Raw genomic sequence first — 55,761 nt, forward strand, 5'->3', positions numbered from 1 at the left:
AAGTCAGTTGGCTTAATGACCCAACCTATTTGATCATCCGCGTAGTTTTTGGGAACCGATAGTGTCAAAGGCAACCGAACAGAACGACAAGCTTAAGCGAGCGATAATCGTCTCCGCAGTGCTGCACGTGATTCTCTTTGCAGCGCTGATCTGGAGTTCGTTCGACGAGCATATTGATGCATCAGCCGGCGGCGGTGGAGGGTCTTCCATTGACGCCGTGATGGTGGATCCCGGTGCGGTAGTACAGAACTATAATCGCGAACAGCAGCAGAAGGCGAGTGCTAAACGGGCTGAAGAGCAGCGTGAAAAACAGTCGCAACAGCAGGCGGAAGAACTGCGTGAAAAGCAGGCCGCAGAGCAGGAGCGTCTGAAGCAGCTTGAGAAAGAGCGTTTGCAGGCGCAGGAAGCTGCGAAAGAGCAGGCGGAACAGCAGAAGCAAGCCGAAGAGGCCGCGAAGAAAGCACAGGAACAGCAAAAGCAGGCGGAAGAGGCGGCAGCAAAAGCCGCAGCGGACGCGAAAGCGCAGGCTGATGCCCAGGCGAAACTAGCGGCAGAAGCGGCGAAGAAAGCCGCTGCTGATGCTCAGAAGAAAGCTGAAGCGGAAGCCGCGAAGAAAGCCGCTGCCGATGCTCAGAAGAAAGCTGAAGCGGAAGCCGCGAAGAAAGCCGCTGCTGATGCTCAGAAGAAAGCCGAAGCGGAAGCCGCGAAAAAAGCCGCTCAGGAAGCAGAGAAGAAAGCTGCTGCCGAGGCCGCGAAGAAAGCTGCTGCCGAGGCCGCGAAGAAAGCGGCTGCTGCTGAGAAAGCGGCTGCAGAAAAAGCTGCCGCCGCTGAAAAAGCCGCTGCCGATAAAAAAGCTGCAGCTGAGAAGGCCGCTGCCGATAAGAAAGCTGCTGCTGATAAAGCGGCTGCCAAAAAGGCCGCTGCTGCTGAAAAAGCTGCTGCTGCCGCAGGGGTTGACGATCTGCTGGGCGATTTGAGCTCCGGTAAGAATGCACCGAAAACGGGCGGTGGGGCGAAAGGAAACAACGCAGCGCCGACGGGAAGTGGTAACACTAAGAGTAACGGTGCGACAGGGGCTGAAATCAACGGTTATGCCGCGCAGATTAAATCCGCTATTGAAAGCCGATTTTATGATGCGTCTTCCTATACCGGTAAAACGTGTACGTTGCGTATAAAACTGGCTCCGGACGGCATGCTGCTGGATATTAAGTCTGAAGGTGGCGACCCGGCTTTATGTACTGCGGCCCTGGCTGCAGCGCGTCAGGCGAAGATGCCTAAACCGCCGTCTCAGGCAGTTTACGAAGTCTTCAAAAATGCGCCGCTGGACTTCAAACCTTAAGTTACATTTTCCCCGTGCAAACGGGGAAAAATAGACCAGGTTTAGTCACAGGGTTCTGGTAGTTTTGTCTATTTGAGTTTGTTAACATTCTGCTAAATTATCGTGGGTAAAGTTACCCGGATAAGGGAGATATGATGAAGCAGGCATTACGTGTAGCATTTAGTTTTTTAATGCTGTGGGCAGCAGTACTGCACGCAGAAGTACGTATCGAGATCACCCAGGGGGTGGACTCGGCACGCCCAATCGGTGTTGTTCCGTTCCAGTGGGCCGGTCCTGGCGCTGCACCTGAAGATGCCGGTGGCATCGTGGCGGCTGACCTGCGTAACAGCGGTAAATTCAACCCGTTAGATCGTTCTCGTCTGCCGCAGCAGCCGGGCAGCGCGCAGGAAGTACAGCCTGCAGCATGGTCTGCACTGGGTATTGATGCCGTGGTTGTGGGTCAGGTTACGCCTAACCCGGACGGCTCTTACAACGTGGCCTGGCAGCTGGTCGATACCGGCGGTGCACCGGGTACCGTTCTGGCACAGAACTCTTACAAGGTCACTAAGCAGTACCTGCGCTACGCGGCACACGCTGCCAGCGATGCGGTATTTGAAAAACTGACCGGCATTAAAGGGGCGTTCCGTACCCGTATTGCTTATGTGGTGCAGACCAACGGTGGTCAGTTCCCGTATGAGCTGCGCGTATCTGACTACGACGGCTACAACCAGTTCCTGGTGAAACGTTCTTCGCAGCCGCTGATGTCTCCAGCCTGGTCTCCGGACGGTTCTAAACTGGCCTATGTAACCTTCGAAAGCGGCCGTTCAGCGCTGGTAATCCAGACGCTGGCAAACGGTGCTGTTCGTCAGGTGGCCTCTTTCCCACGTCACAACGGTGCACCTTCCTTCTCTCCGGACGGGTCTAAACTGGCGTTTGCGCTGTCAAAAACCGGTAGCCTGAACCTGTACGTGATGGACATTGGCTCTGGCCAGATTCGTCAGGTGACCGACGGTCGCAGCAACAACACCGAACCTTCATGGTTCCCGGACAGTCAAAACCTGGCGTTTACCTCTGACCAGGCTGGCCGTCCACAAATTTACAAAGTCAACATCAACGGCGGTGCTCCGCAGCGTATTACCTGGGAAGGTTCGCAGAACCAGAACGCAGACGTGAGCAGCGACGGTAAATTTATGGTAATGGTGAGCTCCAACGGTGGGCAGCAGCACATTGCCAAACAAGATCTGGTAGCGGGTGGCGTTCAAGTTCTGTCGTCAACGTTCCTGGATGAAACGCCAAGTCTGGCACCTAACGGCACGATGGTAATCTACAGCTCTTCTCAGGGGATGGGATCTGTGCTGAATCTGGTTTCTACAGATGGGCGTTTCAAAGCGCGTATTCCGGCAACTGATGGACAGGTAAAATCACCTGCCTGGTCGCCGTATCTGTAAATAATAATTAATTGATTACTAAAGGAATCATAGAAATGCAACTGAACAAAGTGCTGAAGGGGCTGATGATCGCTCTGCCTGTAATGGCAATCGCAGCGTGTTCTTCTAACAAGAACGCCAGCAATGACCAGAGCGGCGAAGGCATGATGGGTGCCGGCACCGGTATGGACGCGAACGGCAATGGCAACATGTCTTCTGAAGAGCAGGCGCGTCTTCAGATGCAGCAGCTGCAGCAGAACAACATCGTTTACTTCGATCTGGATAAATACGACATCCGTTCTGACTTCGCTGCGATGCTGGATGCGCACGCTAACTTCCTGCGTAGCAACCCATCTTACAAAGTCACCGTAGAAGGTCACGCGGACGAACGTGGTACTCCAGAGTACAACATCTCCCTGGGTGAACGTCGTGCTAACGCTGTTAAAATGTACCTGCAGGGTAAAGGCGTTTCTGCTGACCAGATCTCCATCGTTTCTTACGGTAAAGAAAAACCTGCAGTACTGGGTCACGACGAAGCGGCTTACTCCAAAAACCGTCGTGCCGTACTGGTTTACTAAGAGAATTGCATGAGCAGTAACTTCAGACATCATCTGTTGAGTCTGTCGTTACTGGTTGGAATAGCGGCCCCTTGGGCCGCTTTTGCTCAGGCACCAATCAGTAGTGTCGGCTCAGGCTCGGTAGAAGACCGGGTCACTCAACTCGAGCGTATTTCTAACGCTCACAGCCAGCTTTTAACCCAACTCCAGCAACAACTTTCCGATAATCAAAACGATATTGACTCTCTCCGCGGCCAGATTCAGGAAAGCCAGTATCAGTTGAACCAGGTTGTGGAACGTCAGAAGCAGATTTTGCTGCAGATAGATAGCCTGAGCAGTGGTGGTGCAGCAGCACAAGCACAGCCAGCCGCGGGCGATCAGACCGGTGCGGCGACATCAGCACCGGCTGCAGATGCTTCTGCTTCAACAGGTGCGCCTGTACAGAGCGGTGACGCGAATACGGACTACAACGCGGCCATTGCCCTGGTGCAGGATCAATCTCGTCAGGATGACGCGCTTGCTGCGTTTCAGAACTTTGTGAAGAAATACCCTGATTCCACTTATCAGCCAAATGCGAATTACTGGCTCGGTCAGCTGAATTACAACAAGGGTAAAAAGGACGATGCGGCGTTTTATTTTGCCTCAGTGGTGAAAAATTACCCGAAATCGCCAAAAGCGCCTGATGCGATGTATAAAGTGGGCGTCATCATGCAGGACAAAGGCGACACTGCGAAAGCCAAAGCGGTTTATCAGCAGGTGGTCTCTAAATTCCCGGGTACCGAAGGTGCCAAGCAGGCGCAAAAACGTCTGAATTCGATGGGATGATTATCGCATGACCAGAAATCGCGTTATTTCTGGTCGTGCAGCATGATTCGTAAGCAGTTAAGTGATCTTCATCGAAATTTTTGTTGCGCTGAATTCTTAAATCAGTAATATATGCCGCCGTTGCCACGGGATATCAAACAACGTGAAAACAGCGTAAAAGTGGGTCGTTAGCTCAGTTGGTAGAGCAGTTGACTTTTAATCAATTGGTCGCAGGTTCGAATCCTGCACGACCCACCACTTAACGCATATTGGCAGTACAGAGTGGGTGATTAGCTCAGTTGGTAGAGCATCTCCTTTACACGGAGGGGGTCGGCGGTTCGAGCCCGTCATCACCCACCACTCGGGTCGTTAGCTCAGTTGGTAGAGCAGTTGACTTTTAATCAATTGGTCGCAGGTTCGAATCCTGCACGACCCACCAATTTTATTGGTTCCGAGTGATAATTCAGGCAACACCCAAAAGGGTCGTTAGCTCAGTTGGTAGAGCAGTTGACTTTTAATCAATTGGTCGCAGGTTCGAATCCTGCACGACCCACCAGCCTGAATAAATTTGAAGTACATCCCGCAAAGGGTCGTTAGCTCAGTTGGTAGAGCAGTTGACTTTTAATCAATTGGTCGCAGGTTCGAATCCTGCACGACCCACCAATGTTAAAAAGCGCCCTAAAGGCGCTTTTTTGCTATCTGCGATACAACAAATGCTCCGCACATCTATTCCCGGTGACTTTTCACTCCAGATTCGCTATCTTGTTTAGTATAAAAAACACAATTGCCACGCGTTTTGCTATGTCAGGCAAAAGAAAGGCAATATTGTTAAGCCCGTAAAACGAGAAGCCATAATGAGCGTGATGTTTGATCCTGAAGCCGCAATCTATCCGTTTCCGCCAAAGCCTGTCCCGCTGAGCCAGGACGAAAAGCAGTTCTACCGTGAGAAGATCAAACGTCTTCTCAAAGAACGAGATGCGGTGATGGTGGCCCATTACTACACCGACCCGGAAATTCAGCAGCTGGCGGAAGAGACCGGGGGCTGTATTTCTGACTCACTGGAGATGGCACGCTTCGGTGCAAAACATCCTGCTTCCACGCTGCTGGTTGCTGGCGTGCGTTTTATGGGCGAAACGGCAAAGATCCTGAGCCCTGAAAAAACCATTCTGATGCCCACGCTTAATGCAGAGTGTTCCCTGGATCTCGGCTGCCCGATTGACGAGTTCACGGCCTTCTGCGACGCCCACCCTGACCGGACCGTGGTGGTTTACGCCAACACCTCTGCGGCGGTAAAAGCGCGGGCAGACTGGGTTGTCACCTCCAGCATCGCCGTTGAGCTCATTGAACACCTGGACAGCCTGGGCGAGAAAATCATCTGGGCGCCTGACCGCCATCTTGGAAATTATGTCCAGAAGCAGACGGGGGCTGACGTTCTCTGCTGGCAGGGTGCCTGCATTGTGCACGACGAATTCAAAACCCAGGCGCTGGCGCGCATGAAGGCACTTTATCCTGATGCCGCGATTCTTGTTCACCCTGAATCACCGCAGTCGATTGTCGACATGGCGGACGCCGTGGGCTCAACCAGCCAGCTTATCAACGCGGCCAGAACGCTGCCTAACAGGCAGCTCATCGTGGCGACCGATCGCGGTATCTTCTACAAGATGCAGCAGGCCGTGCCGGAGAAAGAGCTCCTTGAAGCGCCAACGGCGGGTGAGGGCGCAACGTGTCGCAGCTGTGCGCATTGCCCATGGATGGCGATGAACGGCCTGAAGGCCATTGCCGACGGGCTCGAGACGGGCGGTGCAGCACATGAAATCCATGTGGATGCTGCTCTGCGTGAAGGTGCATTAATTCCGCTTAACCGCATGCTGGATTTTGCGGCTACACTACGTACTTAATTCAAAACGCCCCGGGGAAAAGATGGATTTTTTTAGCACGCAGAACATTCTGGTTCATATACCGATTGGTGCAGGTGGCTATGACCTGTCATGGATTGAGGCCGTTGGCACGCTGGCGGGATTACTCTGTATCTGGCTGGCAAGCCTGGAGAAGATCAGCAACTACGCGTTCGGGCTGATTAACGTTACGCTGTTTGCGATTATCTTCTTCCAGATCCAGCTGTACGCCAGCCTGCTTTTACAGCTGTTCTTCTTCGCCGCCAATATTTACGGCTGGTACGCGTGGTCGCGTCAGAACAGCCAGCAGGAGGCAGAGCTGCAGATCCGCTGGCTGCCCTTGCCGAAAGCCATCGCCTGGTTTGTCGCCTGTCTGCTCGCCATTGGCTTAATGACCGTCTATATCAACCCGGTGTTTGCGTTCCTGACCCGCGTTGCCGTTTCGGTCATGTCAGGTTTCGGCCTGAACGTGACGATGCCCGAGCTCCAGCCGGATGCCTTCCCGTTCTGGGATTCCTGCATGATGGTGCTGTCGATTGCGGCGATGATCCTGATGACCCGTAAATACGTTGAGAACTGGCTGCTGTGGGTGATCATCAACGTGATCAGCGTGGCGATCTTCGCCCTGCAGGGCGTCTATGCGATGTCGCTGGAATATCTGCTGCTGACCTTCATCGCGCTGAACGGCAGCCGGATGTGGATTAAGAGCGCGCGTGAGCGAGGTTCTCACGCGCTTTCCAGCTAGTGGTGATGCTGATGTGAATGTCCGGACTGCGCCTCGTTAAGGTGGCAGTCCGGCCCGTTACAGGGCTGATACTCCATCTGGATGGTGGCGTGGCCAATTTCGTAGTGATGTTCAAGAAAATGCTGGATGCGCTCAAGCAGCGCATCGTGGTCGTGAGGCGGGATCACCTGGACGTGCAGCGTCATGACCGGTTTTTCCCCCACCAGCCAGACGTGCACGTGATGAACATTACGGACTTCCGGGACCGAACGGCGCAGGTTGCGCTTCAGCTCGTCAATATCCATCGATGACGGTGCCCCTTCAAGCAGTTCATTCACGCTCTCCTTCAGCAGCCGCCAGGCGCTGCGCAAGACCAGACACGACACCAGCACGGACAGAATAGGATCGACAGGCGTCCAGCCGGTGTAGAGGATCACCAGCGCGGCGACAATCGCCCCGACTGAGCCGAGTAAATCACCCAGAACATGCAGAGCCGCAGCGCGTACGTTGAGGTTCTTTTCCCCGCTGCCGCGGTGCAAAATCCAGAAGGCCAGTATATTCGCCAGCAGCCCCGCCACGGCAATCACCATCATGGTTGCCCCGGCGATCGGCTGCGGGTGTCTGAAGCGCTGTACGGCCTCCCAGACGATGAGAACGGTAATGACCACCAGCGCAATGGCGTTAACAAACGCGGCGAGGGTTGTCAGCCTCAGCCAGCCGAAGGTATGGCGCGCATTGGGAGGACGACGCGCAAACTGTACCGCCAGCAGGGCGAAGAGCAGCGCTGCGGCATCGGTCAGCATATGTCCGGCGTCAGCCAGTAGCGCCAGAGAGCCGGAAATCAGGCCGCCAATGACCTCGATAATCATAAACGTTGCGGTAACGCCAAAGGCCAGCATCAGTCGTTTAGCGTTGTCGTTGCCGGGAGAGGGTGAGTGGGAATGGGAGTGCGCCATGTCTGCTTTCCTGATGTGTTATTGTTTTTAGTGTAGCGTTTTTAATAGGTTACTCCAAAAAGAAAGGAGAGCCAGAGCTCTCCTTTTTCTTACCGAACATCCCCATTACTGGGTGGTGCCATCGGTTTTGGTATTCGCGTCGTTTCCTACTTTGTCATTAGGGTCAGGGCATTTGCCGTCCTTACACATTGAGTTCTTATGAACCTCATCCGAACTCATATTGTCATGATTCATGGTGTCGGAACCGCTGCCGTTGGGATGCAGCATGGTGCCGCCGGTGTTGGTATTACCGGTATTGATCTGGCTGTTGTCGACATTATTCGGGGCGATATTCTGTTTCGCATCAGGGGCGGGCTGGCCTGCTGCCGCAGCGGCATTCGCATCGCCGTTGCTGTCTGATGTGCCCGTTTCCGCGGCCAGGACGCTGCCGCTGGCCAGAGTGAGTGTGGCGGTCAGGAAGAGGGTTGCCAGTTTTGTCATTTTCATCATGGTGCTCCTGTTCTTGTCGTTACGCTGGATAACATTCTCCAACAGTGCATCTTTTTCAGAGGCGAAAGATTCCGCCTTACGGACTTACGCCAGTAGGGAATCGCGTTTAAGCGTGTAAAATTGGTTGTTACAGTTAAAAAGCTTAGGTTAGATCTCGTTTTTCGCTATTTTGTGGCGATTTTTAGGCGAATTCCAGGAATTATCTGCGTGAAGTGTAAAACCGTGTTTACACTTCCTGGTCGACAAGATAGATTGAAAGGATTGCTTTCATTACTAAAGATATGGCAGAGCTGGAACGAAGATGAATTATCAGAACGACGATTTACGCATTAAAGAGATCAATGAGTTATTACCTCCTGTAGCGCTCCTTGAGAAATTCCCCGCCACTGAAAATGCCGCAAACACGGTTTCTCATGCTCGTAAAGCGATCCATAAGATCCTGAAAGGTAATGACGATCGTCTTCTGGTGGTGATTGGTCCGTGCTCCATTCACGATCCTGCAGCTGCGAAAGAGTACGCAGCCCGTCTGCTCACCCTCCGTGAAGAGCTGAAGGATGAGCTGGAAATCGTAATGCGCGTTTATTTTGAAAAACCGCGCACCACCGTGGGCTGGAAAGGGCTGATTAACGATCCGCATATGGATAACAGCTTCCAGATCAACGACGGCCTGCGCATTGCGCGCAAGCTGCTGCTGGAGATCAACGACAGCGGCCTGCCTGCTGCCGGTGAATTTCTGGACATGATTACGCCACAATACCTGGCAGACCTGATGAGCTGGGGCGCAATTGGTGCGCGCACAACCGAATCTCAGGTGCACCGCGAGCTGGCGTCCGGTCTTTCTTGCCCGGTGGGTTTCAAAAACGGCACTGACGGCACCATTAAGGTGGCTATCGACGCCATCAACGCAGCGGGTGCGCCGCACTGCTTCCTGTCCGTAACCAAATGGGGCCATTCCGCCATCGTTAACACCAGCGGGAACGGTGACTGCCATATCATTCTGCGCGGCGGCAAAGAGCCGAACTACAGCGCGAAACACGTGGCAGAAGTGAAGGTCGGGCTGGAAAAAGCCGGGCTGCCACCGCAGGTGATGATCGATTTCAGCCATGCCAACTCCAGCAAGCAGTTTAAAAAGCAGATGGAAGTGGGGGTAGACATCTGCCAGCAGATTGCCGGCGGTGAGAAGGCGGTGATTGGGGTAATGATCGAAAGCCATCTGGTTGAAGGTAACCAGAACCTGGAAGGCAGCGAGCCGCTGGTGTATGGCAAAAGCGTCACCGATGCCTGCATTGGCTGGGACGATACCGATACCATCCTGCGTCAGTTGGCGAATGCGGTAAAAGCGCGCCGCGGCTGAATTCTCAGGCACAAATAAAAAAGCGCGGAAGGCTCCGCGCTTTTTTTATATCTGGCGAAAATTACTTCGCTTTACCCTGGTTCGCTACAGCCGCTGCTTTCGCCGCGATCTCTTCTGCGTTACCCAGATAATAGTGTTTGATTGGCTTGAAGTTTTCGTCGAACTCATACACCAGCGGTACGCCAGTTGGGATGTTCAGTTCGAGGATTTCGTCTTCACCCATGTTGTCCAGGTATTTCACCAGCGCACGCAGGGAGTTACCGTGAGCGGCGACGATCACGCGCTCACCGCTTTTCAGGCGTGGCAGAATGGTTTCGTTCCAGTAAGGCACAACGCGGTCGATGGTCAGCGCCAGGCTTTCGGTGGTTGGCAGCTCAGAGTCGGTCAGCTTCGCGTAACGCGGATCGTGGCCCGGGTAGCGCTCGTCATCTTTGGTCAGCTCTGGTGGGGTGATTGCGAAGCCGCGACGCCACTGTTTAACCTGCTCATCGCCATATTTCTCAGCGGTTTCCGCTTTGTTCAGGCCCTGCAGCGCACCGTAGTGACGTTCGTTCAGTTTCCAGGACTTCTCAACCGGCAGCCAGGCCTGATCCAGTTCGTCCAGCACGTTCCACAGGGTGTGGATGGCACGTTTCAGCACAGAGGTGTAAGCAAAATCAAAGCTAAAGCCTTCTTCCTTCAGCAGTTTACCCGCTGCTTTTGCTTCGCTTACGCCTTTCTCAGACAGATCAACGTCGTACCAACCGGTAAAGCGGTTTTCGTTGTTCCACTGGCTTTCGCCGTGACGCACCAGGACCAGCTTAGTTATAGCCATCTCTTACTCCTCAAGCATTTTTAGAATGATAACAATTCTCATTATATTGCCGTGGCCGTGCCACCAGCAACGCTTAACCCTAACCATAGCGAAAATAGTCTCTGAGTGTAAGATGCTTGTGAATCCAGGGTTATGATTTTGTCTGCGATCGGCGCTATTTTCAGCAAGGCGCGCAGAAAAAAGCCCTCCGGAGGGAGGGCTGGATATTAATGTGGAATAAAATGATATTCCGTCACGCTCACGTACTCTTCACCCGGGCGCAGCACGCAGTCCGGCTGTGGCCATTCAGGATGGTTCGGGCTGTCCGGCAGGAACTCGCTCTCCAGCGCCAGGCCTTGCCAGTCGCTGTACTCATCGTGTTCGCGCGCCGTGGTGCCGCCGAGGTAGTTGCCTGAGTAAAACTGCAGGGCAGGGGCGGTGGTATAAACCGTCATCTGCAGTTTCTCATCCGCAGACCAGACCTGTACGGCAGGTTGTTTCACATCGCCTTTGGCCTGCAGCAGGAAAGCGTGGTCGTAGCCTTTTACCTTACGCTGATCGTCATCGCTCATGAAATCCTGGGCGATGGTCTTCGCGCTGCGGAAGTCAAAGCTGGTGCCGCTCACGTCTTTGAGGCCCTGATGCGGAATGCCCATCTCGTCAACCGGCAGATACGCATCCGCCAGGATCTGCAGCTTGTGGTTACGCACGTCGCACTGGCTACCGTCCAGATTAAAATACGCGTGATTGGTCAGGTTGACCGGACACGGCTTATCGACCGTCGCACGGTATTCGATGGCGATACGGTTGTCGTCGGTCAGCGTAAAGCGCGCGGACGCGACAAGGTTCCCCGGGAAGCCCTGATCGCCATCAGGCGAATCCAGCGAGAACAGCACTTCGCCATCGTTTTGACGAACAATCTTCCAGCGGCGTTTATCGAACCCGTCCGGACCGCCGTGCAGCTGGTTCTCACCCTGGCTTGGAAGCAGGGTGTACTGCACGCCGTCGAGCTCAAAGCGGCTCTTTGCGATGCGGTTAGCATAACGCCCAACGGACGCGCCCAGATAGGCGGACTGATTGACGTACTGCTCAGGCGAGGCGCAGCCGAGCAGAGTCTCGCGCACGCTGCCGTCCGGCATCGGTACGCGGGCAGAAAGAAGGGTTGCCCCCCAGTCCATCACCGTAACGACCATCCCCGCGCTGTTGCGCAGGGTTAACAGGCGATACGGCAGACCATCCGGTGCAAGGGTAGGTGTTTCGTTTAGCACTGTCCGGCTCCTTGTGATGCTTTGCAAACATAGAAGGTTTCTTTGATGCCTGTTTTGGCTTCGTACTGCTTCGCCACGGCATCCTGTACGGCAGGGACCAGCTCTTCTGGCACCAGCGCAACGATGCAGCCGCCAAAACCGCCGCCCGTCATGCGCACGCCGCCTTTGTCGCCAATGGTGGCTTTAACGATGTCCACCAGGGTGTCGATCTGCGGAACGGTGATTTCAAAATCATCGCGCATGGAGGCGTGAGATTCCGCCATCAGCTCACCCATGCGTTTCAGGTCACCTTTCGCCAGCGCGGACGCGGCTTCAACGGTACGGGCATTTTCCGTCAGCACGTGACGAACGCGTTTGGCGACGACCGGATCCAGCTCGTGCGCCACTTTGTTAAATTCATTGAGCGTCACGTCGCGCAGGGCAGGCTGCTGGAAGAAGCGGGCGCCGGTTTCGCATTGCTCGCGGCGGGTATTGTATTCGCTGCCCACCAGCGTGCGCTTAAAGTTGCTGTTAATGATGATGACAGCCGCGCCTTTTGGCAGGGGAACGGCTTTGGTACCCAGCGAGCGGCAATCAATTAACAGGGCATGCTCTTTTTTGCCGAGCGCGGAGATCAGCTGGTCCATAATGCCGCAGTTGCAGCCCACGAACTGGTTTTCTGCTTCCTGACCATTCAGAGCGATTTGCGCGCCGTCCAGCGACAGATGATAAAGCTGCTGGAACACGGTGCCAACGGCGACTTCCAGCGACGCAGAGGAGCTTAAGCCCGCACCCTGCGGCACGTTGCCGCTGATAACTAAATCGGCGCCGCCAAAGTTCTTGTTGCGCTTCTGAAGGTGTTTCACCACCCCGCGCACGTAGTTAGACCATTGCTGGCTGTCGTGCGTCACAATCGGAGCATCGAGGGAAAACTCGTCCGTCTCATTACCGTAATCCGCCGCAATCACGCGAACTTTACGGTCGTCGCGCTTCGCACAGCTGATGACGGTCTGGTAATCGATAGCGCACGGCAGCACGAAACCGTCGTTATAGTCGGTGTGTTCACCGATCAGGTTGACGCGGCCTGGCGCCTGGATAACGTGGGTGGCAGGGTAGCCAAATTTCTCAGCAAACAGGGATTGTGTTTTATCTTTCAGACTCATTTTTTAGACTCCTGATTCGCGATAGTGGACGTCGCTAACGGCACGCAGGCGTTCTGCCGCCTGTTCCGCCGTCAGGTCACGCTGGGTTTCCGCCAGCATTTCATAGCCCACCATAAATTTACGCACCGTCGCAGAGCGCAGCAGCGGCGGATAGAAATGGGCGTGCAGCTGCCAGTGTTGATTCTCTTCGCCGTTAAACGGGGCGCCGTGCCAGCCCATGGAGTACGGGAAGGAGCACTGGAACAGGTTGTCGTAACGGCTGGTGAGCTTTTTCAGCGCCAGAGCAAGGTCGTCGCGCTGCGCGTCGCTGAGATCGGTGATGCGCTGCACGTGCGCTTTCGGCAGCAGCAGCGTTTCAAACGGCCAGGCGGCCCAGTAAGGGACAACGGCCAGCCAGTGTTCGGTTTCCACCACGGTGCGGCTGCCGTCGGCCAGCTCGCGCTGGGTGTAATCCACCAGCATCGGCGAACCGTTTTCCGCGTAATACGCTTTCTGCAGACGGTCTTCACGCTCGGCTTCGTTAGGCAGGAAGCTGTTCGCCCAGATCTGGCCGTGCGGGTGCGGGTTTGAGCAGCCCATGGCCGCGCCTTTGTTTTCGAATACCTGCACCCACGGATAGCTCTGCCCCAGCTCGGCGGTTTGCGCCTGCCAGGTGCTGACGACCTCTTTCAGCGCGTCCACGCTCAGCTCCGGCAGCGTTTTGCTGTGATCGGGCGAGAAGCAGATCACGCGGCTGGTTCCGCGCGCGCTTTCGCAGCGCATCAGCGGATCGTGGCTTTCCGGCGCGTCCGGCGTGTCGGTCATCAGGGCGGCAAAATCGTTGGTGAACACGAAGGTGCCTTTGTAGTCCGGGTTTTTGTCCCCGGTGACGCGCGTGTTGCCCGGACAGAGGAAGCAGTCCGGGTCGTGCTGTGGCAGCGTCTGTTTTGCAGGCGTCTCCTGCGCCCCCTGCCAGGGGCGCTTGGCGCGATGCGGAGAGACCAAAATCCATTGCCCGCTTAACGGGTTAAAACGACGATGCGGATGATCGACGGGATTAAATTGCGTCATGACGGATCCTTAGTCCGGATAGCCTTGCGGGTGGCGTGACTGCCAGTGCCAGGTATCCTGTGCCATTTCATCAAGCGTGCGCGTCACACGCCAGTTGAGCTCTTTATCGGCTTTGGTGGCATCAGCCCAGTAAGCAGGCAGGTCGCCATCACGACGCAGAGCGAAGTGGTAGTTCACCGGCTTGCCGCAGGCTTTGCTGAAGGCATTAACCACGTCCAGCACGCTGCTGCCGACACCGGCGCCGAGGTTGTAAATATGCACGCCCGGTTTGTTGGCCAGCTGCTGCATGGCCGCAACGTGGCCGTCGGCCAGATCCATCACGTGGATGTAGTCGCGCACGCCGGTGCCGTCTTCGGTCGGATAGTCATTGCCAAAAATCGCCAGCGAGTCGCGGCGACCCACGGCAACCTGGGCGATATACGGCATCAGGTTGTTCGGGATGCCCTGCGGATCTTCACCCATGTCGCCAGACGGATGCGCGCCGACCGGGTTGAAGTAGCGCAGTAAGGCGATGCTCCACTCCGGCTGCGCTTTTTGCAGGTCGGTCAGGATCTGCTCCACCATCAGCTTGCTTTTGCCGTACGGGCTTTGCGGCGTACCGGTCGGGAAGCTTTCAACGTAAGGAATTTTGGGCTGATCGCCGTAGACGGTGGCGGAGGAGCTAAAGATGAAGTTTTTGACGTTGGCCGCGCGCATGGCGGAGATGAGACGCAGGGTACCGTTGACGTTGTTGTCGTAATACTCGAGCGGCTTCGCAACGGATTCACCGACCGCTTTCAGACCCGCAAAGTGGATCACCGCTTCGATGGCGTGGTCGTGAAGGATCTCGGTCATCAGCGCTTCGTTGCGGATGTCGCCTTCCACGAAAGTCGGTTGTTTACCGCCAAGACGTTCAATCACCGGCAGCACGCTGCGCTTACTGTTGCACAGGTTGTCGAGGATGATGACGTCGTGACCGTTTTGCAGCAGTTGCACGCAGGTATGACTACCTATGTAACCGCTACCACCTGTTACCAGAACTCGCATGTTTCGCTCCATTGGGCTTATGGTATGTAATAACCATAGCATAACAGAGACGCGAAAAGTGTGACATGGGATAAAATAGTGGAATCGTTTACACTCGTTTTTATACTCACTTTTTCAATGACTGAGAGCATTCTAGATCAAAGAGATAGCGATGTATTGATGCAAGTTATCTGAAAAGAGGAGGGCAAAGCCCTCCACGGTTAATCGACGTTGCTGAGAAGGTAGCGATAGCCCTCACCGTCGGGAACAAACTCCAGGCGATGCGTGATGCAGGCAGGGGCATCTTCGGCATGGTGTGAAACGAACAGCAGCTGCGTTTCACCTTCGCTAATCAGCACGTCCACAAAGCGGCGGATAAGCTGTCGATTCAGCGGATCGAGTCCCTGCAGCGGTTCGTCGAGGATCAGAAGCGTAGGGTGTTTCACCAGCGCGCGAACGATCAGGGCCAGGCGCTGCTGCCCCCACGACAGACTATGAAACGGCGCGTCAGCGACCCGGTTGTCCATACCCAGGATATCCAGCCACTGCTGGGCGAGCTTGTGCTGTTTGTCCGACACCGCCTGATAAATGCCGATGGAATCAAAATACCCGGAAAGGATCACGTTGCGTACCGTGGTACTGACCCGATAGTCCAGATGCAGGCTGCTGCTGACATAGCCGATATGTTTTTTAATATCCCAGATGGTTTCGCCGCTGCCGCGACGCCGACCAAACAGCGTCAGATCGTTGCTGTAGCCCTGAGGATGATCGCCGGTAATCAGGCTCAGCAGCGTGGATTTTCCCGCGCCGTTAGGTCCGACAATCTGCCAGTGTTCGCCGGGATTGACCGTCCAGCTAAGACGGTTGAGGATCGGGCGATCGTCATAAGAGACAATCCCATCCCGCAGCACGATGCGCGGCTGGTGGGGATCGAGCGCGTGGCGGGCCGAAGGGGCGTCAGGTTCCGGTAGGGTTATACCGTCGAGTTGTTCACTGTGCGCGAGCTGGGCAATGAGCGCCTGCTTGAGCAGCGCTGTTTTTTCACCGGTCTCGGTCAGGTTACAGTCAGCCAGTACGCCTGCGTGCTGAATAAAGTCCGGAATTTCATCGAAGCGGTTAAGCACCAAAACCAGGGTATATCCCTGCTGATTAAGCGACTCCAGCAGGGCCGCCAGCTGCGCACGGGACTGCACGTCAAGGCCGTCAAACGGCTCGTCGAGGATAAGCAGCTCGGGCTCGCTCATCAGCGCCTGGCAAAGCAGCGTTTTTCGCGTCTCGCCGGTTGAAAGGTATTTAAAGCGTCGGTTCAGCAGGGCGGTGATACCGAACCGTTCTGCCAGGCGCAGACAGCGGGCGGGATCTTTCACCTCATCCTGAATAATTTCCGCCGTCGTACGGCCGGTATCTTCTTCGCCAGGGCTGAGTAAATCGGTGTTGTTGCGCTGCCACTCGTCGCTTACCAGCTTTTGCAGTTGTTCAAATGACAGGCGCGTCAGGCGAGTAAAGTCCCTCTGGTATTCGCCCTTGAGGAGGGGGAGCTCGCCGGCCAGCGCGCGGGCCAGCGCGGATTTACCGCTGCCGTTAGTGCCGACAAACGCCCAGCTTTCACCCGCGCGTATCGTCAAATCAGCAATCGTCAGCGTTCGGGTATCGCTAAGACGAAACGTGCCTTGCGAAATATGCAATGATGACATGATTTATCCCTGTTTTTGCAGCACCAGATATCAGGGATACGCACTGTCGGCGCGATTGTCAATGCGCTCAGCACAATGTGGCGATAATGACCCGGTCCGCGTTGAAATACGCGGTGACGACAGTACCTTCTCCTAAACTGTCCGCTTCGCTAAGCGGTATCGTCGCGCAAAGTGGTTGCCCGTCTGCCAGGGTCATCAGCACTTCGCACTGCGCCTGGCCGCGTTCGATATGGCTAATTGCGCCCTGGAGCTGGTTATCGGCCGCCTTTGCGGCGTCGGGATCGCGCGTGATATTGACCCACGGCGCTTTCAGCAGCACCAGCACCTCTTTACCTTCATACAGCTCGAGGCGCTCTGCGCTCTGCGCCGTTATGGCGGCTTTCAGACGGGTGGTGCCATCGGCAAGCAGGATCTCAATATGCTGCTGTACCTGAAGATTGTCGCGCGCCGTCACCGTTCCAAACCACTGGTTGCGGGCGCTGGTTTGTAACGAGAAGCGGGAAATGGCGGCCAGCAAGCTGTCCAGCGGAACGTTATCGTCGTCGCTCAACGCATCAAACGCCTTTTGCTGAATCTGGGCCAGCAGATCGTAAAGCTGAATAAGGCGCTGGCCATAGCGCGTCACGATCGCACCGCCGCCGCCTTTGCCGCCTGTGGCTCTGTCCACCAGCGGTTGTTCGCTCAGGGTGTTCATTTCGTTGATGGCGTCCCAGGCGCTTTTGTAGCTGATGCCCGCGTTTTTCGCCCCCTGGCTAATTGAGCCCGTTTGTTCTATTTGTTTAAGCAGGGCGATACGTCGCGGATTGGCGAAAAGTTTTTGCTGAAGTCGTAAAGTGAGGAGAATTTCGGCCTGCATAACAGTGTCCTGGCAAAAAGAGCATTGTGACCCAAATGGTGCGGGGCGCAAAGGGTACCGCACAAAAGGGGATGTTTTTCTCACTTTTCAAGGTAGAATGAGCCATTCACAATATCTGGAGAAAACCATGTTAGAGTTGTTGAAAAGTCTGGTATTCGCCGTGATCATGGTACCAGTAGTGATGGCCATCATCCTCGGTGCCATCTACGGCCTGGGTGAAGTGTTCAACGTCTTTTCGAACATTGGTCACAGAGACCAGGCTAAAAAGCAGCATTGATTCCCCACAAAACGCCCGGCGAGTCCGGGCGTTTTGCTCTCAAGATTTCCCCGTTTTCGCCGATATTATTTAAGTTTACCCCTTCAGCGGTACGATTAAACGCTGGGATCTCCATGACGTTACCGTTATATTAAGATGTATATAACGCTACTCACAGGAGTTACAGATGGCACGTTCATGGGTACGCCTTTTCGCAGGGGCAACGCTGACGCTTTCTCTTACCGGACACGCGCTGGCGGACGAGGGTAAAATCACGGTCTTTGCCGCGGCGTCGCTGACCAACGCGCTGCAGGACATCGCGGCGGCGTATAAAAAAGAGAAAAACGTCGAGGTGGTCTCCTCATTTGCCTCTTCCTCTACGCTGGCTCGCCAGATAGAAGCGGGCGCACCAGCGGATCTGTTCATCTCGGCTGACCAGAAGTGGATGGATTACGCGGCGGAGAAGAAATCAATTGATGCGACAACCCGCGAAACGCTGCTGGGGAATAGCCTGGTTGTCGTGGCGCCAAAAGCCAGCGCGCAGGCGGACATCACCATCAACAAAGAGACCCACTGGACGAGCCTGCTGAACGGTGGCCGTCTGGCGGTGGGCGACCCGGAGCACGTTCCGGCCGGGATTTATGCCAAAGAGGCGCTGCAAAAGCTGGGCGCATGGGAGACATTGTCACCGAAGCTGGCCCCGGCGGAAGACGTGCGCGGCGCGCTGGCGTTGGTAGAGCGCAACGAAGCCCCGCTGGGCATTGTGTATGGCTCTGATGCCGTTGCCAGTAAAGGGGTAAAAGTGGTCGCAACGTTCCCGGAAGACTCCCACAAGAAAGTGGAATATCCTGTTGCGATTGTTGATGGACATAAAAATGCGGCCGTGACGGCCTTCCGCGATTATCTGAAGGGGCCGGAAGCGTCCGCAATCTTTAAACGTTACGGATTTACGACTCACTGATGATATTGACCGATCCTGAATGGCAGGCTGTTGTGCTGAGCCTTAAAGTCTCTTCCCTGGCGGTTGCGCTGAGTTTGCCCTTTGGGATCTTCTTTGCCTGGTTACTGGTTCGCTGTCAGTTTCCCGGCAAAACGCTGCTCGACAGCGTGCTTCATCTTCCGCTCGTTTTGCCACCCGTGGTGGTCGGTTACCTGCTGCTGATTTCGATGGGGCGACGCGGTTTTATCGGCGAGAAGCTCTACGACTGGTTTGGGCTGACGTTTGCATTTAGCTGGCGAGGTGCGGTACTGGCGGCCGCAGTGATGTCATTCCCGCTGATGGTGAGGGCGATACGCCTCGCGCTGGAAGGCGTGGACATGAAGCTCGAACAGGCGGCGCGCACGCTGGGCGCCGGGCGCTGGCGCGTCTTTTTCACCATCACGCTTCCGCTAACGCTGCCTGGCATTATTGTCGGGACGGTGCTCGCCTTCGCCCGCTCGCTGGGCGAGTTTGGCGCGACGATCACGTTTGTGTCGAATATCCCCGGCGAGACGCGAACGATTCCGTCGGCCATGTATACCTTGATTCAAACGCCGGGCGGAGAAGGCGCGGCGGCGCGTCTATGCATAATTTCAATTGTGCTGGCGCTGGTGTCGCTAATGGTGTCTGAATGGCTGGCGCGGCTCAGTCGCGAGCGGATGGGGAAATAAGCATGCTGGAACTCCATTTCACCCAGACGCTGGGAAACCATACCCTGACGCTTAACGAGACGCTGCCGGCAAGCGGAATCACCGCCATCTTTGGCGTGTCGGGGGCGGGAAAAACGTCGCTGATTAATGCCATCAGCGGTCTGACCCGCCCGCAGTCAGGACGGATTGTATTGAATAACCGCGTCTTAAATGACGTGGAAAATAAGGTGTATCTTTCACCTGATAAACGCCGCATCGGCTATGTTTTCCAGGACGCGCGCTTATTCCCGCACTACAACGTGCGCGGCAACCTGCGTTACGGCATGGCGAAAAGCATGGCCGGGCAGTTTGATAAGCTGGTGACGCTTTTAGGGATTGAGCCTCTGCTCGACAGGCTGCCATCCTCGCTCTCCGGCGGAGAAAAACAGCGGGTGGCCATTGGCCGCGCGTTGCTGACCGCACCCGAACTGCTGCTGCTCGACGAGCCGCTGGCCTCGCTCGATATTCCGCGTAAACGCGAACTTCTGCCTTATCTACAGCGCCTGGCGCGCGAAATTAATATTCCGATGCTCTACGTCAGCCATTCGCTGGATGAGATCCTCCATCTGGCCGACAAGGTGCTGGTGCTGGAAGAGGGCAGCGTGAAGGCCTTCGGCAACCTGGAAGAGGTGTGGGGCAGCAGCGTAATGCACCCCTGGTTACCCAGGGAACAGCAGAGCAGCATTCTTAAAGTGAGCGTTCTGGAACACCATCCGCACTACGCGATGACCGCCCTGGCGCTGGGCGACCAGCATCTGTGGGTCAATAAGATCGACAAACCGCTACAGTCCGCGCTGCGAATTCGCATCCAGGCGTCGGACGTCTCGCTGGTGCTGCAGCCGCCGCTGCAAACCAGTATTCGAAATATTCTGCGTGCCAAAGTCGCGGAGTGTTTTGATGATAACGGGCAGGTGGAAGTGAAGCTTGAAGTCGGCAGCAGGACGCTCTGGGCGCGCATCAGCCCGTGGGCGAGGGATGAGTTAGGGATCAAACCCGGCCTGTGGCTTTACGCGCAAATTAAGAGCGTCTCGATTACCGCCTGATTACAGCAGGTGGGTATAAATGTACTGCGCGATGCTGTCGGTGGTGTTGTCACCGATCACCACGTTGGCGCGCGCTTTTACCGCGTCGTCGGCATTGCCCATCGCCACGCCGGTACCGGCGGCTTCCAGCATGCTGATGTCGTTGTAGTTGTCGCCGAAGGCGATCACATCCTGCATCGACCAGCCTTTTGATTCCACATACTGCGTCAGACTCTTGCCTTTGCTGTTGCCTTTGCGGGCAATATCCACCTGGTCATGCCAGGACCATTCGCACTCCAGACCCAGCGTCTGCTCCACGTGTTTTGCGAAGGTATTCAGTTTGGTGGTGTCTTCATCCGTCAGGGCAAATTTCCAGATAGCCTCAACGTCCTGGGCGGCCTGACGCAGGGAGGAGACCTGGGTAAAGACCGGACGCTGCGCTTCAGGCAGGGACAACGCCCAGTTGCTGGTGCGCACCACGTGGCCAGTAGGGCGCTCGTACAGCATCGCGTTATCCACATACATCAGTCCGTGAACGGCATGCTCATCCAGCAGATCGATCAGCTGCAGCGCCTGGGGAACCGGCAGCGGGTCGGAGGCTAAAACCTTTTTTGCCTGATAATCATACAAATGTATGATAATCTCTACAAACAAATAGTTATCATGAGTGGGATAACAATGAAATGAAAAAATGTTTTATATATCATCGTGTTAGTTCAGAATTGCAACTATCTGGAACGGGTATTGAGAGGCAAGAACAAAATCTGAACGCATATGTAGAGCGTATTAACTTGCTGGCAGAAATGGATGATCCAGAAGCTACCATTATTAGCGATCAAGGTGTATCAGCTTTCAAAGGACTGAACATGTCTGAAGGGGAGTTAGGCCGATGGATGGATCAAGTACGTGCTGGTATGTGGGATGATTCACATTTAGTACTGGAAAGTATCGATAGGTTTGAATCGCCACGGATAATCTAGACACTTCCGAGCCGTTGATAATACTGGTTTTCATATTCTGCCGGTGACATTTGATCGCTAGAACCATGCCGACGCTTACTGTTATAAAACATTTCGATGTAATCAAAAATATCGCTGCGGGCTTCTTCCCGCGTTCCGTAGATCTTTTTCTTTATCCGCTCACGCTTCAGCAACTGGAAAAAGCTTTCTGCAACCGCATTATCATGGCAGTTACCGCGACGGCTCATACTGCCCTCCAGGCCGTGTGATTTCAGGAAAGACTGCCACTCATGGCTTGTGTACTGACTGCCCTGATCCGAGTGAACCAGCACCTGTTTTTGGGGATTACGCCGCCATACAGCCATCAGCAGTGCATTCAGGACAATGTCCTTTGTCATCCGGGATTGCATTGACCAGCCGATAATTTTGCGTGAGAACAGATCAACAACCACAGCAAGATATAGCCAGCCTTCGTGGGTCCTGATGTAGGTTATGTCCGTTACCCAACGCTTATCCGGAGCATCCGGATTGAACTGTCGCTGGAGCCTGTTGGGCGATACGATACTGGCCTCGCCTTTGCTTGCCCGCGGGCTCCGGTACCCGACCTGAGCCTTTATCCCGGAACGATTCATCAGTCGCCAGACTCTGTTCACTCCGCACTGTTGCCCGCTATCCCGCAAGTCCAGATGTATCTTGCGATAACCATAAACGCAACCCGACTCCAGCCAGAACTGTTTAATCTGTCCTGTCAGTCTCAGGTCTGTCTGATGACGTTGTGAATGCGGCTGCTGAAGCCAGGCGTAAAAACCACTGGGATGAACATCCAGCACCCGACAGAGCAGGCGAACAGGCCAGCAACAGATGTTGTCACGGATGAAGGCGTACCTCAGTCGGACAGCTTTGCGAAGTACGCCGCGGCTTTTTTTAATATATCCCGTTCGTCAGTAACCCGCTTCAACCTCCTTCTGGAGTCGGCGGATCTCGGCCTGAGCATCTGACTGTTCTTTATTAGTGGAAGAATCCGGACCGTATTTCTTTATCCAGGCGTAAAGGCTGTGGGTGGTGATATCGAGACGTGTTGCAACGCTGGAAACAGAATAACCACGATCAACAACCTGTTTGACTGCTTCAATTTTAAACTCTTCGGGATAACGCTTACCGCTCATGGGCACCTCTCTTTAAGCCATCTTAAATGACTCCGAAGTGTCTGTTAAACCCGTGGCGATTCATAATGCTCTTGGATTCGTAATTACCTTAATCATTCTTTATAATTGGATCATAGTACCAGTACTGGATGCTTTTGGAATTGTAGTTATCCAAGTACCTTTAGGACAACTACTGCAAGTACTATTGATTATGGTCGGCGGAAGCTAATTCGGGTATTTTATAACTTCATCTTTATCATCAAGAATATAGATATGATCGTCATTCGAATATATCTTTTCATTAGCGGAAGCCATTACCATTGTGTTCAAATTTGCAATTTCCCAAATGGTTCCTATGCGTAAAGCCGGGAATTTAATTTCTTTACTACCTACAATATAAGTTGATTTATTTAGAGGTGCAATTATCATTGTGCCCTTAGATGCAAGGCCAAATATTTTTTTATTAAGGCTATTGGCTAAAATCATAGGGGCGTCACTGGTTATTACATTAATTCCAGTGGGTGCTTTCAATATGCAGTAATTGTATAAAGGCAGATATTTGGATAGTGCTTTTGTTTGTTGAATTTCATATCCGATAATATCATTTTTGCTAAAGCTTATCCCTTCAATATCTAAATCTATTCCTTGTTCTTTATAATCTTCTTGCATTGATTTAGCTACTCGTTCTGCATGAATTAGCGGAGATTCTATCATTTCCCTATGTTGCGGGTTTCTTAATAATAGTGATGATAACAACCATGCAAGCCCTTCATTCTGAGAATCGATTTCATTGAGTTCTTCTACTTGTTTTAAAAAATCACCAATTTTAGGTTCGACTACGCTGCCGTACCAATTCTCTATTAAAAGAGAGTCGTCAGTATTTTCAACTTTGTAGTAATTATTTTTTACGCAAGAGTCATTAGGGTTGGCTCCATGTTTTTTACCAGGTTTATTAATCGGAAACGCCCAAAACAATGACGTGCGTTTGCCGCCATTAGTGAAACCTTTCAAATAACATGCAGGTATAAAATGATGTTTTTTAGATATAGACATTTTTTATTCCTAAATAGCCGTACAACTACTGTACAAGTGTATCATATGGCAAGAATTACTAAAAAGGAATCAGCATTACATATTCAGGTTATGGATAGTACTACAGGGTTCGGCAGGATTTAAGTACTCTGGACATAGGTACTATGACGCTTCAGTACAAACAGCTAAGTACCAGAAGTTTGTTAAAGATACGGAGTACACATTTCAACCAAGGGTTGGGGGATTGATACCAGTACGTCCAAGAATGAATGGAACGGTACAACGGTTATTTGTGAATCGGTGATTCTTGATTATCGAGGAACAACTCTTTAAAATGAAGTTAAAGTGAATTAACGAGAAAAATCATGAAATTCAAAAGCAGGCTTTTTTTGTTCGCATTTATTCTATTTATTTACTTCTTTTCGGTAATTTATAACAAACAGATAGATAAAAGTAGTTATACTGATTGGATTTCGGCATTCTGCAATTTAGTTATGGCTGGGGCTACAGTATCTGCTGTTATCACTGCTCGTAATTACTTGGCTCAATTTACAGCTCAAGAGGGCTATAAAATCGCCATATCGCTAATTAATGACGATCTGCTTAATATAAAAGTATTTGACTCTGTGTTAGTTGCTCATAAATCTTTATACGACAAAATTGATAAACATAAAAAAATCTTACCAATGCAGAAACATGTGGGTTTTTTAAAACCAAATATTATAACATTACAGAGTGAAGTGATTGCTCTTGACGGTTATGTTAACGAGCTAAAATTAAAAATAAAGAAGTTACATACCTATGGCTTAGAACTTACAAAAAATAAAACTTTATTTTTCACAAGCATACTTCTTTCATGTGAAGGGATTTTATCAGAAGCTAATGATCTTTTAAAAAAAGCTCAAAGGATTTCCGATTTAATTGATGAAAATTATAAAGAGAATAAATCTCGCGATTATGATTATGATCGTGTTCAATCTGGAACTGTATTCGAGTTGAAAAGATTCGAGTCTTTCATTCCAAATCCGATTGAAGTTATAAAGAGTAAGTGGGAGGTACTATTGGAAAATTATGAATTATTCTTCTCAGAGGACTATTCAATCACAGAAATATTCAAAGTTAAAAAAGCCCGTTAATGGGCTTTTTATTATTGAAAGTATGAACATATATCCAATCCGCGAAAATTAAAAAATATATTTAATCACGCAGTTTCATGAGCAGGCACTTGCTCAAAGTACTGGTTTACTACATCAGCTATACCATTTTCAGTATTGTTACCTATTACTAAATCAGCACAGGCTTTTACTTCATCAACAGCGTTACCCATAGCAACACCTAAGCCAGCATTCTTCAACATACTTAGATCGTTGAAATTATCACCAAAGGCTATTACCTGGCTCATAGATAAACCTTGTGATTCTACCCACTGTGCCAAGCGTTTACCCTTACTGTTTCCGGCTTGTGCTATGTCTACTTGGTCGTGCCAAGACCATTCACAAGCAAGGCCAAGCTCACGCTCTACTATTTGACCAAAACTATGTAGTTTTTCAGTATCAGAATCAGTAAGGGCGAATTTCCAGATAGCATCAACATTTTGCGATGCTTCACTAAGAGAGGGTACTTGTTTGAAAATTGGACGTTGTGACTCTGGAAGTGATTTAGCCCAATTTTCTGTACGGATAATATGCCCCGTTGGTTCTTGGTAGAACATGGCATTATCGGCATACATCAGGCTATGTACATTGTAACTATCAAGTAAGTTTACTAATTGTGTAGCTTGTTCAGGTCGTAATGGATCTGAAGCAATCACTCTTTTTGCGGTGTAATCGTACAATAAAGCACCATTGCAACATATTGCTGGTGTATTCAAAGCTAATGCCTGATAAAAAGGATGGATGGCTACAAAGTGCCGTCCGGTAACTATGATAACCTTCGCCCCTGATTTACGGGCATTCTGTAGGGCAGATAGTGAGGCTAGTAAAATAGTTTTTTCTGGCGTCAATAAAGTGCCGTCCAGATCAAGGGCGATTACCTGATAGTTCATGTCTTGATTCACCTGGTTTTGGTATGTAGTTTTTCCGATAGTACACCGCTTTGCGGCTACGACGAAACAAGGTGAAGTGAGTTTTTGAGCACTGGAACAGCGATAGGGAGCCGCTTTTGTGTGTGATGAATTTGTTTGTTTACATTAGCCGTTATTCAAATAAGTGCCATTACAACAAATTGCAGGTGTATCTAACGCCAGTGCCTGATAAAAAGGGTGAATGGCAACGTGATGTCGACCCGTTACGATAAGGAGTTGATATCCCACTTCCTGCGCGCGTTTAAGCGCCTCAAGGGAGGAGGGGAGAAGGGTTTTTTGCGGCGTCAGTAAGGTACCGTCTAAATCCAGAGCAATCACACGCGAGGTCATCTGTTTTCCCGGGTTAATATTGAATTTACGTTTTGATGGGATGGTACACCGAGAGGCGAACGCTTCAAAATCCCTGTCGACAATTCAGCATTTACCGTCAAAAGTTAACTACTTTCATGCGCAGTGAGGAGTGAATATTCATGAAACAAACCGTTTATACCGCCAGTCCTGAAAGCCAGCAGATCCACGTCTGGCGTTTAAATACCGAAGGGACACTCACGCTGGTTCAGGTTGTTGACGTGCCAGGCCAGGTGCAGCCGATGGTCATCAGCCCGGATAAACGTTTCTTGTACGTGGGTGTGCGCCCGGAGTTCCGCGTGCTGGCCTATCGCATTTCTCCGGACGATGGCGCGCTGACGTACACTGCCGAAGCCCCGTTGCCGGGCAGTCCAACCCATATCTCGACCGATCGTAAAGGCAACTTTGTATTCAGCGGCTCTTATAACGCGGGCTGCGTCAGCGTAACGCGTCTGGAAAAGGGCATTCCGGTCGAAACCATGGATGTGGTGGAAGGGCTTGAAGGCTGCCACTCGGCGAATATCTCTCCGGATAACCGCACGCTGTGGGTGCCTGCACTGAAGCAGGATCGTATCTGCCTGTTCACCCTGAGCGATGATGGTCACCTGGTGGCGCAGAATCCTGCCGAAGTGACTACCGTTGAAGGCGCTGGTCCGCGCCATATGGTCTTCCATCCGAACCAGCAGTACGCTTACGTGGTCAATGAGCTGAACAGCTCGGTGGACGTATGGGAGCTGAAAGATCCTAACGGCCAGATTGAGCGCGTGCAGACGCTGGACATGATGCCGTCCGACTTCTCCGACACCCGCTGGGCGGCGGATATCCACATTACGCCAAATGGCCGCCATCTGTACGCCTGCGACCGTACCTCCAGCCTGATTACCGTGTTTAGCGTCTCTGAAGACGGCAGCGTGCTGGCGATTGAAGGGTTCCAGCCAACGGAAACCCAGCCGCGCGGCTTTAATATCGATCACAGCGGTAAATACCTGATTGCGGCGGGGCAGAAATCCCACCACATCGCGCTGTATGAAATTAAAGGCGAGCAGGGGCTGCTGGAAGAGAAAGGGCGTTATGCCGTCGGCCAGGGGCCAATGTGGGTCGTGGTAAACGCTCACTAAGCGGCTAAAAACAAAAAACCTCGCGAATGCGAGGTTTTTTTATGCCCGGTAAACGCAGCGCCACCGGGCAATACAGCTTACTGCTTCGGCTCAGCCACCACTTTGCTACCCAGACCGCGGTTGTTGTATTCCCACATGCGGTTGAAGTTAGCGTCGTTCAGGTTGCGCTGCACGTTGCCTTTATCATCCACCGCGCCGGTATTGCCGGAGAATGGACGTTTGGAGATCGCGGCATCAGCCCACGGCTTCGCCATGTTGAAGCCTTCGTTAATCACGCTGTCGCGGATCACGACCTGACCGTTGGTCGCAGAGTCCACGTCCAGGGAGCGTCCCAGCTGCGCCACGCCGTCACCGGCAGCGTTAAAGCGGCTGTTCACGGCCAGGAAGCCGTAGAAGAGGTTAGACTGGGTTGCCGGAGCAAACACGTAACCTTCCTGCTGAGTGCGTGAGTTCACCACGCGGAAATCGGTATTATCAAACACCACCGCGCCGCGACCGGACACCAGATCCACGTCACCTTCAACGTAGCTGTTGGTCACCAGGGTACGGGTCAGGCGGTTATTCTGCAGGGTGTTCTGCACGCCGCTGTTGGTCACGAAGAAGGTGTTCTGACGGCCCAGAATGTTGACGTTGTTAATCTGCACCTTATCGCCATCGCTACGCAGAGCAACGGCCTGGTGGCTGCCTGCATCAACGCTGTCGCCCAGGGTATTCTGAATGGTCAGGTTCTGCAGCTGCAGACCGTTATTCTGAGACCAGAATACCGCCGAGCACATCACGCCAATGGTGGCGGAACGCTTGCTCTGACAGTTATCAAACATGTACCACGCCGGTTTACCCGGCATATATTTACCGGCCGGGTTCACCAGGTGACGCCAGGTGTTGCTGTCGATTTCGGAATCAATCGCCAGGCCAATTTTTACGTCGATCGCTTTTTCGCCCAGACCGTAAAGCGTAATGCTGCCTGGTGCCGCCGGAACATACACGGTGCCTTCATATTCACCCGGCAGGATCGCGATGTACTGGCGAGACGCGCTGTGTTTAGTGATGGCAGCATCAACCGCAGCCTGAATAGAAGTATGCGTTACGCCCTGCGCACCGGCCGGGCCAACCACGAAGTCAGGCTGTTTAGGCAGGTTAATAGAAGAAGGTGTCCACGGCGCAGCGTTAGGATCCATCGCCGAGAAGTAGTGCGCACGATCGAAGTTCTTCGCTTCATCAGCGGACAAAATCGGGCGGGAGGCGGTACCGGGCGCAACCTGCTCAGAAGGGCGCTGATCCGGTGGTGTTGAACTGCATGCGGATAAGGTCACGCCAAAGGCGAGTGCTAACGCCAGACGGGAAATCCTGGAAATGTTCAAGGTGAAGCTCCTGGGTATGCAAGTCTTTACGGGATAGACGAAATAGCCTGCTTTTTTATACTAAGTTGAGCGAAACGGGAAGATAAAAAGGGTAAAAGTTGCATTTTTAGCACTGGGGCGGCAGGTAGGTGATCACAAATAAATAACATTTTCCGTTAAGGCGGTTGACAGTAGACGGTAGATGCAAATAAATGTCTATACAACCTAAGACAAGTGGAATGCCCCATGCAGCAGATTCATCCCGACGATGTTATATGGCGAAATGCGCGACTGGCTACGATGGCGCCGGACGTACCTGCGCCTTATGGACTGAAAGAGCAACACGCCCTGGTCGTGCGCGGCCACACTATTCTGGCCGTGATCCCTGAATCTGACATTCCTTCCGGACACCGTCACAGTGTCGATCTTCAGGGACGTCTTGTCACGCCTGGCCTGATTGACTGCCACACCCACCTGGTATTTGGCGGCGACCGCGCGGCGGAGTGGGAGCAGCGTCTGAACGGCGTCTCTTATCAAACCATCAGCGCCCAGGGGGGCGGGATTAACGCTACCGTGACGGCGACGCGCAGCAGCTCAGCCGAAACCCTGCTTAAGCTGGCGCAGCAGCGGCTCCAGCGTCTGATGAATGAAGGTGTCACCACGGTTGAAATCAAATCCGGATACGGGCTCAACGCCGAGGCCGAAGAGAAGATGCTGCAGGTCGCGCGCCAGCTGAGCCTCAATAATCCGATTGATATCAGCCCAACGCTGCTGGCGGCGCATGCGGTTCCGCCGGAATACCGGCAGGATCCGGATGCCTACCTCACGCTGGTCTGTGAGCAGATACTGCCCACGCTGTGGCAAAAAGAGTTATATGAAGCAGTAGACGTGTTTTGTGAAAACGTCGGCTTTACCCCGTCGCAAACCGAACGCCTCTTCAAGGCCGCCGCCGCGCTGGGTATCCCGGTGAAAGGGCATGTCGAGCAGCTGTCGAATCAGGGCGGCGCGGCGCTGGTCAGCCAGTATAAGGGCCTTTCCGCCGATCATATTGAGTATCTCGACGACGCAGGCGTTCAGGCGATGGCGGAAAGCGGCACGGTTGCCGTCCTGTTGCCGGGGGCGTTCTATTTTCTGCAGGAGCGCCAGCGTCCGCCGGTTGAACAGCTCAGAAAACGCGGTGTTCCGATGGCCGTCGCCACCGACTATAACCCCGGCACTAGCCCGTTTGCGAGCCTGCACCTGGCGATGAATATGGCCTGCGTCCAGTTTGGCCTGACCCCGGAAGAAGCCTGGGCAGGCGTCACGCGCCATGCCGCGCAGGCGCTGGGCCGCGGTGAAACCCACGGACAGCTGCGGGCCGGGTTTGTCGCCGATTTTATCGTCTGGGATGCACATCATCCGGTTGAGATGGTCTACGAGCCGGGACGCAATCCGCTGTATCAACGTATTTTCCGTGGGGAGGCAGTATGAGGTTATGGCGGCCCATAGCCGAAACCGTCTGGCAGGGGCGCGATGACAGCGCCGAGGCCAGCAGCGCAAAGCGCATTTTTCAGACGATAAAGCAGCAGGGGCAGTTCACGCCGCTTTCATCCGGCATTGCGCTGATAGGTTTTGAATGTGATGAAGGGGTAAAACGCAATCAGGGCAGGCCAGGCGCCGTGCAGGCACCGGATATGCTGCGAAAAGCGCTGGCAAATATGGCAAGCCATCAGGGGCATGACCGGCTGGCGGATATGGGCTCGGTGTACGTTGAAGGCCACGAGCTGGAAGCGGCACAGCAGGCGTTGAGCGATGTCGTCACGGCCTGTCAGCAGTCCGGGATGCGCACGCTGGTCTTTGGCGGCGGGCACGAAACCGCCTGGGCGCACGGTCGCGGCGTGCTGGACGCCTTCCCGAACGAGCGGGTTGTCATAATCAACCTTGATGCCCATCTCGATCTGCGCAAGGCCGACCATGCGACGTCCGGCACCCCGTTTCGCCAGCTGGCGCGCTTATGCGATGAGCGCGGGCGGGAATTTCACTACGCCTGCCTTGGCGTGAGCCGGGCGGCGAACACGCAGGCTTTGTGGGATGAGGCCGAACGCCTGAACGTCACGCTGGTGGAAGACCTCCATTTCAGGCGCGATGCGCTATCCGCCCTGGAAAGGGTGCTGGCGCAGGCCGATCGTATCTATCTGACAATCGACCTGGACGTCCTGCCCGCCAGCGAAATGCCTGCCGTGTCCGCACCGGCTGCGTTAGGCATACCGGCGCTGGATCTTCTCCCGGTTATCGAACAAATCTGCCGTAGCGGTAAGCTACTGGCCGCCGATCTGGTAGAGTTTAACCCGCAGTACGATCGGGACGGGCAGGGCGCAAAGCTTGCCGCCCGCCTGGCCTGGCAAATTGCTCACTGGTGGGCATAACACTATTCAAGGAGTCACGATGTTTTCACGCTCACCTCTGCCGCAGTCGAGCCCTCCTGCGCCTTTCTACGAAAAGGTGAAGCAGGCAATTAGCGAAAAAATTGCCGCCGGCGTCTGGCGCCCGCACGATCGCATACCTTCGGAGGCCGAGCTGGTGGCGCAGTTTGGTTTTAGCCGGATGACCGTCAACCGGGCGCTGCGCGAGCTGACCGACGAAGGGCTTCTGGTGCGCCTGCAGGGCGTGGGGACGTTTGTGGCGGAACCTAAAGGACAGTCGGCGCTGTTTGAAATCCGCAGCATTGCGGACGAGATTGCCGCGCGTAATCACCAGCACCGCTGTGAGGTGCTGGTGCTCGAAGAGACCCTGGCCAGCGCCGAGCAGGCCACGGAGCTTAACGTCAAGGAGGGAAGCCGAATCTTCCACTCCGTGATGGTGCATTTCGAAAACGACATTCCGGTGCAGATTGAAGATCGCTGCGTTAACGCAGAACGGATACCGGACTATCTGAGCCAGGATTACACCCAGACCACGCCGCATGCCTATCTCTCGCTCGTCGCACCGCTGACGGAAGGGGAGCACATTGTAGAGGCCGTACGCGCCACGCCGCAGGAGTGCGAGCGGCTACGCATTAAGGAGCACGATCCGTGCCTGCTGATCCGCCGTCGAACCTGGTCCTCGTCGCACATTGTGTCGCATGCCCGGCTGCTTTTCCCGGGGAATCGCTACCGGCTGCAGGGCCACTTCATGTCATAAGTTTTATAAGCGTGATCGCTAACGCAATATAACAAAATTGTATCTTTTTTGTTAAATCCGGACTTGTGTGTGCTTGTCTATACAAGTATATCTAAATGCATCATCTGTCCCCTATGAGGAGCACACAATGTCGTCAGGTAAATACCGCCAGCAGGACGTCCGCGCCGCGCGCGGCACCACGCTTACCGCCAAAAGCTGGCTCACCGAAGCCCCGCTGCGCATGTTGATGAACAACCTCGACCCTGAGGTGGCGGAAAACCCCCACGAGCTGGTGGTCTACGGCGGCATTGGCCGCGCCGCGCGCAACTGGGAATGCTATGACGCAATTGTAAAATCCCTGACCGAACTCGAACACGACGAAACCCTGCTGGTGCAGTCCGGCAAGCCGGTTGGCGTGTTCAAAACGCACAAAAACGCCCCGCGCGTGCTGATCGCTAACTCTAACCTCGTGCCGCACTGGGCCACCTGGGAGCACTTCAACGAACTGGACGCAAAAGGGCTGGCGATGTATGGCCAGATGACAGCGGGGAGCTGGATCTACATCGGCAGCCAGGGGATCGTGCAGGGCACCTACGAGACCTTCGTGGAAGCCGGTCGCCAGCACTATAACGGCTCGCTCAAAGGCCGCTGGGTATTGACCGCGGGTCTTGGCGGCATGGGCGGCGCGCAGCCGCTGGCCGCCACGCTTGCCGGCGCGTGCTCGCTGAACATTGAGTGCCAGCAGAGCCGCATTGATTTCCGTCTGCGCACCCGCTACGTCGATGAGCAGGCAACCGATCTGGACGATGCGCTGGCGCGTATCAAAAAATACACTTCCGAAGATAAAGCCGTGTCGATTGCCCTGTGCGGCAACGCGGCGGACATTCTCCCACAGCTCGTCGCCCGCGGCGTGCGTCCGGATCTGGTCACCGACCAGACCAGCGCCCATGACCCGCTGCACGGCTATCTGCCAAAAGGCTGGACGTGGGAAGAATATCAGCAAAAAGCGGAAATCGACCCGGAAGGCACGGTACTTGCTGCGAAACGCGCCATGGCCGAGCACGTCTCCGCCATGCTGGCCTTCAGCCGGATGGGCATTCCGACCTTTGACTACGGCAACAACATCCGCCAGATGGCGAAAGAGATGGGCGTGAATAACGCGTTTGACTTCCCGGGCTTCGTTCCTGCCTATATTCGCCCGCTGTTCTGCCGCGGTATCGGCCCGTTCCGCTGGGTTGCCCTGTCCGGCGACCCGGAGGACATCTACAAAACCGACGCCAAAGTGAAGGAGATCGTCGCCGATGACGAGCATCTTCACCACTGGCTGGACATGGCCCGCGAGCGCATCAACTTCCAGGGCCTGCCGGCGCGTATCTGCTGGGTAGGGCTGGAGTGGCGTCAAAAACTCGGCCTCGCCTTCAACGAAATGGTGCGCAGCGGTGAAGTCTCCGCGCCGATCGTCATCGGCCGCGATCACCTGGACTCCGGCTCCGTCGCCAGCCCGAACCGCGAAACCGAAGCCATGCGCGACGGCTCGGATGCGGTCTCCGACTGGCCGTTGCTGAACGCTCTGCTGAATACCGCCAGCGGCGCGACCTGGGTGTCGCTGCACCACGGCGGCGGCGTGGGGATGGGCTTCTCCCAGCATTCCGGGATGGTCATCGTCTGCGACGGAACCGATGAAGCCGCCGCGCGTATCGCTCGCGTACTGCACAACGACCCGGCAACCGGCGTGATGCGTCACGCGGATGCGGGTTACGAAATTGCCATTGACTGTGCCAAAGAGCAGGGCCTTAACCTGCCGATGATCCCTGCCACACAAGGAAAGCATTAATGAACGCATTAACACTCACTCCCGGCTCGCTGACGCTCAAGCAGCTGCGTAACGTCTGGCGCAAGCCGGTTACCCTGTCGCTGGATGCAAGCGCCCACGCCGCCATTAACGACAGCGTCGCCTGCGTCGAAGCCATCGTTGCCGAAGGGCGCACCGCCTACGGGATTAACACCGGCTTTGGCCTGCTGGCGCAGACCCGCATCGCCACACACGATCTGGAAAACCTGCAGCGTTCGCTGGTGCTGTCACATGCGGCGGGCGTGGGTCAGCCGCTGGAGGATGAGATTGTCCGTCTGATGATGGTTCTCAAAATCAACAGCCTGGCCCGCGGCTTCTCCGGCATTCGCCTGAGCGTGATTCAGGCGCTGATGGCGCTGGTCAATGCGGAAGTCTATCCGTGGATCCCGGCAAAAGGCTCTGTTGGCGCATCCGGCGATCTTGCGCCGCTGGCGCACATGTCGCTGCTGCTGCTGGGCGAAGGCAAAGCGCGCTGGCAGGGCGAGTGGCTTCCTGCGAAAGAGGCGCTGAAAAAAGCCGGGTTAAACCCGATCACCCTGGCGGCGAAAGAGGGGCTGGCGCTGCTGAACGGTACCCAGGCATCGACGGCCTTCGCGCTGCGCGGCCTGTTTGAAGCGGAAGATCTGTTTGCCTCGGCGGTGGTGTGCGGTGCCCTGACCACCGAAGCCGTGCTGGGCTCGCGTCGCCCGTTCGATGCCCGCATCCACGAGGTGCGCGGTCAGCGCGGGCAGATTGATGCCGCCGCGATGTATCGTCACGTGCTTACCGACACCAGCGAGATCGCGGATTCACACCACAACTGCGAGAAGGTGCAGGATCCGTATTCCCTGCGCTGCCAGCCGCAGGTGATGGGCGCGTGCCTGACGCAGCTGCGCCAGGCGGCAGAAGTGCTGCTGGTCGAAGCCAACGCGGTGTCCGACAACCCGCTGGTGTTCGCCCAGGAAAACGAAGTGGTCTCCGGCGGTAACTTCCACGCCGAGCCGGTGGCGATGGCTGCGGATAATATCGCCCTGGCGATTGCCGAAGTCGGCGCGTTGTCCGAGCGCCGCATCGCGCTGATGATGGATAAACATATGTCCCAGCTGCCGCCGTTCCTGGTGCGTAACGGCGGGGTGAATTCGGGCTTTATGATTGCCCAGGTGACCGCGGCGGCGCTGGCGAGCGAGAACAAAGCCCTGTCGCACCCGCACAGCGTGGACAGCCTGCCAACGTCAGCGAACCAGGAAGATCACGTTTCGATGGCACCGGCTGCCGGGCGTCGTCTCTGGGAAATGGCCTCCAATACCCGCGGCGTGCTGGCGGTGGAATGGCTGGCGGCAAGTCAGGGTATCGATCTGCGTGAAGGGCTAAAATCGAGCCCGCTGCTGGAGCAGGCGCGTCATGTACTGCGCGAGCACGTATCGCACTACGATGACGACCGCTTCTTTGCGCCGGATATTGATAAGGCGATGCAGCTTCTGGAAGAGGGGCGGCTGGTGGGGTTGTTGCCGCCGGTGCTGTGATTTTTTTGCCCAAACCCTCTCCCTGTGGGAGAGGGCATTAGCCCGCACTATTATGAATACATCGCCGTAATCGACGCGCTGCCCAGCGAATGGAAATGCACGTTAAACCCCACCATCGCGCCGCTCGCCCCTTCATCGACCTCAATCTTCTCCACATCCAGCGCGTGCACCGTGAAGATATAGCGGTGGGTTTCCCCTTTTGGCGGCGCCGCGCCGCCGTAGCCCGCTTTACCAAAATCGGTGCGCGTCTGAACAGCGCCTTCAGGCAGGGCAACCAGGTCTGAACCGGAACCCTGCGGCAGGACGCGCGTGTCGGCAGGCAGGTTCGCCACAATCCAGTGCCACCAGCCGGAGCCGGTAGGCGCATCCGGGTCGTAGCAGGTCACGACAAAGCTTTTGGTTCCGGCCGGAACCTCGTCCCACGCCAGGTGCGGGGAGATATTGTCTCCCTGATACCCCATGCCGTTGAATACGTGGCGTTCCGGCAGTTTTTCACCGTCGCGCAGATCTTTACTGATGATTTTCATACGGTTTACCCTCGTTGATCGCTCGTTCAGCAAGTGTAATGCATAGGGTTATATCGTGAAATGCGCGGGAATGTTAACGGCTGTTACAACCGCGTCGGTTAATTTACGCAGCTGCTCCTGCGTAATGCTGTACGGCGGCATCAGGTAGATAAGCTTGCCGAAAGGCCGCACCCAGACGCCCTGCTCAACGAAGAAGCGCTGCAGGGCCGCCATATTCACCGGATGGGTGGTTTCAATCACCCCGATGGCGCCCAGCACGCGCACGTCTGCCACGAAATTCGCGCCCGAGGCGGCGCTCAGCTCGTCTTTCAGCTGCGCCTCAATCGCCGCCACCTGCATCTGCCACTCGCCGCTCTCCAGAATGGCGAGGCTTTCGCTTGCGACGGCGCAGGCGAGAGGATTACCCATAAACGTCGGGCCGTGCATAAAGCAGCCCGCCTCGCCGTCGCTGATGGTGTCGGCCACCTGGCGGGTCGTGAGCGTGGCGGAGAGCGTCATGGTGCCGCCGGTCAGCGCTTTACCCAGACACAGAATATCCGGCGCAATGCCCGCATGCTCGCAGGCAAACAGCTTGCCGGTGCGGCCAAAGCCGGTGGCGATCTCATCGGCAATCAGCAAAATGCCCTCGCGGTCGCACATCTTGCGAATACGCCTCAGCCATTCCGGATGGTACATCCTCATTCCGCCTGCGCCCTGCACAACCGGCTCCAGGATCACGGCGGCGATTTCATGGCGATGCGCCGCCATCAGCCGGGCGAAACCGACCATGTCCATCTCGTTCCACTCGCCGTCGAAGCGGCTCTGCGGGGCCGGAGCGAACAGGTTTTCCGGCAGATAGCCCTTCCACAGGCTGTGCATGGAGTTGTCCGGATCGCACACCGACATCGCCCCGAAGGTATCCCCGTGATAGCCGTTGCGGAAGGTGAGGAACCGCTGGCGCGTTTCGCCCTTCGCGTGCCAGTACTGCAGCGCCATTTTCATCGCCACTTCCACCGCCACGGAGCCGGAATCGGCCAGGAACACGCGCTCCAGCGAGTCAGGCGTCATCGCCACCAGACGGCGGCATAAATCCACCGCGGGCCGATGGGTGATTCCGCCAAACATCACGTGCGACATCTGGTCAATCTGGGCCTTCATCGCCGCATTCAGGCGCGGGTGGTTGTACCCGTGAATGGCCGCCCACCACGAAGACATCCCATCAACCAGCCGTTCGCCGCTGGCGAGGTGCAGCTCGCAGCCGTGGGCGGAGGCCACCGGATAGACGGGAAGAGGGCGGGTGGTGGAGGTGTAAGGGTGCCAGATATGCTGCTTGTCGAAGGCGAGATCGTCCTGGGTCATAATCGACTTGTAAACCATTTTGAAAAGTTTTAGGTTTACGAGTATAAACCGAACCGAAAATTAACAAAACCCTTTGGAGAAGCCCCATGGCTCACCACGCACGCTGGACGATGTCGCAAGTCACTGAATTATTCAACAAACCTTTCCTTGAGCTGATGTTCGAAGCCCAACAGGTGCATCGTCAGCACTTCGATCCGCGCCACGTTCAGGTCAGCACGCTGCTGTCGATCAAAACCGGTGCCTGTCCTGAAGACTGCAAATATTGCCCGCAGAGCGCGCGCTACAAAACCGGCCTGGAATCCGAACGGCTGATGGAGGTGGAGCAGGTGCTCGACTCGGCGCGCAAGGCGAAAAACGCCGGCTCGACCCGCTTCTGCATGGGCGCGGCGTGGAAGAACCCGCACGATCGCGACATGCCGTATCTGGAGCAGATGGTGAAGGGCGTGAAGGAGATGGGCCTCGAAGCCTGTATGACGCTCGGCACGCTCAACGACGAGCAGGCGCAGCGCCTCTCCGCGGCGGGGCTGGACTACTACAACCACAACCTCGACACCTCGCCGGAGTTTTACGGCAACATCATCACCACGCGGACCTATCAGGAGCGTCTGGACACGCTGGATAAAGTGCGCGATGCGGGGATCAAGGTCTGCTCGGGCGGTATTGTCGGTTTAGGCGAAACGGTGAAAGACCGCGCGGGCCTGCTGCTGCAGCTGGCGAACCTGCCGACTCCGCCGGAAAGCGTACCGATCAACATGCTGGTGAAGGTTAAAGGGACGCCGCTGGCGGATAACGAGGACGTGGATGCGTTTGATTTTATTCGCACCATTGCGGTGGCGCGCATCATGATGCCGACCTCTTTCGTGCGCCTCTCTGCCGGTCGCGAGCAGATGAACGAGCAGACCCAGGCGATGTGCTTTATGGCCGGAGCCAACTCCATCTTCTACGGCTGCAAGCTGCTGACCACGCCGAACCCGGAAGAGGACAAAGACGTTCAGCTGTTCCGCAAGCTGGGGCTTAACCCGCATCAGACCGAAGTGCTGACGGGCGATAACGAGCAACAGCAGCAGCTGGAGCAGCAGATTTTCAACGCCGACACCGATCAGTTCTACAACGCGGCAGCCGTATGACCTGGCAGGCACGCATTAATACCGCGCTGGACGAACGCCGGGCGGCAGAGGCGTTTCGCGTTCGCAGGGTGGTGGAAAACGGCGCGGGCCGTTTTCTTACCCGCGAGGGGCGGCAGTTTTGTAATTTCTCCAGCAACGACTATCTCGGGCTGAGCCAGCATCCGGCCATCATCCGCGCCTGGCAGCAGGGTGCGGAGCGGTTTGGCGTGGGCAGCGGCGGCTCGGGACACGTCAGCGGATACACCACCGCGCATCAGGCGCTGGAAGAGGCGCTTGCCGACTGGCTCGGCTACCCGCGCGCGCTGCTGTTCATCTCCGGCTTTGCCGCCAATCAGGCGGTTATTACCGCCTTGATGGGAAAAGAGGACCGCATTGTCGCCGACCGCCTGAGCCACGCCTCACTGCTGGAGGCGGCAAATTTAAGCCCGGCGCAGCTGCGCCGCTTTGCCCATAACGATGCGGGGCAGCTCGCCGCGCTGCTGGATAAACCCTGCGACGGACAGCAGCTGGCGGTCACGGAAGGGGTATTCAGCATGGACGGCGACAGCGCGCCGCTTGCCGCGCTGCACGAGGCCGCAAAACGGCAAAACGCCTGGCTGCTGGTCGACGATGCCCACGGCACTGGCGTAATGGGCGACGAAGGTCGCGGCAGCGCGCATCAGCAAAACGTAAAGCCCGAGCTGCTGATTGTCACCTTCGGTAAGGGCTTTGGCGCCAGCGGCGCCGCCGTGCTGTGCAGCGAGTCCGTCGCCGACTATCTGCTGCAGTTTGCCCGACATTTGATCTACAGCACCAGCATGCCCCCGGCGCAGGCCGTGGCGCTGTCTGCGTCGCTGGCGGTAATACGCAGCGCGGAAGGGGATGAACGTCGCCAGCGGCTGGCAGAGCATATTGCCCGCTTCCGTCAGGGATTAGCGGCGCTGCCCTTCCACAGTCCCGATTCGCAGAGCGCTATCCAGCCGGTGATTGTCGGCGAAAACGGCCGCGCGCTGGCGCTGGCACAGGCGCTGCGCGAGCGCGGCATGTGGGTCACCGCCATCCGCCCGCCAACGGTCCCGCCAGGTACCGCGCGGCTGCGTTTAACTCTGACGGCGGCGCATGAGGCGCGGGATATCCAGACGCTGCTGGAGGCGCTCCATGACGCCGGTGAATAAGCAGGCCGTTGCGGCGGCATTCGGTCGCGCCGCGCAGAGCTATTCGCAGCACGATGAGCTGCAGCGTTTGAGCGCGCAGGGGCTTCTGGCCGCCCTTGGCGAGAACCGCTTCCCGCAGGTGCTGGACGCCGGCTGTGGTCCCGGCAGCAACAGCCGCTACTGGCGCGGGGCGGGAAGCCAGGTTACGGCTATCGACCTCTCGGACCAGATGCTCGACGAGGCGCGTCAGCGGCAGGCAGCGGATCGCTATCTGCTGGCTGATATCGAGGCGATCCCGCTGGCGGATGCGCAGTTCGATCTGGTCTGGAGCCATCTGGCGGTTCAGTGGTGCAGCAGCCTGCCGCAGGCCCTGCGCGAGCTTTATCGCGTCGCGCGACCGGGCGGGATGGTGGCCTTTACCACCCTGCTGGAAAGTTCGCTGCCGGAGCTAAATCAGGCGTGGAAAGCGGTGGATGAGCAGCCGCACGCTAACCGTTTTTTATCGCATGAGCAGGTGACGCAGGCGCTGGCAGGCTGGCGCTACCGCAGCGTGGTGCAGACCATCACGCTTAATTTTAGCGATGCGTTCAGTGCCATGCGTTCGCTGAAGGGCATCGGGGCCACGCACCTGCATACCGGACGCGAGAAAAAACCGCTCACCCGCGGTCAGCTGCAGCGTCTGGAGCTGGCCTGGCCGCAGCAGCGGGGACATTTCCCGCTCTCTTATCAACTTTTTCATGGGATTATCGAACGTGACTGAACGTTATTTTGTCACCGGAACGGATACGGAAGTGGGCAAAACGGTGGCCAGCTCGGCGCTGCTGCAGGCGGCGCGAAAGCTCGGAAAAAACACCGCCGGGTATAAGCCGGTTGCTTCCGGCAGCGAGATGACGGCGGAAGGATTACGCAACACCGACGCGCTGGCGCTCCAGCGTAACAGCACGCGTGAGCTTGCCTATTCCGCGGTGAATCCGTACACCTTTGCCGAGCCGACCTCGCCGCACATCATCAGCGCTGACGAAGGTCGTCCGATTGATTTCACCGTGCTGTCAGCCGGGTTACGGACGCTGGAAAGCCAGGCCGACTGGGTGCTGGTGGAAGGCGCAGGCGGCTGGTTTACGCCGCTTTCGGACGTGCAGACGTTTGCTGACTGGGTGCAGGCCGAGCAGCTTCCGGTCATTCTGGTCGTCGGCATCAGGCTGGGCTGCATCAATCACGCCATGTTGACCGCGCAGGCCGTACAGCAGGCCGGGCTGACGCTGGCGGGCTGGATAGCCAACGACGTGGTTGCGCCGGGGAAACGACACCAGGAGTATCTGGCGACGCTCAGGCGCGTACTTCCCGCCCCGTGCCTCGGGGAAATTCCCTGGCTTGCTGACGGCGCGGAAAATGCCGACACCGGGCGTTATCTCGATCTCAGCGTCTTGCTTCCCGCGACATCCAGTGCGCGATAAGCTCGTCATCCAGCTCGTTAACGTGGCCCTGCGCCACGTTACGCCCGCGATAGAGCATGCAGAAACGGTCCGCCACCCGGCGGATAAACGACAGCTGCTGCTCCGCTAACAGCACCGTCATACCTAACTCCCGGTTTAAGCGCACCAGCAGCTGCCCCAGCTTCTGGGCGAAGCTGTGTCCTGCGCCGTGCAGGGGCTCATCGAGGATCAGCAGGTGCGGGCGGTTCACCAGCGCATTAGCCAGCGCCAGCTGATACTGATCGTCCGGAGAGAGCGTATTGGCGCGGGCCTGTCGCAATGCGTAGAGCGCCGGAAACAGGTCGTAAACGTCACTTTTCGCCTCCGGGTTGGGTTTCCCCATCGCCCGCATGGCGATATGCAGATTCTCCTCAATTGTTAACTGGGAGAAGATCCGCCTGTCCTGCGGGACATAGCCTATCCCCGGTCCTGAGCGCTGTTCTGGCGGCAGGTTAAGCAAGTCGCGCGGCGGTGCGCCCGCCTCGTGCCAGATGATGCTGCCGCTTTCAACGGGCACTCTCCCGGCGATGCAATTCATGAGGGTCGTTTTCCCCATCCCCGGCAGGCCAACGACGCCTGTACACATCCCTTGCGGAAAATCCAAATTCACGTTCCATAGCGTATGTTGACTTCCGTAAAACTGATTCACAGCACGCAGACTCAACATCTTTCTCTCCTTAAAAATGTGTGTAGGTGAGGCTCGGGTTTGAATCTGCAAAACCCCTGCCAGAAACCGAAAAGTGTTCAAAAAAAAGGCTTTTTTAGGAATAAATCACCGGAAAGTGGTCTATTAAAAACCGGATTGCACATCGACGGTGCTGGCGGTGGTGAGTTGTGGTGCAGAACACAAAATGATGAAAATGTGAGCAAGATCTCGTCGATTGGTTATGAATGACGCAACTGTTAATCAGCAAAAAATAGCTATAAAAATTTTTTCCCGCCGTCTCGTGGGAAAATCCGGGAATTTGCCGAGCGCCAGTCTGCATGGGCTGGAAGCAGTTATCCACTATTCCTGTGGATAACCATGTGCATTAGAGTTAGAAAACACGCGATAAGCGAGAGAGGACGCGGCTTACGCCCAAATTGGCGCGAAACGCGGCTTTAGAAAATATCGTTTATTATTTAATTGCTTAGATAAAAGCAATTCCCGTCATGAAAGTGTCACCCGTTGCCACAAAACTATCATTACCTGGCTTGACAAATGTTAAAAAAGAAAAAGTTCTGGGGATAACCTGACCTGACTGGTGTTTTATATTGTCTCAGTCTAAATTTTGGCCGTTATCCCACTCATCATTCAGGCGCTATGCTAAATATCCTGACATGCCACTGGTTTTTCATCCAGTGTTTTTTACTGGCATTCCTGGCAACAACGAGTAAAATTACTCACCTGCCGCTTATAACGTCATCAGGTCGTCGCCCATGAGTAAACCGTTCAAATTGAATTCTGCTTTCCGTCCATCTGGCGATCAGCCTGAGGCGATCCGTCGTCTGGAAGAGGGGCTGGAAGACGGGCTGGCGCACCAGACGCTGCTGGGGGTAACTGGCTCGGGTAAAACGTTCACCATAGCCAACGTGATTGCGGATCTCCAGCGCCCAACGATGGTGCTGGCACCCAACAAAACCCTGGCCGCACAGCTTTACGGCGAGATGAAAGAGTTCTTCCCGGAAAATGCGGTGGAGTATTTCGTCTCCTACTACGACTACTACCAGCCAGAAGCCTACGTGCCGAGTTCTGACACCTTCATCGAGAAGGATGCCTCGGTGAACGAACATATCGAGCAGATGCGTCTGTCGGCCACGAAGGCGCTTCTGGAGCGTCGCGATGTGGTCGTCGTCGCGTCGGTTTCCGCGATCTACGGTCTGGGCGATCCGGATCTCTATCTCAAGATGATGCTGCACCTGACGCAGGGGATGATCATCGACCAGCGGGCGATTTTGCGTCGTCTGGCGGAGCTGCAGTACACCCGCAACGATCAGGCGTTCCAGCGCGGCACCTTCCGCGTACGCGGAGAGGTGATCGACATCTTCCCGGCGGAATCGGACGATATGGCGCTGCGCGTCGAGCTGTTTGACGAAGAGGTTGAACGCCTGTCGCTCTTCGACCCGCTGACCGGACACGTTGAGTCGGTGATCCAGCGCTTCACCATCTACCCGAAAACGCACTACGTGACGCCTCGCGAGCGAATCGTGCAGGCGATGGAAGAGATCAAAGTGGAGCTGGCCGAGCGCCGTAAGGTGCTGCTGGCGAACAATAAGCTGCTGGAAGAGCAGCGCCTCAGCCAGCGTACCCAGTTCGACCTTGAGATGATGAACGAGTTGGGCTACTGCTCCGGAATTGAAAACTACTCGCGCTTCCTCTCCGGGCGCGGGCCGGGCGAGCCGCCGCCGACGCTGTTTGATTACCTGCCGGCAGACGGTTTGCTGGTGATCGACGAATCCCACGTCACGATCCCGCAGATCGGCGGGATGTACCGCGGTGACCGGGCGCGTAAAGAGACGCTGGTGGAGTACGGCTTCCGCCTGCCGTCAGCGCTGGATAACCGTCCGATGAAGTTTGAAGAATTTGAGGCATTGGCGCCGCAAACCATCTACGTCTCGGCCACGCCGGGCAACTACGAGCTGGAGAAATCCGGTGAAGACGTTGTCGATCAGGTTGTACGTCCGACCGGATTGCTGGACCCGATTATCGAGGTGCGTCCGGTGGCGACGCAGGTGGACGACCTGCTCTCAGAGATCCGCGCCCGTTCCGCCATCAACGAGCGCGTGCTGGTGACCACGCTCACCAAGCGTATGGCGGAAGACCTCACCGAGTATCTCGAAGAGCACGGCGAGAAGGTGCGCTATCTGCACTCGGATATCGACACCGTGGAGCGCATGGAGATTATCCGCGACCTGCGTCTGGGTGAGTTTGACGTGCTGGTGGGGATCAACCTGTTGCGAGAAGGTCTGGATATGCCGGAAGTCTCGCTGGTGGCGATTCTGGATGCGGACAAAGAGGGCTTCCTGCGTTCTGAACGCTCCCTGATCCAGACCATCGGCCGCGCCGCGCGTAACGTCAACGGTAAAGCGATTCTGTACGGTGACAAAATCACCCCGTCGATGGCGAAAGCGATTGGCGAAACGGAGCGCCGCCGCGAGAAACAGCAGCGCTACAACGAAGAGCACGGCATTACCCCGCAGGGGCTGAACAAGAAGGTCGTGGATATTCTGGCTCTGGGTCAGAACATTGCCAAAACCAAAGCGAAAGGTCGCGGCAAGGCGCGTTCAGTGGTGGAAGAGGATACCGTCGTGCTGACGCCGAAAGCGCTGCAGCAGAAAATCCACGAGCTGGAAGGGCAGATGATGCAGCACGCGCAGAACCTGGAGTTCGAAGAGGCGGCGCAGATCCGCGACCAGCTTCATCAGCTGCGGGATCTTTTCATCGCGGCATCGTGAGTAAAGCGTTGTTTTCTCCCTCTCCCTATGGGAGAGGGCATCAGGCCGCACAAAACGAACCTAACCCAGCGCCTGAATCGCCTTCTCCAGCGCCTCGCGCAGCAGGTGACGGTCATGGCGATATTTAATATCACTCGCTTCCAGCGGCTCCTGCACCACCACGCGGTCGCCAATACCCGACACATCCACCTTCGGCCCCACCACGACACCGTCGATAATTTTTTTACCGACGTACTGCTCCATTAATTCAAGTTTGTCTGCCAGCGACAGGCTTGCTGCCGCCGGGCTCAGCTCACGTCCCAGGTTACCGATGTAAACCATTGGGGCAGGAGTGCGGCGCAGCGCCTGCGCCAGCTCTTTCACCAGCAGAATCGGCATCAGGCTGGTGTAAAAACTGCCCGGACCGATCAGGATAAGATCCGCTTCCCCAATGGCCTCCACCGCTTCTCGCGTGGCGGGTACGCTCGGGTAGGTCATTAACTCCGCTGGCGGCAGGAGGAGCTGATCAATATTCACCTCGCCGTAAACTTCATGCCCTTCGGCATCGATTGCCATCAGGTCAACCGGTTGTTCAGACATGGGGATCAGGAATGCGTCCACTTTGAGCAGGTTACGGATTAAGTTAATGGCTTCCAGAGGCCGTACGCTCAGGTGATCCAATGCCTTTAACATAAGGTTTCCGAGGTTATGCCCGGAAAGTTCGCCATTGCCGCCAAAACGGTACTCAAACATCGCCGACGCGACGCTTGGCTCGGTAATTAACTGGTTCAGACAGTTGCGCATGTCTCCCCAGGCAATGCCGCCTTCGGCACGACGAATACGCCCGGTTGAGCCGCCGTTATCGGTGGTGGTCACTATCCCTGTCAGCCTTGAGCCGAGTGACGATAAAGAGGACATAACCCGGCCTAAGCCGTGTCCTCCGCCAAGAGCGACCACTCGGTCAAGATCCGCAAAAGTGCGATTGCGCATACGTATTCCTTATCACGTTCGATCGCGTAACAGTAACCTAACTACCCCTAAAAGACGATGCCTCACCCGATGCAAAATGACGTATATCAATGTGAAAATGCGGTTTTTAGGTATTCTGTAGCGAAAATGCAGGATCGATTCGCTATATAGATAATTATATAGCGTGAAGCGATAATGGCGTCGTCAGAATTTCCGCGCTACTATCGCCCTAACCACGTTTTCAAAATTGAAAACATACACTCTAGCCCTTGTGCCTGTGTCGAAAGATATGGCGCTCTGGCCGTGGCGAATTTGCCACCAGGGTACAGAAAGAAATGACTGTGCCTCCCGATCTGGAAAGGTGTACATGGCTTCACAACTTACTGATGCTTTCGCGCGTAAGTTTTATTACTTACGTCTGTCGATTACCGATGTGTGCAACTTCCGTTGCACCTACTGCCTGCCCGATGGCTACAAACCGGGCAGCGTCACCAATAACGGCTTTCTCTCCGTGGATGAAGTGCGCCGCGTCACGCGCGCCTTCTCTGAGCTCGGCACCGAAAAAGTGCGTCTGACCGGCGGCGAACCCTCCCTACGCCGCGATTTTCCCGACATCATTGCCGCCGTGCGTGAAAATGAACGTATCCGCCAGATTGCCGTGACCACCAACGGTTACCGCATGGCGCGTGACGTGGCGAACTGGCGCGATGCGGGGCTGACGGCGATCAACGTCAGCGTCGATAGCCTGGACGCCCGTCAGTTCCACGCCATTACCGGCCAGGATAAATTTCAGCAGGTCATGGACGGCATCGACGCGGCATTTGCGGCCGGGTTCGAGAAGGTCAAAGTCAACACGGTACTGATGCGTGATGTGAACCATCACCAACTGGACACCTTCCTGGCCTGGATCCAATCCCGCCCCATTCAGCTGCGTTTTATCGAGCTGATGGAAACTGGCGAGGGCAGCGAACTGTTCCGTCGCCATCACATCTCCGGCATGGTGCTGCGCGACGAACTGCTGAAACGCGGCTGGATCCACCAAATCCGCCAGCGCAGCGACGGCCCGGCGCAGGTCTTCTGTCACCCGGATTATGAGGGTGAGATTGGGCTTATCATGCCCTATGAGAAAGACTTCTGCGCCAGCTGCAACCGCCTGCGCGTCTCCTCCGTTGGCAAGCTCCACCTTTGCCTGTTCGGCGACGGCGGCGTGGATCTTCGCGATCTGCTGGAAGACGATGCGCAGCAGGCCGCGCTTGAAGCACGCATTTCTGACGCGCTGACGCATAAAAAACAGACCCACTTCCTGCATCAGGGCAATACCGGTATTACTCAGAACCTGTCCTACATCGGCGGGTAATCAGGCTTAAGAAGGAATCAGAAGATGAGTCAGGTAAGCGCAGAATTTATCCCGACACGTATTGCTATCCTTACCGTTTCCGACCGCCGTGGCGAAGAGGATGATACCTCTGGTCACTGGCTGCGCGAGGCGGCCCATGACGCGGGGCATCACATCGTCGATAAAGCGATCGTGAAGGAGAACCGCTACGCCATTCGCGCTCAGGTTTCGCAGTGGATTGCCAGCGATGAGGTGCAGGTGGTGCTAATCACCGGCGGCACTGGTTTTACCGCGGGCGATCAGGCCCCTGAAGCGCTGATCCCGCTGTTCGACCGCGAGGTAGAAGGCTTCGGCGAAGTGTTCCGCATGCTCTCCTTTGAAGAGATTGGTACCTCCACGCTGCAGTCGCGCGCCGTTGCCGGGGTGGCTAACAAAACCCTGATTTTCGCTATGCCGGGCTCGACCAAAGCCTGCCGCACCGCGTGGGAAAACATCATTGCCCCGCAGCTGGACGCCCGTACCCGTCCGTGTAATTTCCATCCCCATTTAAAGAAATAAGCTATGTCACAACTGACCCACATCAACGCCGCCGGCGAAGCGCATATGGTGGACGTCTCCGCCAAAGCGGAAACGGTGCGCGAGGCGCGCGCGGAAGCGTTCGTCACCATGCTGCCGGAGACGCTGGCGATGATTATCGACGGCAGCCACCACAAGGGCGACGTCTTTGCCACCGCCCGCATCGCCGGTATTCAGGCTGCCAAGCGGACCTGGGAACTCATTCCGCTGTGTCATCCACTGATGCTGAGCAAGGTGGAAGTGAACCTGCAGGCGCAGCCGGAGCATAATCGCGTGCGAATTGAGTCACTCTGCCGCTTAACCGGCAAAACCGGCGTGGAGATGGAGGCGCTGACGGCGGCCTCAGTCGCCGCGCTGACCATCTACGACATGTGCAAAGCGGTGCAGAAAGATATGGTGATTGGCCCGGTTCGCCTGCTGGCAAAAAGCGGCGGCAAATCCGGTGATTTTAAGGTGGACAGCCATGATTAAGGTGCTCTTTTTTGCGCAGGTGCGCGAGCTGGTGAATACCGACAGCCTGACGCTGGATGCGTCCTTCGAAAACGTCGCCGCCCTGCGCGCGCATCTCGCGGCACAAAGCGACCGCTGGGCGCTGGCGCTCGACGAAGGCAAGCTGTTGGCCGCCGTTAACCAGACCCTGGTGGAATTCACCCATCCGCTGAACGCAGGGGATGAGGTGGCCTTCTTCCCGCCGGTTACGGGGGGCTAAGATGGCTGAAACCCGAATTCTGGTGAGTCCCGAGCGTTTTAACGTAGGGACAGAGTACAGCTGGCTGGCGGAGCGTGATGAAGACGGCGCGGTCGTGACCTTCACCGGCAAGGTGCGCAACCACAACCTCGGCGACAGCGTGAAGGCGCTGACGCTGGAGCACTATCCGGGGATGACCGAGAAATCGCTGACGGAGATTGTTGACGAGGCGCGAGGCCGCTGGCCGCTCGGGCGCGTCACGGTGATTCACCGCATCGGCGAGATGTGGCCCGGCGAGGAGATTGTCTTCGTCGGGGTGACCAGCGCGCACCGCAGCAGCGCGTTTGCGGCAGGGGAGTTCATTATGGATTACCTCAAAACCAAAGCGCCGTTCTGGAAGCGCGAGGCCACGCCGGAAGGTGAGCGCTGGGTGGAATCTCGCGACAGCGATAAACAAGCCGCCAGCCGTTGGTAGTCGGTTTACGTGGATGTGTTAATCTTAACGTGTGTGTCTACTTAAACTTAATCAGGAGTGAATCATGGACCGATTTCCGCGTTCCGATTCAATAGTACAGCAGACCCGTAGCGGCCTGCAGACGTATATGGCTCAGGTGTACGGCTGGATGACGGTTGGCCTGCTGCTTACCGCGTTTATCGCGTGGTATGCGGCGAACACGCCTGAACTGATGATGTTTATCTTCTCGAGCAAAATCACCTTCTTTGGGCTGATTATTGCGCAGCTGGCGCTGGTGTTTGTGCTGTCCGGTCTGGTGCAAAAGCTGAGTGCCGGAATGGCGACCACGCTGTTTATGCTCTATTCGGCGCTAACCGGGCTGACGCTTTCCAGCATTTTCATCGTTTACACCTACTCCTCCATCGCCAGCACCTTCGTGGTCACCGGCGGGATGTTCGGTGCGATGAGCCTGTACGGTTACACCACGAAGCGCGATCTGAGTGGCTTCGGCAGCATGCTGTTTATGGGGCTGATTGGGATTGTGCTGGCGTCGCTGGTGAACCTGTGGCTGAAGAGCGAAGCGCTGATGTGGGCCGTGACCTACATCGGGGTGGTGATCTTCGTTGGGTTGACGGCGTATGACACCCAGAAGCTGAAAAACATCGGCGAGCAGATCGACGTACGCGACAGTTCAAACCTGCGCAAATACGCGATTCTGGGCGCGCTAACGCTATATCTGGACTTCATAAACCTGTTCCTGATGCTGCTGCGTATTTTCGGCAACCGTCGTTAAATACCGACCCTCAACCTGACCCTCTCCCACGGGAGAGGGAACAAACACTAAAAACAGCAACAAGGTTGCCGTTTTGCTTTTATTTCGCCAACGCCTTCTCGTTCTTCGCCCTCAGCTTCTTCGCCCGACTCTCCAGCACCAGATAACAGACCGTTGCCAGCGCCAGCGGCAGGAAGTAATAAAGCATCCTGTACGCCAGCAGGGCCGCGATAATCGTTCCCTGAGAGACATGCTCCCCGGCCAGCAGGGCGATAAATACCGCCTCCAGCACGCCGATCCCCGCCGGAATATGCACAATGACGCCCGCAATACTGCTCACCAGCAGCACGCCCAGCACGAAGAAGTAGTTCACGTCCTCGCCAATCAGCAGCCAGATAATGGCCCCCATCGCCATCCAGTTGGCGCTGGAGACCGCCATCTGCAGCACTGCAAACTTCCATGAGGGCAATACCAGCTTTTGCCCTTTGATGGTCATATGGCGGCGTTTAGCAAAGGCGCAGGCCCATAGATACACGGCGATGATGAGCAGCAGCACGATGCCCAGAATGCGCAGCGTGGCCTCATCGATATACCAGTGCGCGGGTAGCTGCACCACGCCGATAGTGAAGATCACGCCGCCGAGCAGAATATAGCCCAGCCAGTTGGTGGTGATGCTTAACGAGAAAATGCGCGTGATGGTCCCGCCCGGCAGGCCGAGCCGCGAATAAAGGCGATAGCGCATGCCAATGCCGCCGACCCAGGTGCTCAGCGTCAGGTTAAAGGCGTAGCAGATAAACGACACCAGCATTACCTGACGTTTGGCCAGCTTGTGGCCGCAGTATGCGCGGCCCAGCAGGTCATAGCAGCCGTACATCAGGTAGCTGACAATAACCAGCCCCACAGCGCCCAGCAGCACCATCCGGTTATAGTTGCGGATGACCTTCCACACCTCTTCCCAGTCTACTTTCTGCGCGTAGACCACCAGCAGAACCGCGACCGCAATAAAAAACAGCCAGGTGAGGATTTTTTTTGCCAGCCGCCAGCGCGGATGCGATTTCGACATCAGGGTTTGCCTCCATCTTCCGCTTCAACGCGGTCCTGGGTTTCCATTTCGGGTTGTACCGGCGGATCCACCTGCGCCAGCTTTGGCGTATGCGCCGGCAGCCAGCCGACCATCGCCGGGAAGTGGCGCAGGAAGTGGAACACCACCACGCCGATGCCAACGTTCCACCAGCTGCGTTTCGGCACCATGGATTCATCGACACGCACGCAGTCTTTGTCGATAAGCCCCTGAAGGTTATCGCGCAGGGTCTGATTAAACTGACGATCGTGGATGATCAGGTTCGCTTCCAGATTAAGCGATAAGCTCAGCGGATCGAGGTTACTGGAACCGACGGTTGCCCAGTGGTCATCCATTACAGCGACTTTGCCGTGCAGCGGACGGCGGCGATATTCATATATCTGCACGCCGCTTTTAACCAGATAGCGATAGAGTAAACGCGCGCCAACCTTCACAATCGGCATATCCGGCTCGCCCTGCACAATCAGCTTCACGCGAACCCCGCGTCGGGCCGCATTGCGCATGGCGTGCAGCAGACGATAGCCCGGGAAAAAGTAGGCGTTAGCAATAATCACTTCGCGCTTCGCGTTGGCGAGCATCTTGAGATAATGACGTTCAATGTCGTCCCGGTGCTCGCCGTTATCCCGCCAGACGAAAAGGGCCTGCGCTTCGCCAGGCTTGCGGTTCTCTTCCGGACGATGGCGGCGTTTCCACCAGCGGCGAACGGCCTCTTTACCCGGCAGGTTCTCCAGCTCAAATAGCAGGATGTCCTGCACCACGGGGCCTTCAATACGGATCGCGTAATCCTGCTTTGCTTCCGGACCGTAGTCGGACATATGCTCAGCGGAGTAGTTAATGCCGCCGACAAACGCCACCGTCTCATCCACCACCACAATTTTGCGGTGCATCCGACGGAAAAGGTTGGTGCGCATACCGAACAGGCGAGGGCCGGGATCGTAGTAACGGAACACCACGCCTGCGGAGGTCAGTTCATTGACGAACGCATCGCTGAGGTCCGGCGAGCCATAGCCATCAAGCAATACTTCAATTTTGACGCCGCGCCGGGCAGCGCGCAGCAGCACGCTGTGCAGCTGTTTGCCGACGTTATCTTCGAACCAGATAAAGGTTTCAAGGATCACCTTCTGCTGAGCGTTATCAATCGCCTTAAACACGGCCGGGTAATACTCGTCCCCGTTGACCAGCAGCGTGATCCGGTTGCCTTCCTGCCAGGAACATTTCATAGGTGGATCTCCGCGCTGAGCGGGGCGTGGTCGGAAAGATGTCGCCAGTTAAGGAGCGCCAGGGCGGTTGGGCTGCTGGCGTGGGCATTTTTCACGTAGATGCGGTCAAGCCGAAGCAGCGGGAAACGGACCGGGAAGGTGCGCGCAGGCCTGCCGTTGGCGCGCGTAAAAATCTCCTCCAGCCCGGCATCTACCTTCAGCGGATGGTTTGCCCGCTGTCGCCAGTCGTTGAAATCGCCCGCCACCACTACCGGTTCACCTTCGGGAAGCGCGTTGGCCCATTCGGCCAGCATTTTCAGCTGCGCCTGACGATGGGCTTCGCGAAGGCCCAGATGAACGCAGCCGACATGGACAGGTCGCTCGAGGTCGGGCGGCGTAATGCGGCAGTAAAGCAGGCCGCGTTTTTCGCTTTCCCCGACGGAAACGTCGCGGTTTTCGTAATGTTCAATGGGATAACGGGACAGCACCGCGTTTCCGTGATGCCCTTCCGGGTAGACCGCGTTGCGGCCGTAGGCGTAATCACTCCACATGGTGTCGGCCAGAAATTCATAGTGCGGCGTGTCGGGCCAGTTCTCAAAGTGGAGCGGATGCACTTCGTGTGCGCCCATCACCTCCTGCAGGCAGACAATATCCGCGCTGACGGTGCGAACCGCGTCGCGCAGCTCCGGTAAAATGAAGCGGCGATTAAATGCTGTGAAGCCCTTATGAATGTTTATCGTCAGCACCTTAAGCGAGAAATGCTGCATTTTTTGAGTCATAAGCTCCTTCCTGAGTGACTATCCCAATGAAAATAAAGTGTAGTCGGCGTCACAAAAAGATGCGGCGTTACGGAATTTTCCGTAAAGTGCGGTAGTCTGATTAAGCAGAGAAAAATCCTTCAGGAGAGAAGCCATGAAGTGGCAACAACGTGTTCGTGTCGCAACTGGCCTGAGTTGCTGGCAGATAATGTTGCATTTACTGGTCGTGGCCGTACTGGTGATGGGCTGGATGAGCGGCACGCTGGTGCGTGTTGGCCTGGGGCTATGCGTCCTTTATGGCGTCACCGTGCTGTCGATGCTGTTCTTACAGCGCCACCATGAAGCGCGCTGGCGCGAGGTGGGTGATGTGCTCGAAGAGCTCACCACCACCTGGTATTTTGGCGCGGCGATGATTGTGCTTTGGCTGCTGTCGCGCGTGCTGCAAAACAACCTGCTGCTGGCCCTGGCGGGTCTGGCTATCCTCGCAGGGCCTGCGGTGGTCTCGCTGCTGACCAAAGAGAAAAAGCTACGCAATGTTGCGTCTAAACATCGCGTACGCCACTGAGCCCGTCGTGGCCGCTATGACCAGTAGCGGCCACAAACTTCCCCAGACAATATCCAGACTCGCATCTTTCAGATAGATTTGCTTGGTGATGTCCGTAAAGTGCCGAATCGGGTTTACCCACGTCAGATCCTGTAGCCATACCGGCATATTCTCGACGGGCGAAACATAACCCGAGAGCAAAATTGCGGGCATCATAAAGACGAACACCCCGATAAACGCCTGCTGCTGCGTCGAGCAGAGCGCCGAGATCAGCAGCCCAAACCCCACCAGCGACAGCCCGTAAATCACCATCGTGAAGTAAAACAGCGCCAGCGAACCGGCAAACGGGATCTGATAGGCCCAAATCCCCACTCCCAGCACGATGGTGGCCTGGAACGTCGCGACGATCAGCGCCGGTACCGCTTTGCCGACGAAAATTTGCCAGGTGGCGAGAGGGGAGACCAGCAGCTGATCCAGCGTGCCCTGTTCACGCTCGCGGGCGACGGACAGGGAAGTCACGATCATCACTCCGATAGTGGTGATCATGGCGATCAGCGACGGCACCACGAACCATTTGTAGTCCAGATTCGGGTTGTACCAGTTACGCACCACCAGCTCGCTGTTGTTGGGCTTCGGTTTGCCCGCCATCAGCTCCTGCTGGTAATCCTTCACCACCTGCTGCAGGTAGTTGGCGGCTATCTGGGCGCTGTTGGAGTTACGCCCGTCGAGGATCAGCTGCATCGGCGCGGTCTGGAAGGTATCCAGATTGCGGGAGAAATCCGCCGGGAAGCGCACCAGCAGCAGCGCTTTTTGCGTGTCGATAGTGGGCTTAATCTCCTGCGGGCTTTTCAGCAGCAGGATGTGGGTAAAGGCTTTCGCTCGGGCAAAGCGCTGCGTCAGCTCGACGGAATGTTTGCCGTTGTCTTCGTTGTATATGGCAATGGTAGCGTTGGTCACCTCGAGCGTAGCGGCAAACGGGAACAGTAAAACCTGGATCAGCACCGGCAGCACCAGAATGGCGCGGGTTTGCGGCTCGCGCAGCAGGGATTGCAGCTCTTTGCGGATCAACGTCCATAATCGGTGAAACATGTTCGCTCCTTAATCCAGTCGCCGTTTGGTTTTCATCCACGTCAACCCAATAAACATCAATGCTGATGCCATTAAAAACAGCGTGTTGACGATCAGCACCACCGGAATATTCCCCGCCAGGAACAGGCTTTGCAGCGTGCTCACAAAGTAGCGCGCAGGAATGACATAGGTCACGGCGCGGATCACCGCAGGCATACTGTCTATCTGGAAGATAAACCCGGACAGCATAATCGACGGTAAAAAGGCGGCGTTGAGGGCCACCTGCGCGGCGTTGAACTGGTTGCGGGTGATGGTGGAAATGAGCAGCCCCATGCCCAGCGTGCTGAGTAAAAACAGGCTGGTGATAAAAAACAGCACCACCAGCGAGCCGCGATACGGCACGCCGAGGATAAAGACTGACACCAGCATACAGAGCAGCATCGCCAGCATGCCGAGGAAGTAGTAGGGAATAAGCTTGCACAGCAGCAGCTCGACGCGCGTCACTTCGGTAGAAAGCAGCGCCTCCATGGTGCCGCGCTCCCACTCGCGGGCGATAACCAGCGAGGTCAGGATCGCGCCGATTACCGTCATGATAATCGTCACCGCGCCCGGAATGATAAAGTGCTGGCTGATGGCTGCGGGGTTAAACCAGTAGCGTGTCTGCACGTCGATCAGCGGTTCAAACTCCTCACCCCGGTCTTCCGCGCGCTGCATCTGCCAGAGCTGCCAGATCCCCTCCGCGTAGCCCTGCACGAAGTTGGCGGTGTTCGGCTCGCTGCCGTCGGTAATCACCTGGATCGGCGCATCGGTTTCAGCGCGCGCCATATTGGCGGCAAAATCCACCGGAATGACGATCAGACCGCGAATTTTCCCGGCCTGCATTTTCTGGATCAATTCCTGCCGGTTGTCGCTGATGGTGGCGTCAATGTAGGGCGATCCGGTCATGGCGTGAGTGAAGTCCAGCGCCTCTTCGCTCTGCTGCTCCAGCAAAATCCCGACCCGCAGCTTGCTGGAGTCCAGGTTAATGCCGTAGCCAAAGATAAACAGCAGCAGCAGGGGGATGACTACCGCAATCAGCCAGCTGCTGGGGTCACGCACGATCTGCCGCGTCTCTTTAATGCACAGCGCGCGCACCCTGCGCCAGGAAATGGCGTTACTGCGCATGGTCATTCTCCTTATCCCAGTCGTGGATGAGGGTGATAAACGCCTGCTCCATGGTCGGATCCGGAACCTCAGCGTCGGCGGCCTGGTTTTTCAGGTCGTCCGGGGTACCGTGGGCAATCAGCTTGCCGCGATACACCAGCCCGATGCGGTCGCAGTACTCCGCCTCGTCCATGAAGTGGGTGGTCACCATCACGGTCACCCCTTTTTCCACCATGCTGTTGATATGCAGCCAGAACTCGCGGCGAGTGAGGGGATCAACGCCGGAAGTGGGTTCATCCAGAAACAGAATATCCGGCTCGTGCATCAGCGAGCAGGCCAGGGCCAGCCGCTGCTTAAAGCCGAGCGGCAGCTCGTCGGTGGCGTGGGAGGCAATATTCGTTAACCCGAAGGCGTCACTCATACGGCGGATTTTCTCGTTTTGCGCCCGCCCGCGCAGGCCGTACACGCCGGAGAAAAAGCGCAGATTCTGCTCGACCGTCAGGTTGCCATACAGGGAGAATTTCTGTGCCATATAGCCCAGATGCTGGCGCGCCTTGCCGGAGCTGACCTTCAGGTCCATATCCAGCACCAGAGCCTTGCCGGACGTCGGCACCAGCAGGCCGCACATCATCTTAAAGGTGGTCGATTTTCCCGCGCCGTTAGGCCCGAGCAGGCCAAAAATCTCCCCGCGCTTCACCGCGAAATTGACGTTATCGGTGGCGGCGAAATCCCCGAACTTTTTGGTGAGGGATTTGGCTTCGATCACCGTTTCGCCCGGCGTGCCTTCCACCGTATGCAAAATGGCGGCAAGCGGCGACTCTGAGGTACCCGCGCCGCCCAGCAGGTCGATAAACGCGTCCTCAAAGCGCGGGGCGGTCTCTTCCATCTCGATCTCAGGCATGCCGGGCGCCCGGCGAATATCGTCGACGGTGGCCTCTTTTTTGAGGATCACCCGCACCGAGCGGCCCTGGATCATCCCGTCGCTGACCTGCGGCAGCCTGAGCACCCGCTGGAGCAGCCTGCGGTTGGACTCCTGCGGGCTGTGCAGCAGGAAGCTGCGCCCGGCCATGCTCTGCGTCAGCGTCGTCGGCTCGCCCTGATACAGCAGTTCGCCTTCGTTCATCAGCAGCACGTCCCGGCACTGTTCCGCTTCGTCGAGGTAGGAGGTGCTCCAGAGGATCAGCATGCCGTCGCCCGCCAGCTCGTGCACCATCTGCCACAGCTCGCGGCGCGAAATCGGGTCAACGCCGACGCCGGGCTCGTCCAGCAGCAGCACCTTTGGCTCGCCGACCAGCGTGCAGGCCAGCCCCAGCTTCTGCTTCATCCCGCCGGAGAGCTTGCCCGCCAGCCGGTCGGTAAACGGGCCG

Annotated in this window: 55 protein-coding genes, 5 tRNA genes, 2 pseudogenes and 1 riboswitch (2 of these 63 running past the window's edge); of the genes and pseudogenes, 37 read left to right on the forward strand and 25 right to left on the reverse strand. The window is 56.0% G+C overall.

What is annotated here, in order from left to right:
• From tolR to pnuC, 12 genes are all read left to right on the forward strand, one after another.
• A protein-coding gene (tolR, locus tag F0320_RS05945; protein ID WP_003858589.1) for a colicin uptake protein TolR crosses the window boundary here: on the forward strand, positions 1-33 show its final stretch. 396 nt of this gene lie to the left of the window's left edge; 33 of the gene's 429 nt are visible here — the last part of the coding sequence; the start codon falls outside the window, past its left edge; the stop codon is at positions 31-33.
• A 28-nt stretch (positions 34-61) separates the two neighbouring features.
• Positions 62-1,339, forward strand: a complete 1,278-nt coding sequence (tolA, locus tag F0320_RS05950; RefSeq protein WP_126328040.1) for a cell envelope integrity protein TolA — start codon at positions 62-64, stop codon at positions 1,337-1,339.
• 134 nt (positions 1,340-1,473) lie between these two features.
• A complete protein-coding gene (gene tolB / locus F0320_RS05955; RefSeq protein WP_013097529.1) occupies positions 1,474-2,766 on the forward strand; it encodes a Tol-Pal system beta propeller repeat protein TolB in 1,293 nt (430 codons plus the stop codon).
• Positions 2,767-2,801: 35 nt separating this feature from the next.
• Entirely contained in the window at positions 2,802-3,323 is a 522-nt protein-coding gene (pal, locus tag F0320_RS05960) for a peptidoglycan-associated lipoprotein Pal (protein ID WP_003858578.1), read from the forward strand.
• Positions 3,324-3,332: 9 nt separating this feature from the next.
• Positions 3,333-4,127 (forward strand): cell division protein CpoB, encoded by a 795-nt coding sequence (gene cpoB, locus F0320_RS05965; RefSeq protein ID WP_029740420.1) that lies wholly within the window; start codon positions 3,333-3,335, stop codon positions 4,125-4,127.
• Between the two features lie 161 nt (positions 4,128-4,288).
• Positions 4,289-4,364 (forward strand) — tRNA-Lys (locus F0320_RS05970).
• Between the two features lie 26 nt (positions 4,365-4,390).
• A tRNA-Val gene (locus tag F0320_RS05975) sits at positions 4,391-4,466 on the forward strand.
• 3 nt (positions 4,467-4,469) lie between these two features.
• Positions 4,470-4,545: transfer RNA gene (locus tag F0320_RS05980), tRNA-Lys, on the forward strand.
• A gap of 41 nt (positions 4,546-4,586) precedes the next feature.
• Positions 4,587-4,662: transfer RNA gene (locus F0320_RS05985), tRNA-Lys, on the forward strand.
• A 31-nt stretch (positions 4,663-4,693) separates the two neighbouring features.
• Positions 4,694-4,769 (forward strand) — tRNA-Lys (locus tag F0320_RS05990).
• Between the two features lie 191 nt (positions 4,770-4,960).
• Complete coding sequence (gene nadA, locus F0320_RS05995; RefSeq protein WP_126328041.1) at positions 4,961-6,004, forward strand: quinolinate synthase NadA; 1,044 nt, start codon at positions 4,961-4,963, stop codon at positions 6,002-6,004.
• A 22-nt stretch (positions 6,005-6,026) separates the two neighbouring features.
• Positions 6,027-6,746 (forward strand): nicotinamide riboside transporter PnuC, encoded by a 720-nt coding sequence (pnuC, locus tag F0320_RS06000; RefSeq protein ID WP_126328042.1) that lies wholly within the window; start codon positions 6,027-6,029, stop codon positions 6,744-6,746.
• On the opposite strand, the gene zitB is transcribed toward pnuC, so the two are convergent.
• Entirely contained in the window at positions 6,743-7,681 is a 939-nt protein-coding gene (gene zitB / locus F0320_RS06005) for a CDF family zinc transporter ZitB (RefSeq protein ID WP_126328043.1), read from the reverse strand. The two genes, pnuC and zitB, sit on opposite strands and share 4 nt — an antisense overlap.
• Positions 7,682-7,786: 105 nt before the next feature.
• A complete protein-coding gene (locus F0320_RS06010; RefSeq protein WP_047650607.1) occupies positions 7,787-8,167 on the reverse strand; it encodes a protein YbgS in 381 nt (126 codons plus the stop codon).
• A gap of 304 nt (positions 8,168-8,471) precedes the next feature.
• Here F0320_RS06010 and aroG point away from each other — a divergent pair, with 304 nt between their 5' ends.
• Positions 8,472-9,524, forward strand: a complete 1,053-nt coding sequence (gene aroG, locus F0320_RS06015) for a 3-deoxy-7-phosphoheptulonate synthase AroG (protein WP_126328044.1) — start codon at positions 8,472-8,474, stop codon at positions 9,522-9,524.
• Positions 9,525-9,585: 61 nt separating this feature from the next.
• On the opposite strand, the gene gpmA is transcribed toward aroG, so the two are convergent.
• From gpmA to modE, 7 genes are all read right to left on the reverse strand, one after another.
• Positions 9,586-10,338 carry a 2,3-diphosphoglycerate-dependent phosphoglycerate mutase gene (gene gpmA / locus F0320_RS06020; RefSeq protein ID WP_126328045.1) on the reverse strand — a complete coding sequence of 251 codons (753 nt, stop codon included), beginning with the start codon at positions 10,336-10,338 and terminating at the stop codon, positions 9,586-9,588.
• Positions 10,339-10,544: 206 nt separating this feature from the next.
• A complete protein-coding gene (gene galM, locus F0320_RS06025) occupies positions 10,545-11,585 on the reverse strand; it encodes a galactose-1-epimerase (RefSeq protein WP_126328046.1) in 1,041 nt (346 codons plus the stop codon).
• Positions 11,579-12,727 carry a galactokinase gene (galK, locus tag F0320_RS06030; RefSeq protein ID WP_126328047.1) on the reverse strand — a complete coding sequence of 383 codons (1,149 nt, stop codon included), beginning with the start codon at positions 12,725-12,727 and terminating at the stop codon, positions 11,579-11,581. Before galK ends, galM begins: the two co-directional genes overlap by 7 nt.
• Before the next feature lie 3 nt (positions 12,728-12,730).
• Complete coding sequence (gene galT, locus F0320_RS06035; protein ID WP_047650611.1) at positions 12,731-13,777, reverse strand: galactose-1-phosphate uridylyltransferase; 1,047 nt, start codon at positions 13,775-13,777, stop codon at positions 12,731-12,733.
• A gap of 9 nt (positions 13,778-13,786) precedes the next feature.
• Entirely contained in the window at positions 13,787-14,803 is a 1,017-nt protein-coding gene (galE, locus tag F0320_RS06040; protein WP_126328048.1) for a UDP-glucose 4-epimerase GalE, read from the reverse strand.
• Between the two features lie 200 nt (positions 14,804-15,003).
• A complete protein-coding gene (gene modF / locus F0320_RS06045; RefSeq protein WP_047650613.1) occupies positions 15,004-16,476 on the reverse strand; it encodes a molybdate ABC transporter ATP-binding protein ModF in 1,473 nt (490 codons plus the stop codon).
• Positions 16,477-16,543: 67 nt separating this feature from the next.
• On the reverse strand, positions 16,544-17,332 hold the full coding sequence (gene modE / locus F0320_RS06050; RefSeq protein WP_126328049.1) for a molybdenum-dependent transcriptional regulator: 789 nt from the start codon (positions 17,330-17,332) through the stop codon (positions 16,544-16,546).
• A gap of 127 nt (positions 17,333-17,459) precedes the next feature.
• Here modE and F0320_RS06055 point away from each other — a divergent pair, with 127 nt between their 5' ends.
• The 4 genes from F0320_RS06055 (at position 17,460) to modC (ending at position 20,299) form a co-directional block, all read left to right on the forward strand.
• Positions 17,460-17,609: an AcrZ family multidrug efflux pump-associated protein gene (locus F0320_RS06055; protein ID WP_008501118.1), complete on the forward strand. Its 150-nt coding sequence runs from the start codon at positions 17,460-17,462 to the stop codon at positions 17,607-17,609.
• 166 nt (positions 17,610-17,775) lie between these two features.
• Positions 17,776-18,549, forward strand: coding sequence for a molybdate ABC transporter substrate-binding protein (gene modA / locus F0320_RS06060; protein ID WP_047650615.1), 774 nt, complete (start codon positions 17,776-17,778; stop codon positions 18,547-18,549).
• Positions 18,549-19,238: a molybdate ABC transporter permease subunit gene (gene modB, locus F0320_RS06065; RefSeq protein ID WP_126328050.1), complete on the forward strand. Its 690-nt coding sequence runs from the start codon at positions 18,549-18,551 to the stop codon at positions 19,236-19,238. Before modA ends, modB begins: the two co-directional genes overlap by 1 nt.
• A gap of 2 nt (positions 19,239-19,240) precedes the next feature.
• A complete protein-coding gene (gene modC / locus F0320_RS06070) occupies positions 19,241-20,299 on the forward strand; it encodes a molybdenum ABC transporter ATP-binding protein ModC (protein WP_047650616.1) in 1,059 nt (352 codons plus the stop codon).
• Here the strand turns inward: modC and F0320_RS06075 are convergent.
• Positions 20,300-20,911, reverse strand: a pseudogene (locus tag F0320_RS06075) (pyridoxal phosphatase); the annotation flags it as partial. It lies immediately after the preceding gene.
• Positions 20,912-20,961: 50 nt separating this feature from the next.
• Between F0320_RS06075 and F0320_RS06080 the strand changes: the two are divergent.
• Positions 20,962-21,258 carry a recombinase family protein gene (locus F0320_RS06080; RefSeq protein WP_126328052.1) on the forward strand — a complete coding sequence of 99 codons (297 nt, stop codon included), beginning with the start codon at positions 20,962-20,964 and terminating at the stop codon, positions 21,256-21,258.
• On the opposite strand, the pseudogene F0320_RS06085 reads toward F0320_RS06080, so the two are convergent.
• Together F0320_RS06085 and F0320_RS06090 are read right to left on the reverse strand one after the other, a co-directional pair.
• Positions 21,255-22,403: pseudogene (locus F0320_RS06085) on the reverse strand (IS3 family transposase). The gene F0320_RS06080 and the pseudogene F0320_RS06085 overlap by 4 nt on opposite strands.
• A gap of 204 nt (positions 22,404-22,607) precedes the next feature.
• Complete coding sequence (locus F0320_RS06090) at positions 22,608-23,435, reverse strand: DUF4238 domain-containing protein (RefSeq protein WP_126328053.1); 828 nt, start codon at positions 23,433-23,435, stop codon at positions 22,608-22,610.
• 344 nt (positions 23,436-23,779) lie between these two features.
• Here F0320_RS06090 and F0320_RS06095 point away from each other — a divergent pair, with 344 nt between their 5' ends.
• Positions 23,780-24,550 carry a hypothetical protein gene (locus tag F0320_RS06095; protein WP_126328054.1) on the forward strand — a complete coding sequence of 257 codons (771 nt, stop codon included), beginning with the start codon at positions 23,780-23,782 and terminating at the stop codon, positions 24,548-24,550.
• A 65-nt stretch (positions 24,551-24,615) separates the two neighbouring features.
• Here the strand turns inward: F0320_RS06095 and F0320_RS06100 are convergent, their stop codons facing one another.
• Positions 24,616-25,458, reverse strand: coding sequence for a pyridoxal phosphatase (locus F0320_RS06100; RefSeq protein ID WP_126328055.1), 843 nt, complete (start codon positions 25,456-25,458; stop codon positions 24,616-24,618).
• Positions 25,459-25,602: 144 nt separating this feature from the next.
• Positions 25,603-25,827 (reverse strand): HAD-IIB family hydrolase, encoded by a 225-nt coding sequence (locus tag F0320_RS06105; protein ID WP_395314109.1) that lies wholly within the window; start codon positions 25,825-25,827, stop codon positions 25,603-25,605.
• A gap of 140 nt (positions 25,828-25,967) precedes the next feature.
• On the opposite strand from F0320_RS06105, the gene pgl reads away from it, so the two are divergent.
• On the forward strand, positions 25,968-26,963 hold the full coding sequence (gene pgl, locus F0320_RS06110; RefSeq protein ID WP_126328056.1) for a 6-phosphogluconolactonase: 996 nt from the start codon (positions 25,968-25,970) through the stop codon (positions 26,961-26,963).
• Positions 26,964-27,040: 77 nt separating this feature from the next.
• Here pgl and F0320_RS06115 read toward each other — a convergent pair whose 3' ends face one another.
• Entirely contained in the window at positions 27,041-28,324 is a 1,284-nt protein-coding gene (locus tag F0320_RS06115; RefSeq protein WP_033144970.1) for a putative acyl-CoA thioester hydrolase, read from the reverse strand.
• A gap of 225 nt (positions 28,325-28,549) precedes the next feature.
• Here F0320_RS06115 and hutI point away from each other — a divergent pair, with 225 nt between their 5' ends.
• From hutI to hutH, 5 genes are all read left to right on the forward strand, one after another.
• Positions 28,550-29,773: an imidazolonepropionase gene (hutI, locus tag F0320_RS06120; RefSeq protein ID WP_126328057.1), complete on the forward strand. Its 1,224-nt coding sequence runs from the start codon at positions 28,550-28,552 to the stop codon at positions 29,771-29,773.
• The gene (hutG, locus tag F0320_RS06125; protein WP_126328058.1) at positions 29,770-30,708 is read left to right on the forward strand and encodes a formimidoylglutamase; all 939 of its coding nucleotides are present in this window, start codon (positions 29,770-29,772) and stop codon (positions 30,706-30,708) included. Before hutI ends, hutG begins: the two co-directional genes overlap by 4 nt.
• Before the next feature lie 19 nt (positions 30,709-30,727).
• Positions 30,728-31,462 carry a histidine utilization repressor gene (locus F0320_RS06130; protein ID WP_126328059.1) on the forward strand — a complete coding sequence of 245 codons (735 nt, stop codon included), beginning with the start codon at positions 30,728-30,730 and terminating at the stop codon, positions 31,460-31,462.
• 127 nt (positions 31,463-31,589) lie between these two features.
• Entirely contained in the window at positions 31,590-33,275 is a 1,686-nt protein-coding gene (gene hutU / locus F0320_RS06135; RefSeq protein ID WP_126328060.1) for a urocanate hydratase, read from the forward strand.
• The gene (gene hutH / locus F0320_RS06140) at positions 33,275-34,795 is read left to right on the forward strand and encodes a histidine ammonia-lyase (RefSeq protein WP_126328061.1); all 1,521 of its coding nucleotides are present in this window, start codon (positions 33,275-33,277) and stop codon (positions 34,793-34,795) included. The genes hutU and hutH overlap by 1 nt, the downstream gene beginning before the upstream one ends.
• Positions 34,796-34,845: 50 nt before the next feature.
• Here hutH and F0320_RS06145 read toward each other — a convergent pair whose 3' ends face one another.
• A complete protein-coding gene (locus F0320_RS06145; protein WP_126328062.1) occupies positions 34,846-35,322 on the reverse strand; it encodes a kinase inhibitor in 477 nt (158 codons plus the stop codon).
• Between the two features lie 48 nt (positions 35,323-35,370).
• The gene (bioA, locus tag F0320_RS06150; protein ID WP_407043992.1) at positions 35,371-36,660 is read right to left on the reverse strand and encodes an adenosylmethionine--8-amino-7-oxononanoate transaminase; all 1,290 of its coding nucleotides are present in this window, start codon (positions 36,658-36,660) and stop codon (positions 35,371-35,373) included.
• An 86-nt stretch (positions 36,661-36,746) separates the two neighbouring features.
• Between bioA and bioB the strand changes: the two genes are divergently transcribed.
• Genes bioB through bioD form a run of 4 tightly spaced genes read left to right on the forward strand, consistent with a single transcriptional unit; the run spans position 36,747 to position 40,374 of the window.
• The gene (gene bioB / locus F0320_RS06155) at positions 36,747-37,787 is read left to right on the forward strand and encodes a biotin synthase BioB (RefSeq protein WP_047650624.1); all 1,041 of its coding nucleotides are present in this window, start codon (positions 36,747-36,749) and stop codon (positions 37,785-37,787) included.
• Positions 37,784-38,941, forward strand: coding sequence for an 8-amino-7-oxononanoate synthase (gene bioF, locus F0320_RS06160; protein ID WP_126328065.1), 1,158 nt, complete (start codon positions 37,784-37,786; stop codon positions 38,939-38,941). The genes bioB and bioF overlap by 4 nt, the downstream gene beginning before the upstream one ends.
• The gene (gene bioC, locus F0320_RS06165; protein WP_126328066.1) at positions 38,925-39,680 is read left to right on the forward strand and encodes a malonyl-ACP O-methyltransferase BioC; all 756 of its coding nucleotides are present in this window, start codon (positions 38,925-38,927) and stop codon (positions 39,678-39,680) included. Before bioF ends, bioC begins: the two co-directional genes overlap by 17 nt.
• Positions 39,673-40,374 carry a dethiobiotin synthase gene (bioD, locus tag F0320_RS06170; protein WP_126328067.1) on the forward strand — a complete coding sequence of 234 codons (702 nt, stop codon included), beginning with the start codon at positions 39,673-39,675 and terminating at the stop codon, positions 40,372-40,374. The genes bioC and bioD overlap by 8 nt, the downstream gene beginning before the upstream one ends.
• Here bioD and F0320_RS06175 read toward each other — a convergent pair.
• On the reverse strand, positions 40,337-41,059 hold the full coding sequence (locus F0320_RS06175; RefSeq protein WP_047061409.1) for an ABC transporter ATP-binding protein: 723 nt from the start codon (positions 41,057-41,059) through the stop codon (positions 40,337-40,339). The genes bioD and F0320_RS06175 overlap by 38 nt on opposite strands.
• 752 nt (positions 41,060-41,811) lie before the next feature.
• On the opposite strand from F0320_RS06175, the gene uvrB reads away from it, so the two are divergent.
• The gene (gene uvrB, locus F0320_RS06180) at positions 41,812-43,827 is read left to right on the forward strand and encodes an excinuclease ABC subunit UvrB (protein ID WP_047650628.1); all 2,016 of its coding nucleotides are present in this window, start codon (positions 41,812-41,814) and stop codon (positions 43,825-43,827) included.
• A gap of 60 nt (positions 43,828-43,887) precedes the next feature.
• Here uvrB and yvcK read toward each other — a convergent pair whose 3' ends face one another.
• Positions 43,888-44,796, reverse strand: a complete 909-nt coding sequence (gene yvcK, locus F0320_RS06185; protein ID WP_126328068.1) for a uridine diphosphate-N-acetylglucosamine-binding protein YvcK — start codon at positions 44,794-44,796, stop codon at positions 43,888-43,890.
• 225 nt (positions 44,797-45,021) lie between these two features.
• A riboswitch (molybdenum cofactor riboswitch) is annotated at positions 45,022-45,155 on the forward strand.
• Here yvcK and moaA point away from each other — a divergent pair.
• The 6 genes from moaA to F0320_RS06215 all read left to right on the forward strand — a co-directional run bounded on the left by moaA (position 45,143) and on the right by F0320_RS06215 (position 48,622).
• A complete protein-coding gene (gene moaA / locus F0320_RS06190) occupies positions 45,143-46,132 on the forward strand; it encodes a GTP 3',8-cyclase MoaA (RefSeq protein WP_023310852.1) in 990 nt (329 codons plus the stop codon). (Overlaps the previous riboswitch by 13 nt.)
• Before the next feature lie 24 nt (positions 46,133-46,156).
• Positions 46,157-46,669, forward strand: coding sequence for a molybdenum cofactor biosynthesis protein B (gene moaB / locus F0320_RS06195; protein ID WP_024908761.1), 513 nt, complete (start codon positions 46,157-46,159; stop codon positions 46,667-46,669).
• A gap of 3 nt (positions 46,670-46,672) precedes the next feature.
• The gene (moaC, locus tag F0320_RS06200) at positions 46,673-47,158 is read left to right on the forward strand and encodes a cyclic pyranopterin monophosphate synthase MoaC (RefSeq protein WP_047650631.1); all 486 of its coding nucleotides are present in this window, start codon (positions 46,673-46,675) and stop codon (positions 47,156-47,158) included.
• Positions 47,151-47,396 carry a molybdopterin synthase sulfur carrier subunit gene (gene moaD / locus F0320_RS06205; protein WP_023310854.1) on the forward strand — a complete coding sequence of 82 codons (246 nt, stop codon included), beginning with the start codon at positions 47,151-47,153 and terminating at the stop codon, positions 47,394-47,396. Before moaC ends, moaD begins: the two co-directional genes overlap by 8 nt.
• Position 47,397: 1 nt before the next feature.
• Positions 47,398-47,850: a molybdopterin synthase catalytic subunit MoaE gene (moaE, locus tag F0320_RS06210; protein ID WP_126328069.1), complete on the forward strand. Its 453-nt coding sequence runs from the start codon at positions 47,398-47,400 to the stop codon at positions 47,848-47,850.
• A 64-nt stretch (positions 47,851-47,914) separates the two neighbouring features.
• Positions 47,915-48,622 carry a Bax inhibitor-1/YccA family protein gene (locus F0320_RS06215; RefSeq protein WP_024908758.1) on the forward strand — a complete coding sequence of 236 codons (708 nt, stop codon included), beginning with the start codon at positions 47,915-47,917 and terminating at the stop codon, positions 48,620-48,622.
• Between the two features lie 79 nt (positions 48,623-48,701).
• Here the strand turns inward: F0320_RS06215 and F0320_RS06220 are convergent, their stop codons facing one another.
• The 3 genes from F0320_RS06220 to F0320_RS06230 are packed head-to-tail and all read right to left on the reverse strand — an operon-like array spanning position 48,702 to position 51,660.
• Complete coding sequence (locus tag F0320_RS06220) at positions 48,702-49,664, reverse strand: lysylphosphatidylglycerol synthase domain-containing protein (protein ID WP_023310857.1); 963 nt, start codon at positions 49,662-49,664, stop codon at positions 48,702-48,704.
• Positions 49,664-50,902: a cardiolipin synthase ClsB gene (gene clsB, locus F0320_RS06225; protein ID WP_047650634.1), complete on the reverse strand. Its 1,239-nt coding sequence runs from the start codon at positions 50,900-50,902 to the stop codon at positions 49,664-49,666. The genes F0320_RS06220 and clsB overlap by 1 nt, the downstream gene beginning before the upstream one ends.
• Positions 50,899-51,660: an endonuclease/exonuclease/phosphatase family protein gene (locus tag F0320_RS06230; protein ID WP_023334979.1), complete on the reverse strand. Its 762-nt coding sequence runs from the start codon at positions 51,658-51,660 to the stop codon at positions 50,899-50,901. The genes clsB and F0320_RS06230 overlap by 4 nt, the downstream gene beginning before the upstream one ends.
• A 133-nt stretch (positions 51,661-51,793) precedes the next feature.
• On the opposite strand from F0320_RS06230, the gene F0320_RS06235 reads away from it, so the two are divergent.
• A complete protein-coding gene (locus F0320_RS06235; RefSeq protein WP_014883088.1) occupies positions 51,794-52,204 on the forward strand; it encodes a YbhQ family protein in 411 nt (136 codons plus the stop codon).
• On the opposite strand, the gene F0320_RS06240 is transcribed toward F0320_RS06235, so the two are convergent.
• The 3 genes in view from F0320_RS06240 to F0320_RS06250 are tightly spaced (at most 9 nt apart) and all read right to left on the reverse strand, a layout consistent with a single transcriptional unit that may run on beyond the window.
• Entirely contained in the window at positions 52,166-53,272 is a 1,107-nt protein-coding gene (locus F0320_RS06240; protein WP_126328070.1) for an ABC transporter permease, read from the reverse strand. The two genes, F0320_RS06235 and F0320_RS06240, sit on opposite strands and share 39 nt — an antisense overlap.
• A gap of 9 nt (positions 53,273-53,281) precedes the next feature.
• Entirely contained in the window at positions 53,282-54,415 is a 1,134-nt protein-coding gene (locus F0320_RS06245) for an ABC transporter permease (protein ID WP_126328071.1), read from the reverse strand.
• Positions 54,405-55,761, reverse strand: partial view of an ATP-binding cassette domain-containing protein gene (locus F0320_RS06250; protein WP_149323889.1) — the 3' portion only. Its footprint extends 383 nt past the window's final position; only the last 1,357 of its 1,740 coding nucleotides appear in the window; its start codon lies beyond the right edge, outside the window; the stop codon is at positions 54,405-54,407. Before F0320_RS06250 ends, F0320_RS06245 begins: the two co-directional genes overlap by 11 nt.

The organism is Enterobacter dykesii (genome assembly GCF_008364625.2).
Classification (GTDB): Bacteria; Pseudomonadota; Gammaproteobacteria; order Enterobacterales; family Enterobacteriaceae; genus Enterobacter; species Enterobacter dykesii.

Bases quoted from the DNA above. Each gene is read 5' to 3' on its own strand.
- bioA (WP_407043992.1), bottom strand. From the start codon at position 36,660: ATGACCCAGGACGATCTCGCCTTCGACAAGCAGCATATCTGGCACCCT.
- galT (WP_047650611.1), bottom strand. From the start codon at position 13,777: ATGACGCAATTTAATCCCGTCGATCATCCGCATCGTCGTTTTAACCCG.
- F0320_RS06175 (WP_047061409.1), bottom strand. From the start codon at position 41,059: ATGTTGAGTCTGCGTGCTGTGAATCAGTTTTACGGAAGTCAACATACG.
- moaD (WP_023310854.1), top strand. From the start codon at position 47,151: ATGATTAAGGTGCTCTTTTTTGCGCAGGTGCGCGAGCTGGTGAATACC.
- F0320_RS06220 (WP_023310857.1), bottom strand. From the start codon at position 49,664: ATGTCGAAATCGCATCCGCGCTGGCGGCTGGCAAAAAAAATCCTCACC.
- hutG (WP_126328058.1), top strand. From the start codon at position 29,770: ATGAGGTTATGGCGGCCCATAGCCGAAACCGTCTGGCAGGGGCGCGAT.
- moaB (WP_024908761.1), top strand. From the start codon at position 46,157: ATGAGTCAGGTAAGCGCAGAATTTATCCCGACACGTATTGCTATCCTT.
- modF (WP_047650613.1), bottom strand. From the start codon at position 16,476: ATGTCATCATTGCATATTTCGCAAGGCACGTTTCGTCTTAGCGATACC.
- modE (WP_126328049.1), bottom strand. From the start codon at position 17,332: ATGCAGGCCGAAATTCTCCTCACTTTACGACTTCAGCAAAAACTTTTC.
- F0320_RS06100 (WP_126328055.1), bottom strand. From the start codon at position 25,458: ATGAACTATCAGGTAATCGCCCTTGATCTGGACGGCACTTTATTGACG.
- modB (WP_126328050.1), top strand. From the start codon at position 18,549: ATGATATTGACCGATCCTGAATGGCAGGCTGTTGTGCTGAGCCTTAAA.
- tolB (WP_013097529.1), top strand. From the start codon at position 1,474: ATGAAGCAGGCATTACGTGTAGCATTTAGTTTTTTAATGCTGTGGGCA.
- bioF (WP_126328065.1), top strand. From the start codon at position 37,784: ATGACCTGGCAGGCACGCATTAATACCGCGCTGGACGAACGCCGGGCG.
- F0320_RS06145 (WP_126328062.1), bottom strand. From the start codon at position 35,322: ATGAAAATCATCAGTAAAGATCTGCGCGACGGTGAAAAACTGCCGGAA.
- zitB (WP_126328043.1), bottom strand. From the start codon at position 7,681: ATGGCGCACTCCCATTCCCACTCACCCTCTCCCGGCAACGACAACGCT.
- F0320_RS06090 (WP_126328053.1), bottom strand. From the start codon at position 23,435: ATGTCTATATCTAAAAAACATCATTTTATACCTGCATGTTATTTGAAA.
- cpoB (WP_029740420.1), top strand. From the start codon at position 3,333: ATGAGCAGTAACTTCAGACATCATCTGTTGAGTCTGTCGTTACTGGTT.
- hutI (WP_126328057.1), top strand. From the start codon at position 28,550: ATGCAGCAGATTCATCCCGACGATGTTATATGGCGAAATGCGCGACTG.
- F0320_RS06230 (WP_023334979.1), bottom strand. From the start codon at position 51,660: ATGACTCAAAAAATGCAGCATTTCTCGCTTAAGGTGCTGACGATAAAC.
- modA (WP_047650615.1), top strand. From the start codon at position 17,776: ATGGCACGTTCATGGGTACGCCTTTTCGCAGGGGCAACGCTGACGCTT.
- gpmA (WP_126328045.1), bottom strand. From the start codon at position 10,338: ATGGCTATAACTAAGCTGGTCCTGGTGCGTCACGGCGAAAGCCAGTGG.
- F0320_RS06055 (WP_008501118.1), top strand. From the start codon at position 17,460: ATGTTAGAGTTGTTGAAAAGTCTGGTATTCGCCGTGATCATGGTACCA.
- pgl (WP_126328056.1), top strand. From the start codon at position 25,968: ATGAAACAAACCGTTTATACCGCCAGTCCTGAAAGCCAGCAGATCCAC.
- uvrB (WP_047650628.1), top strand. From the start codon at position 41,812: ATGAGTAAACCGTTCAAATTGAATTCTGCTTTCCGTCCATCTGGCGAT.
- F0320_RS06080 (WP_126328052.1), top strand. From the start codon at position 20,962: ATGAAAAAATGTTTTATATATCATCGTGTTAGTTCAGAATTGCAACTA.
- modC (WP_047650616.1), top strand. From the start codon at position 19,241: ATGCTGGAACTCCATTTCACCCAGACGCTGGGAAACCATACCCTGACG.
- moaE (WP_126328069.1), top strand. From the start codon at position 47,398: ATGGCTGAAACCCGAATTCTGGTGAGTCCCGAGCGTTTTAACGTAGGG.
- hutU (WP_126328060.1), top strand. From the start codon at position 31,590: ATGTCGTCAGGTAAATACCGCCAGCAGGACGTCCGCGCCGCGCGCGGC.
- bioC (WP_126328066.1), top strand. From the start codon at position 38,925: ATGACGCCGGTGAATAAGCAGGCCGTTGCGGCGGCATTCGGTCGCGCC.
- bioB (WP_047650624.1), top strand. From the start codon at position 36,747: ATGGCTCACCACGCACGCTGGACGATGTCGCAAGTCACTGAATTATTC.
- clsB (WP_047650634.1), bottom strand. From the start codon at position 50,902: ATGAAATGTTCCTGGCAGGAAGGCAACCGGATCACGCTGCTGGTCAAC.
- hutH (WP_126328061.1), top strand. From the start codon at position 33,275: ATGAACGCATTAACACTCACTCCCGGCTCGCTGACGCTCAAGCAGCTG.
- galE (WP_126328048.1), bottom strand. From the start codon at position 14,803: ATGCGAGTTCTGGTAACAGGTGGTAGCGGTTACATAGGTAGTCATACC.
- nadA (WP_126328041.1), top strand. From the start codon at position 4,961: ATGAGCGTGATGTTTGATCCTGAAGCCGCAATCTATCCGTTTCCGCCA.
- moaA (WP_023310852.1), top strand. From the start codon at position 45,143: ATGGCTTCACAACTTACTGATGCTTTCGCGCGTAAGTTTTATTACTTA.
- pal (WP_003858578.1), top strand. From the start codon at position 2,802: ATGCAACTGAACAAAGTGCTGAAGGGGCTGATGATCGCTCTGCCTGTA.
- F0320_RS06095 (WP_126328054.1), top strand. From the start codon at position 23,780: ATGAAATTCAAAAGCAGGCTTTTTTTGTTCGCATTTATTCTATTTATT.
- F0320_RS06240 (WP_126328070.1), bottom strand. From the start codon at position 53,272: ATGTTTCACCGATTATGGACGTTGATCCGCAAAGAGCTGCAATCCCTG.
- F0320_RS06235 (WP_014883088.1), top strand. From the start codon at position 51,794: ATGAAGTGGCAACAACGTGTTCGTGTCGCAACTGGCCTGAGTTGCTGG.
- F0320_RS06215 (WP_024908758.1), top strand. From the start codon at position 47,915: ATGGACCGATTTCCGCGTTCCGATTCAATAGTACAGCAGACCCGTAGC.
- galK (WP_126328047.1), bottom strand. From the start codon at position 12,727: ATGAGTCTGAAAGATAAAACACAATCCCTGTTTGCTGAGAAATTTGGC.
- F0320_RS06245 (WP_126328071.1), bottom strand. From the start codon at position 54,415: ATGCGCAGTAACGCCATTTCCTGGCGCAGGGTGCGCGCGCTGTGCATT.
- yvcK (WP_126328068.1), bottom strand. From the start codon at position 44,796: ATGCGCAATCGCACTTTTGCGGATCTTGACCGAGTGGTCGCTCTTGGC.
- aroG (WP_126328044.1), top strand. From the start codon at position 8,472: ATGAATTATCAGAACGACGATTTACGCATTAAAGAGATCAATGAGTTA.
- F0320_RS06010 (WP_047650607.1), bottom strand. From the start codon at position 8,167: ATGAAAATGACAAAACTGGCAACCCTCTTCCTGACCGCCACACTCACT.
- pnuC (WP_126328042.1), top strand. From the start codon at position 6,027: ATGGATTTTTTTAGCACGCAGAACATTCTGGTTCATATACCGATTGGT.
- F0320_RS06105 (WP_395314109.1), bottom strand. From the start codon at position 25,827: ATGACCTCGCGTGTGATTGCTCTGGATTTAGACGGTACCTTACTGACG.
- F0320_RS06130 (WP_126328059.1), top strand. From the start codon at position 30,728: ATGTTTTCACGCTCACCTCTGCCGCAGTCGAGCCCTCCTGCGCCTTTC.
- moaC (WP_047650631.1), top strand. From the start codon at position 46,673: ATGTCACAACTGACCCACATCAACGCCGCCGGCGAAGCGCATATGGTG.